Raw genomic sequence first — 57,158 nt, 5'->3', positions numbered from 1 at the left:
CGACAAACAGGATCCTTTTGCTCCCGATCTTTCCGAACGTATGTATTTTTGACAATTTCTTCGACTTTGGTGAAATGTCACCATCTTTCACTAAGGAAGTAAGATACCCTTCAAACGTCTGGTCAAGCTCTTTCAATTCACCTTGAAAAGCCGGCTGGTGATACATCCCGACCACTAAACATTCTTGACTCGTTTCTTTTATATCGTTTTGGTTGATCACTAAATTCATTTCCACTAACACCTCCATCTTCTATTATAACGGAGATATCTGTTTATTTCGACATTCGGGATTCCCCCCTGCTGCGTTAGTTCCGTTCATCACAGGGTATGATATAATGAGAGAACATTAAGTGATTTCAGACTACTATTGAAAAGGTGGCAGGTGACAGCATGGAAGTATTGTTGAATTTTCCACTTTGGGCTTCCTTGTGTGCAATCTTCTTTGCACAATTCGTGAAAGTGCCCATACAATTTATCGCAACGAGAGAAATCAACTGGTCCCTCATCACTTCTACGGGCGGAATGCCGAGCTCACACTCTGCCGCAGTGACGGCATTATCCACTGGCGTCGCCTTGGAAACGGGACTCTCTTCCCCTATTTTCGCCGTGTCGGCGATTTTCGCCATCATCACCATGTTTGATGCAACCGGCGTCAGAAGGCAGGCAGGGGAACAGGCCATCGTATTGAACCAATTGACGAGCGACTTCCAAAAATTCCTGACAGAGGCGAAAGGGTGGCAGAACAAACCCGAGCAAGAGAAACGGAAAGAGTTGAAGGAACTGCTCGGCCACAAGCCGATCGAAGTCTTCTTCGGCGGTCTAACCGGAATCGCCCTTACGCTCGTCCTCCACTTTTTATTGAACTAGGAGTGACAGAATGAGAATTGTTTCTATATGTCCAAGTAACACGGAGATCATTGATTATCTGGGTATGACATCCAGTTTGATTGGTGTGGATGATTATTCCGACTACCCTGAGGAAGTCCGCACCCTCCCAAGACTTGGTCCCGATCTATCCATCGATATGGATAAATTGCAGTCAATGAATCCTGATCTTGTCTTCTCGTCATTAAGCGTCCCCGGAATGGAAAGGAATATTGATGAACTCAACAAAAGGAACATCCCCCACATCACCTTGAACCCGCAGAGCTTCAAGGATATTGCAGACGATATTCTCACGGTGGGGAAGGCTTGTGGAATGGAAGAAGAGGCACTCCTTAAGCAACAGGAATTCTTACAAACCATTGAAGAACTGAAACGGCTTTCGGCGAAGGTTGAACATCGACCTTCCCTTTATTGGGAATGGTGGCCCAAGCCCGTCTTTACACCCGGAAAAATAAACTGGCTCACCGAACTGAGTGAGATGGTCGGCGCTGAAAACAGCTTCAGTGATGTCGAACTTGCGAGTGTCCAGACAGATTGGGACGATGTCAGGAAACGAGACCCCGACTATATATGCCTTGCCTGGGTAGGGGTCCAGCAGAAACGCGTAAATCCGGACCTAGTGCGGAAGCGTCCAGATTGGGATACGATGAAGGCCGTCCGGAACGATCGGATCCTCGTTTTGGAGGAGGCCCTCTATTGCAGACCGTCCCCCCTTCTTTTAAAAGGGGCTATGGAGCTTGCCATTCTACTTCATCCACGGATATACGACGAGATGGAAGTTGGCCCATAAAGAAAGCTCGTGCGCAGAATTTCCTGCACACGAGCTTTTTCTCATTCCACTTTGGTTGAAAGGATTTGCTGTCTGAATACCTGCATCGACTCATTGCTATTGAGCTTCACGAGCTCTTCCTCGGTCAGCTTCCCTGAACCAACTTGAACAACATACACCTCAAGGGTCTTCTTTCCCCATTCATTGTATACTTGTTCGACGGTATCATAATATAAATCAAGCTTATTCCCTTTGATTGCGCTGCCTGTATCCGCCACGACCCCGTACCCATACTCAGGGATGAATAGAATCGTCCCGATCGGATAGACGGATGTATCTGCAGCAATCGTGGAATAGAGATCCCTTTTCACTTTTACTCCTGAATATGTAATTCCGTAACCTGGATGGCCCGGGCTTTTACCGGTCGACTCTACACCCGCCGTGTACCCTGTTGCCACTACCGTATGCTTCGGATATTGTTCCCAATTCACCGATTCCTCAAGCGTTGGGGGTTTCCCCTCAACAGGCTTGCTCGAAGAAATCATCGTCTTGATCCCAGTCAACCTCTTTAGAAACTTGAATGACAGTGATAGATGACTCTTTTTATGATCTTCGGAATATTGCTCCTGCTGCGTGCCCTTATGTTCATTCATCCATGATTTCACCGTTTGGGCTTCGACACCCGAAACGGACTGAAAGGTCGTGCCCAAGGCTAGTACAAATAAACTAACCATGATGATTCGTTTCGTCCACTTTATTACCAAATTCATGAATTCACTCCTCCCACCCTTATTCCTTCCCCACAGGATCGAAATTTATTCATGAATTAATAAAAAAATTGAATAGTTTCAATTTTTCGTAATTATGGAATTGACTGGTAAAGATACCTTCTTCCTTATCAAAATGCGTTTTTTAAAACAAGCGATCATTGAGTTATTGTAATATTTAATGGATGGTAGCGAGGTGAGGAGTGTGTTCTTTTTGAGTAGCAAAGGACTGGAAACATACTCAATTGTGCTCCCCCTTCATTGCAATCCGAGTTTCAGTGAAAGCGTACAAAGAACAGACATCCTCATAAATAAAAAAACCGTTCAACCAAGTTTATCACCGGTCAAACGGAAATCAATCAGAACATTCTATATCCTTTTGCTCTCAAGATCCTCATCACAATTCCCGAAAGGATGGCACCAGCCAGTCCACTTCCAAGTATCAAAAGATCCGCTATAGCTAAATGACTCAACTTCGTCCCTAATTCAGAAAACGCTTCACCCGAATGTCTGAAATAATCAATGAACCGGACATCATCCACGATGAAAATGACAACGATCGGGTACACGATGGCCATGATCCAGGTCATACGCAATAACATATTTAATAAAAAGCCGATTCCGAAAAATAAAACAAGAAAAAGAAGCATCGAAATGATCATCACATGAATAGGCATTTACTCTCTGCACCTCCATAAACACTAAAGAATAGTGTACTGAATGTTTATGAAAGCGTCAATCTTTTGCCCATCGTATTCACAAAATCAACAAAAAATGACGGAGATTCCCAAACGTTGATCGTCCACAAAAAAGCAGACCCGGCTGGAATCCGGATCTGCTTGATTTATAAGGTTAAGCGCATCTTCTATTTATGCTTCCCGCTGCCTCCACAGCAAGGACATGTTTCAGAACCACCCAACACTAACTGGAAGTATCCTTTTCCTGAACAGTAAACACAAAATTTTGTTTTCGTACTTGCAGTAGCTCTCATGATTCCCTCTCCTTTATGTTTGATTTCTTAATTTTCTGATAATATATCATCTATCCTCTGGAATGGAAAGGGACATATAAGAGGATGTACCTTTAAGAAAGCGAATACATCGGTCCATTTCTCCCCCTACCTCCGTTTTTCATATAATTTACTGAATTTTTAAATAAATTTGTTCAATTGAAAAAAAAGCACCGGATAAGCTTCTATCCAATGCCTCCTGCCTGTCTTCACATAAACAATTTGTAGCTGGTGTATCCGAACTGTTCACCCGGATCCACCCCTTCGATCGCTTGGTGTCGCTGAAACAAATCACCTTGCTTCAACATTTCATGGATCATGACGGAGGTCTTTCCATCCTTCATCAATGCCTGCGGCGATTTCCATTGAACATCGAACAGTTCGTTTTCCTCGATTTGCAGTGAATCAGACTCAGTATGATCTAGGTGAAAAATAATCATATTGTCGCTGATTTCATTTCCGATTACACCGGTTCTGACTCCAATGATCCCATTCACAGTCGTCGTCAGCCCGGTTTCTTCGTTCACTTCCCGGATTACGGCCTCATCGACGGTTTCGCCTTCATCAACGAAGCCTGCAGGTAGCGACCACATGCCTTTCAATCCTCCGTATCTTTTCTTCACGACAAGCCAGTTCCCTGCTTTATCTATGACAAGACCAGCTACAGCCAGCCAAACTTTTCCCCTTTTCAAATCTGCTCCACCTCTACTTGTAACGTTTTCTTTCTTTTAAGGTACTACACGAACCAAAGATAGAAAAGTCATGAGTGAAATTTTAGGAAGGATGGTCTATGGATTGGAGAATTGGGGGTTTCTGAGCGGGGAGGTTGTAGGAGGTTGAGGGCGGTGATGGGTCATCTGTTGTTTTTTTGATTTGTCTGGCGTTATTTTGATTTGTCTGGCGTTATTTTGATTTGTCTGGCGTTATTTTGATTTGTCTGGCGTTATTTTGGTTTTGTTAGCCGCTTTTTTGGTTTTATCTGCCGTAATTACGATTTATCTGCCGTTTTTTTATTTTATCTTCCAAAATTTCGATTTATCTGCCATTATTTTATTTTATCTTCCAAAATTTCGATTTATCTGCCATTCTACAAAATTCGACAAACCTAACACACACAATACACAACACACAACAAACACTACAAACCCGACGTGCCCATCACACATCACAAACCCAAAACCCACCCCTCGCACCAGCCAACCCAAACAACCACCACTCCAAATCAAAAAAAGCAGAGCGGGAACCCCCACTCTGCTTTAAAACAATCAATTAAAAGAACTTGAATTTACCTTTTTTGAATACAAGTGAAGGTCCGCCAACCATGTATAGTGCACGGTTGTCTACTACCTTCTTCATGAAGGATGCCTTCGTACCTGTGATTTTCTTTCCGTATACGACACCGATGGCATCGTCTTCACCAAGGGAACATACCGTACCTTTGATATCCGGAGTGAATTCTTCCAGTTCGTCTTTTCCGTGTAGAAGTGCTGCGATGTTGCGAGCACATACTTCACCTTGCTGCATCGCGATTTGTGCAGTTGGTGGATATGGACGTTCTGTTTCTTCGTTGATCATCAATGAACAGTCACCGATGATGAAGATGTTTTCGTGACCTGGTGCGCGAAGATCCCTGTTGATCTTGACGCGTGCACGCATGTTCTCGATGCCTGCTTTTTCGATGATGCTGTTACCGCGGACACCAGCTGCCCAGACGATTGTACCAGCTTTGATTTCTTCCACTTCATCTTCGCCTTTTGCAATCAAGACGCTGTCTGCTTTTGCTTCTTTAAGCGGCGTTCCGATGTGGAATTCCACTCCTTTTTTCTCAAGAGCGGCACGTGCATATTTCACTAGCTCAGGGTCGAATCCAGGAAGGATCATCGGAGCTGCTTCCACACATACGATGCGGACTTTTGAACGGTCGATATCGTATTCTTTGCAAAGTTCAGGAACACGGTTACCGAGCTCACCAAGGAATTCGATACCAGTGAAGCCTGCTCCACCCACTACGATTGTAAGGCGCTCGTCTTTTGCCTCTTCCTCGTTCTTGTATGTTGCAAATTGAAGTTCGATATGTTCACGGATCTGACGGGCAGAGTTCACGTTCGAGATCATGAACGCATGCTCATGCAAGCCTTGGATGCCGAAAGTCTCTGCCTCGGCACCGAGTGCAACGACTAGATAATCGAAGTCCACTTCGCCTTCGCTTGTGATGACTTTCTTTTCTTCAACTTTGATGTCATCGACAGTTGCTTGTAAGAAGTTCACTTTGCTTGTATTGACAACGTCCTTGACGTCATAGCGTACACGGTCATGATGAAGGGTCCCTGCAGACGCTTCATGCAACCATGTTGTTTCATAGTGGTAATCATTCTTATTAATAAGGATGACTTCCGCTTCATTCGTACCTAATTGCTTTTGAAGACGGGTTACTGTCATAAGCCCGCCATAACCTGCACCTAAAACAACGATTCTTGGCTTTCTCAACTGAATCACATCCACCTTTTTTGATTGAATTTGCGTAGGATACTCTTAGAGTCCTCCACATCGGTCTTTTTTATCCCGTCAATCTGCTGCTACTATCTCATTCCCCTTTTCGAGGAAACAAAAACAAATGGAACGGGATTTCCTTTTCTGCTGAAAAGTGTGTGCTGTATAAGATAAAATAAGAACAACTAAATAAGTATGTGACAAATTTCACGTACTAATCCATACATCGAAATTTGTCATAAAATCTTAACAATATGCCTACATTACATATTATTCTTTTTACCCTGTCATTTCAAGATATATAGGATAAATAATCATTCTTGGGAAAATTGCGACAATGGTACTCTTTTCGGGGATCTCACCCCTTGATTAAAAACTGAACATTCCAACAAACAATCTTAAATTTATGAAGGATTGAAACCCCTATGATAGAATAAATTAAAGAGATGTATCTTATTCTGGGAGGGATCTACTTGAAGGAAGATCAAAAGGTTTATGATATCACGATCATAGGGGGCGGCCCGACTGGGTTATTCACCGCATTCTATGGTGGAATGAGAAAAGCTTCAGTGAAGATCATCGAAAGTTTACCACAATTGGGCGGGCAATTATCGACCCTCTACCCTGAGAAATACATATATGATGTGGCTGGATTCCCTAAGGTAAAAGCACAGGACCTTGTGAATAACCTAAAGGAGCAAATGTCCAAGTTCGAAACGACCATCTGCCTCGAACAGGCAGTGGAAAGCGTGGAAAAACAAGGTGATGGCTGCTTCAAGCTGTCGACCGATAAAGAGATCCATTATTCAAAAACCATCATCATCACTGCCGGCAACGGTGCATTCCAGCCTCGTAGACTTGAGCTTGAGAATGCAGGTCAGTACGAAGGGAAAAATCTACACTACTTTGTAGACAATATGGAGACATTCAAAGGCAAGAAAGTCGCCATCTGCGGCGGAGGGGATTCAGCGGTCGACTGGGCTTTGATGCTCGAGCCGATTGCAGAGAAGGTATACCTGATTCATCGAAGGGACAAATTCAGGGCACATGAACACAGTGTGGAAACCTTGAACAATTCAACCGTCGAGATTAAAACACCGTACGTGCCTGCAGAAATTGTTGGAGATGACGAAAAGGTCCACCAGCTTGTTTTGGAAGAAGTACGCGGTGACGAAAAAGAAATCCTCGACATCGATGAACTCATCGTCAATTTCGGCTTTGTTTCATCACTTGGCCCCATCAAAGATTGGGGGCTCGAGATTGAGAAAAACTCAATCGTAGTCAACTCAAGGATGGAAACGAATATTGAGGGCATCTATGCTGCCGGTGACATCTCCACCTATGATGGCAAAGTCAAGTTGATTGCGAGCGGTTTCGGCGAAGCACCGACTGCTGTCAACAACGCGAAAGCCTACATGGATCCGAAAGCTAGGGTCCAGCCGATGCACAGTACGTCGATGTTTACAGATTGAATTCAAAGAGATTCAGGCGGGTTTCCTGAATCTCTTTTTTTGAAGTTAAAGACGCATTCCATTCCCAAATCCTGGCCGACAGACTGGAGGATCATGATGTATATACCGAAAGAGTTCACTTTAACCGACAGAGAAACCATCTTTAAGATAATAGAAGAAAACAGTTTTGCAACACTCATCTCACAACTGGACGGAAGGCCCTGGGCAACGCATCTTCCCCTTGAGTTGAGCGTGGATCGTACATCCTTAAGGGGTCATTTTGCAAAAGCGAATCCTCAATGGCACGAGGCCTTCGATCAGGAAATCCTGGTCGTATTCGGGGGAGCGCATGCGTATATTTCCCCCAGCTGGTACGAATCGGATCAAACGGTCCCTACCTGGAACTATGTCTCTGTGCACGTGTATGGAAAGATCATGCCACTAACGGATGATGCGGACATAACCGATGTTCTTTCTTCCCTAGTGAAGAAATACGAAAAACCTGATAGCCCTTATTCGTTAGATAAGGTCAGTGATCGAATCCGCTCAGGTCTTCAAAAAGGGATTGTCCCGTTTGAAATCACCATCACATCGATTGAAGCGAAGGCGAAGCTGAGTCAGAATCATTCGATCGAGAGACAATCAAGGGTCATTGAACAGCTTGAAAAATCTCAGGATGAGAACAGCCTCAGTATTGCGTCCATGATGAAAGAAAACATCATAAAAAGAACAGAAGGAAGTGAGTAACATGCTGATCGGTCGTACACTCTACATCACTGGATTAATTGCTGTTGCCTTCAGCATCATTACATTCATCATGACACTCGGCTCTACCGGGAATGAACTACTTTATTCCTTTTTCGGTTTTCTGAATGGCTTACTGGCAATGGGTGTCGGAGAACTGGTCATCGACTCAAATCATCGAAAGAATACCACTAAGGAGATGCTTTAGCCGTTCTTAATGACAAGGACATACCCTCGAAACAACCTTCACTTTTACACATAATCATCCAGGCAACGGATCGTGATTTGTTTATTTTAAAGAAGAATGGGTAGACCAATACTATAGACAAAAAATCTGTTAAAGGATGATGAATGAACGATGAATGTACTTGTTATCGGAGCAAACGGACATACAGGACGACTAGTCTTAAAAGAATTGAAAAACAGCAGTCAGCACTTCGCCAAGGCGATGATCCGCAAATCGGAACAAACGAAGGACATGGAAGAACTCGGCGCAAGGCCGGTCGTTGCGGATCTTGAACAGGATTTCTCCTATGCGCTTGAAAATGTCAATGCTGTCATATTTGCAGCGGGAAGCGGAAGTAAAACAGGAGAGGATAAAACGATCGCAATCGATCAAGAAGGCGCAAAGAAGGCCGTTGATTATGCAAAGGAGAAGGGCATCGAACGCTTCATCATGCTCAGCTCCATGGGGGCAGACCAGCCGGAAAACGCCCCTGAAGGAATGGAGGTTTACCTTAAGGCAAAGAATGAAGCCGATAAGCATCTTCAGGAGAGCGGACTCAACTATACGATTGTCCGTCCGGGTGCCCTGACTTTTGACGATGCGAAAGGGCAGATCATCGCCCAACCTTCCATTGAGGACAAAAGTGGAGATATCCCTCGCGAAGATGTGGCCAAGGTACTGGTGGAATCACTGACCACAACGGAAACCAACCATAAGGTATTCGAAATCTTAAGCGGCGAGGATTCGATTGATGAGGCTCTTAAAGGGATCTAATTCAATAAAAAGAAGGACCAGCCCGCTTTCTAGTGCGGCTGGTCCTTCTTCATTTATCTTCTAGCAGTTCTCAGGCGTCCCTTTATTCGTCGCTGTCACGAACGATGATCCGCACCCGCACGAAGCAATGGCATTCGGATTATCGATCGTAAAGCCTCCGCCCATCATGGACTGCTTATAATCGATGTTCGTCCCATTCAGAATGGGTGCGTCCTCCTTGGAAACCACGAGCTTCAGTCCAAATTGTTCAAGGACTTCATCGCCTTCCTGGATTTCGTGCTCAAAGCCCATCCCATATGAAAGACCGCTGCAGCCTCCACCTTTGACCGATACACGCAGCATCGCATCTGTTTCATCATGTTCCTTCATCATATCTTTAATCTGAAGGGCAGCAGCTTCTGTTAAATTGACAACTTCACTCATATACTACACCCCCAACTATTCCAATCTTACTCTATAGTATACTCCTTTCTATTTTACTACTCAACCGAAGCAAACTATGTGACAGGAACTGATTTTATTGTTGTGTGTAAATCGAGCCTGGCTCAATTCAGGTTATTTGAGCCTGGCTCGATTCGGGTGTTTTGAGCCAGGCCCAATTCACTCCATTTGAGCCTGGCTCGATTCCCACCATTTGAGCCTGGCTCAACCGATACCCACACCCATGTCACCTGATCGCCACTAACCAAACAAAGACAAAAGACCTATAAAAACTCAGACCAACACCAAAAAACACTAGTCCTATCTTCCCCTTTCAAGGTATAATAAGGAAAAAGTCCTTAATCGAGGTGAGAACGATGACTGAGGTTTCGCCCTTTTATGATAAGAAAGTCCAGTGCCTAGCCTGCAAACACTCTTATACCACTATTAAAATCCGCTCCCGATTCATCAAAGTGAAAGGTCATGATCGTGACTTTTGTCCGATTTATGGCTCTGATGAACTCAATCCTTTACTCTACAATGTGTCCGTCTGTCCTCAGTGCGGCTTCTCCTTTACCGATGAATTCACCAAGTATATCGTCCCTGTCTTACAAACTGACCTGGAAAAGAAAATAAGCCGGCATTGGCAGCCTCAGGATTATGGTCATATCCGTTCAGTCGAGGATGCAATCAAAACGTACAAGCTGGCAGCTTATTGCGCGCTCATTAAAAAAGAAAAGAAAATCACGATTGCCGGACTTTATTTACGTACAGCCTGGCTTTTCAGGAAAACGGGGCAGGAAGATCAAGAAAGAAGATTCATCAATTTGGCGACCCACGAGTATATCGAATCCTACCTCAATGATGATTTCAGGGGAACGGCCATGTCTGAAACCAAGCTTTTATACTTGATTGCAGACTTGCTTCGGCGCCAGGATAAATACGAAGACGCCGTCAAGTACCTTTCTAAAGTAATCGAAAGGCAGCAAACATCCGGAGAGCCGAAGATCGTGGAGATGGCCAAGGAATTATGGCACGACATGAGGGAAGGTTTCAAGAACCAAAAGCAGAATCACCTCGCCTAAAGGCACCGGTTGAAATGAAAGAAAGCCAGAGCATTCACTCTAGCTTTCTTCATAGATCCCGGGACAGTACGCTTCCAGTCTGTTTCCATCACAGTCATAGAACTTGAAATGGCTTCTGTGGGCTGGATTTCCTTCCAGCTTCACGCCTTTTATACGCAAGTCCTCATAAACAGCATCCTTATGTTCTTCTGAAATCTGAAGGACCGGATAAGACGATTGTTGCCCCCCTGCCGCTTCTCCATCTTGAATCAAACAAATCGGCGCCGAAGATGAACCACCGAATGAGATCAGGACTGTGGTTCCATAATCCTCTTCTATATGCGCCTGCAGGATCTCACGGTACCACACCTTTGCCCTTTCAATATCCCTCACCATTAGATTTGTCTGCATCACACCAATGAATGCCCCCATCTCCTCATCCTTTCCTATTGCTCCCTTACTATTTCTTCAAAACTTTTCCATCCCCTTCTTTTTCCGTTAGAAGGCACACCATCATCCGAGGCAAAAATAAAAAAGCTGATGTAACATCAGCTTTCGTCGTTAAAACATAGGATTTTCTTCCAGGAACTGATAGATGTTCTCCACCAATTCATCAGGGGTATCCCCTTCTACTGGTTCACCGTTCACCAATGCGTAAAAAGATGAAGCGCACTTCCCGCAATAGCCCAAACAGCCGTATTCTATAACATCGAGGTTTGGATCTCGTTCCAATATTTCAAGCGCTTTTTGCGCACCACTCGCTAAATTACTGATACAAAATTCGATAATAGGTTTCAATTCCATCACCTCACTACTCTTAGTAATGCTACCTTTTTTTGAGAAAATCGTCAATTCATGCGCTTCATATATCTGTATAACAGATTGTGAACATTTTCCCTTATTTCTGTTGTGAAAACGAATCTATTTCGATATACTTTTAATGTTAATAGGTTTATTTATTACATAAACGGCCTAAATGTGAATCATATTGAAAATGCTTACTTTCAGGACAGTTGTCCTTTTGACTCTACCCTTGTAGAGAACCTTTTATAGTCACACTTTTTTCGACAAAATCGCAGAGAGCCAAAAAGGGGAAATTATCATGAAACAATTAGTGCTGCTTGGCGGGGGATATGGCAATATGCGTGTCCTACTTCGCTTATTACCGAACCAACTCCCGGACGATGTGTCCATCACGTTAATCGATCGCAATCCATATCATAGCTTAAAAACAGAATACTATGCTCTGGCAGCTGGAACGATCTCCGACAATCATGTACGCGTATCATTCCCGGAACATGATCGTTTATCCTATGTATACGGAGAGATCTCTAAGGTTGATATGGAAAATAAGCTAGTCCATTTAAAAGACCAGGATGCAGTACCTTATGATGATCTTGTGATCGGTCTCGGATGCGAGGATAAATACCATAATGTACCGGGTGCCGAAGAATTCACATACAGTATCCAAACCATTGACAAGTCCCGTAGAACCTACCAAACATTGAACAACCTACCGGCTGGTTCCATCGTTGGGATCGTCGGGGCAGGACTCAGTGGAATCGAACTTGCCAGTGAGCTTCGTGAAAGCCGCTCAGATTTGAAAATCAAGCTGTTCGACCGTGGAACCCGTATCCTTAATGCATTCCCTGAACGCTTAAGCTCCTATGTCCACGGCTGGTTCGAGGAAAATAATGTAGAGATCGTCAATAATTCCAATATCACCAAGGTCGAGCCTAACACACTCCACAACCATGAAGAACAAATTTTCTGTGACGCCATTGTTTGGACAGCCGGTATCCAGCCTACCCGCGTGGTCCGTGAAATGGAAGTTGAAAAAGACTCAAGCGGACGTGTTGTGATCTCTAAATATCATAACCTTCCGGATAATGAACATGTCTATGTCGTCGGGGATTGCGCAAGCCTTCCTCAAGCCCCAAGTGCACAATTGGCAGAAGGACAGGCTGAACAGATTGTACAGATCCTGTTGAAGCGTTGGAATAACGAGCCTCTTCCTGAAGAACTTCCAAAGATCAAGCTGAAGGGCATCCTTGGCTCTCTCGGTAAAAAGCACGGATTCGGATTGGTGAACGAACGTTCCATCACAGGACGCGTTGCCCGCCTTCTTAAATCAGGTGTTTTATGGATGTATAAGTATCATAATGGATGATTATACGAACGAACCGCCAGTTAAAGGCGGTTCTTTTTTGTTCAACCCTATGAAAAAAAGGCTTTTCTCATCAGGAAAAGCCTTTTGCAAATGGGTGATCAAACCGCCTTATACCCATGTTTCTCTAATTCTGAATAAATCGTCTTCAATTTCGGATTTCCTTCACCGACTAATGTGCCTTCCAACAGGACGACCGGATAGAACATATCCTCTTCGATCACTTTTGAGGCGAAACTTCTGATCGCTTCATCTTCAGGCGGATTATGAATGTCGATGTACCTGATGGTGAATGGCTGCTCGGGATACTTGCGTCCTACCGCTGCTTGTATCCACTCGTATGTTTCTTTTGATGATGGCATATTCACACAGCTCGGGCAAAGAACCTCCGCCCCGTAAACATGAATTTCAACCGACTTACGCTCCATCCTCTTCTCCCCCTTTATTCTCCTTTATCATCATTCTACAAAAAAAACGCAGGAGTGGGAATAAAAATAGCTATGTTGTAGTTTCTTAGTTCGTTTCTTTACAATCACATAGCGAATACGATGAGGAGGCCCAGCATTTCACACAGAAAACAAAGTCAAGCACGGATTAGGGTTAAGAAACATAAACCTAAAAAAAGAAATTCCCAATTGTTTGCGGGTTGATAGATTTTTTACAGATATGTCATTATAATAGAGAGTAAGGAAAGGAGTAGATAATGATGGCTGAACAAGCACAATTTGATTCCGTACAGGAAGTACTAGATAAATTACGTCCGTTCCTACTTCGCGATGGCGGGGACTGTGAATTGGTGGACGTTGAAGATGGTATCGTAAAACTTCGTCTGTTGGGTGCATGCGGAAGCTGCCCAAGTTCAACAATTACACTTAAAGCTGGTATCGAGCGCGCATTAGTCGAAGAAGTACCAGGAATCGTTGAAGTAGAACAAGTATTCTAATTTAATTGAAACGTAGAGGATGACTCAATCTTTGAGTCATCCTTTTTTTCAATGCAATGGAACATAAGGAGCCTCACGCAGTCCCCGATCCAACCGCTTTGTAATATCTCCCAAATAACCCATGAATCTTTCCCGTCTTAAGGTTTCCTTTTTCCCATATACTTTTTATAATACGTGAGATCTACAATAAGGGGAGAAAGTGAGAATTGACTAAAGAGAGATACAAGCAGATCATTGATGAAGTAGTGGGAGGTTTGGATTGCCGACTGGATGTTACCTTGGAGGATGCATTTCCAGGTACACGATTGGTCGGTGGAAAATATAGCATGAAGGATCATTCCATCACCATGTTCTTGGAAGATGTTAATGAACAATGCCTACGTATGTTTCCAGGAGAAGATAAGGCTGAAGATTATTTCAAGGTCGTGTTCGCTCACGAGCTTGGTCATGCCCTCGATGAAGAACTTTCCGAATTGGCTGATCAATTGGACGCCGCTGATCACGCGCAGAGAAATAAATTGATGCTCAGAATAGAAAATAACGCCTGGGTGATTGCAAGAAGGATTGTAACGGACGTCTCATCAGTGTTCTTTGAAGAAATAAAAAGTTCGTCAATGGCTCCGTACCAACAAGCTGTAGAAAACAAAGAAGTCCCGGCATGATTCAATAAAAAAACACGCATAGCGCGTGTTTTTTTAGTTTACTTGCGTCTTGGGCTTGTCCCCGTTCAGGACAGCCAGGACATTCTGAACGCATAGATTCATCATGGCTGTGCGTGTTTCAACGGAGGAACTTGCGATATGCGGCAATGCCACGACATTTTCAAATTCAAGCAGCGGATGATGGGAATCGATCGGCTCTTTCACGAATACATCCAATCCTGCCCCTGCTATCTCCCCTTCTTTCAATGCTTCGATCAACGCATCCTCATTCACGATCGGACCGCGGGCCGCATTGATGAAGATGGCCGATGGTTTCATGGCTTGAAATTGTTCCCTCTGGAATAACCCTTCCGTTTCGCTAGTAAGGGGAGCGAGAACGACCACATAATCAGCTTGTGCCAGGAGTTCCTCCAAAGAGGCATAAACAGCACCGAGCGTTTCCTCTGCCCGGGGCTTTCTCGAGCGATTATGGTAAACGATCTTCATGTCAAAGCCTTTTGCCCTCTTGGCCACTGCTTCGCCGATGCTCCCCATCCCGACGATGCCGATCGTCTTATGATGGATATCCGTACCTGCCAAGAGAAGTGGTGACCAGCTTTTCCATTGACCCTTTTTGATATAACGGTCGGCTTCCACGATCCTGCGGGCAGTCGCCATCAATAGGGCAAAGGTTAAATCTGCCGTTGTATCCGTCAGAACATCCGGTGTATTAGAGATCAGGACCCCTTTTCGACTGGCAGCTTCAAGATCGATATTATCATGGCCCACCGCCAGGTTCGCTACTACCTTTAATGAAGGGGCATGTTGGAGGAGCTCCTCATCCACTTTATCCGAAAGCATGGTGATCAATGCTTCTGCATTCGATGCTTTCTCAAGTAAGACGTCCCGCGGGACTGGAACATCCTCCTTTTCCCACATTTCCACTTCAAAGTCATGCTGCAATGGCTCAATCACTTCCAGTGGCAATTTACGAGTAATATAAACATAAGGTCTCATTTCATTCCCCTGCCTTCACTACCATTTCCTTCTAGCTTACCATAAGTAAGGCGATGGTGCCCCGTTGATTATAGCCAACCCACTAAGGGAATGCCCCATTTCTTCACCGGAACCTCGGCCATGTGATAAAAATCGGATAAAAAGGCTTCATAATGGTGAGATGTCTTTATATATCGTTCAAGCTTATCTTCAGCTGTTTTCTTTTGTTGATCCGTTTGAGAAATATAGTATTCTTCTATACATTCGAAATAATGTAGGGGAAAAAGGATCCTGGAATACAGCAGTCTCCAGCCAAACGGTGACAAAGGAGCGACCGATTCGTATTCACTTAGGAATTCGCGCATCTGGGGATGGAAGGTCTGACTCTTCATGAAATAGTGCTCCCTTACCCACTCTGCCAAGTCCCTGCTAGCATGATCGAAAACCCAATGAAATGGATAGTGGATACACGTCTCCGTCCCCCACGTCCTGTGCTGAAATCGCTCATGGCAGATTGTACCTGCATCTTCAGCTTGGGGATCTTCGTCCAGCTCCGTATCGACAAGGTATTGGATGGCATTCTCGGATAGTGCATTATAATATGGATAGCTCTCGGCAAAACGTCTTTCAAATTCATCGGACGGTTGATTTTCAAGTACCGAGAAATAAGCTTTCTCGAGTTGGGACAGCCTTCTTTCCCATAATCCCTTCCATTGCCCCATCCGGCTGATTTTTTCCACCTTTTCTTCAAATAGCCTGCCTCTGTAATGAAATTTGCCCAGCTTCCTCCCCAGCTTATCATCCGCAATGGGAGGAAGCTTTTCATTACATACCACTACATAATCCTGTTTGTTTTCCGTCACCAAGAAACGGCCTTCCGTAGTCTGCACAAAAGTGGAAACCGATCTGTCCCCCTGTGACTTCATATGTTCTGTCAATTTATAGATTTCCACAAGCGTTTCCTGTTCCACATTCGAAACGCCCACAATACTATATAATAGCCCCCCGGCCATATACCGGTCCATGACACCGTCGAAATAGGCGCGTTCCGGGGTCAGCCCAAAATGTTTTGTCAGTATATCTCGAGACATAATACCCTCTCCTATCTTTACACAACCAACTTTACGTTGTGAACAATCGTTCGTGCATTATTCCTACTCCAGTAAGAAATCCAACCGACAAGGAATATCCCGCCTCACACATGGGCATGAATGGGGATAGAAGCTATTATTATGTCTATTTTTAAAACGGGTATCATATGAGTAAAACAAGGCTCTGTATCTTGAATAATATTTATACACAGAAAAGGTGAATAGGATGAAGGACAAAAAATCAATGGATCTATTACAGGAAACCTCAAGGAAATGGCTTCATGAAAGAGGGGTCGAAATTGAAGACATCGCAAATTTAGTCATGTACCTTCAAAAGAAGTACCATCCTGACCTGGAACTTGAAGAATGCGTTTATAATGTAGAAAGGGTCCTGACAAAGCGTGAGGTCCAAAATGCCATTCTTACCGGGATCCAATTGGACATATTAGCAGAAAAGAAAATGCTTGAAGAGCCCCTGCAATCGATTGTGGAAGTAGATGAAGGCCTTTATGGGGTGGATGAAATCCTTGCGTTCTCGATTGTGAATGTATACGGATCGATCGGCTTTACAAACTACGGGTATATCGATAAACAAAAACCAGGCATATTGGAAAAGTTGAATGATAAATCTTCAGGCAAGTGCCATACTTTCCTTGATGATATTGTCGGGGCCATCGCCGCTGCAGCATCAAGCCGCCTTGCCCACCGTAATGAGCATCAGGAATAATCTTCGGGATTTACCGAAAAACGAAAAAACAGACCTCCTTTAAAGGTCTGTTTTTTCCTGTCATGATTCATATCCTTAGATGAATGAATAAGTTTTTAATTGCATGTTGTACCAGTATTCAGTATAATTACAAATATAGTTGTAAATTTGTCAACTATATTTGTAATTCCGCTGGCAAACGGCGTATTAATGACAACCCATACCATTGGTTGCAACAATGGTATACTTTGGAGATTAATAATACCCCGTGAGCAGGCTCAGCAATTGTGTACAACATGCAAATGCATTACCATTTAGCTGAGTTCATCACATTAGCTCGTATGAGATGGCTGAGACTTATCTTATTTTGTTAATACATCTGCATCCGAAGAATCGTGTCTAAGTGTCTTTTCTTGTTCGCGAGTCGGAATAATATCTTCCCAATGCACTTGTAAACCTTGTATAATGGCATGAATTTTGTTTAGTGATGCATTTGCATCTCCTTTTTCAATCAGGGAAATATAATTTACAGTCAAACCGCTTCGTTCACTGAGCTCTTGAATCGTGATGTCTTTCGCTCGCCTGTGTCTTCTGATATTTTGCCCAATCAATTCAGTAATTCTCATATTTCACACTACCTTTTCTTTTTCACCAAACCTAAAAATTAAAGAATAGAATCATGAAAGATCTACACTATCGTTCTACCCTTCATTAACAGTGTTTAAACTGTTTTCAATCAGTCTTTATATGCTCTCCCTCCTTATTCCAAGCTATCCTTAGGAAATAAATAAAATTTCCCCACTCTATTTTACCTACATCAAATAGGGATGTCTAACCTGAAAATGCTCTTAGTGTGCACTTTTTTTCGAAAAAAAGTGACGGACGCTGGGCCCATCACTGCTCTTGTCTTATACGTCCCACTCGTCCAGCGTATTGATTGCATACGTCGGCTGTTCATCCATCTCTTCTAGGATTTCTTTCGTTGTGACACCTGTATGCACAAGAAGCGTGTCCAATCCAGCGTTCATACCGGCTTTAATATCCGTATCGTAATTATCCCCGACCATCAACGTGTCTTCTTTCCTAATACCGAGAACTTCCAAAGCCTGTTCCATAATGATGGATTCCGGCTTTCCGATGAAGATCGGCTGTACGTTCGTCGAAACCGTCACAACGGAAGTGAGTGATCCATTACCAGGAAGGAGCCCTCTTTCCGTAGGAATCGCGATATCCCCATTCGTGGAGATGAATGTCGCCCCATCCCTGACACCAAGGCAGGCAAGAGCCAGTTTTTCATAATTGATGCCGCGGTCGATCCCAACTACGACGAAATCAGGTTTTTCATCCTGAAGCGTGATCCCTTTTTCCTCCAATGCCGTGCGAATTCCTTCTTCACCGATCACATAGGCTGAACTACCAGGCTTTTTGTCGGCAATGAATTGTGCGGTCGCCATGGATGTCGTGAATACTTGTTCCTTCTCAGCCGGGATACCGAACGACTGAAGCTTCTCCGCCACCTGTTCTGGCCTTCTTGAAGAATTATTTGTCACAAACAGATAAGGCAGCCCTTTGTCTTGCAACCTGCGGACAAAATCCCCTGCTTCACTGATGACTTCTTTTCCTCTATACATGGTTCCGTCCAAATCGATAAGATAACCTTTATACTGTTTCATATTAAAAACCTCCATTCTACTTACGATCATACGGCACACGAAAGCGCTTTCCGATTAGAAAGCGCTTTGCGTATCCATTAATTTTTAAATGCAGATACCGGTCCTAATTCGTTCTCCAAATAGCGGCGGATATGAACAGGAAAATGTTCTAACGTAGAGTGCACGTCACCGAGAATACGCTTTAGCTCTTCATGATCGATCTCCGTGTATTCCTGGACAAGTCCTTTACGCTCTCCGATCAACTTTTTTAAATCGTTGCTCATCGCTTCATCAATGACGGTTTCGTCCAGCAGGATATCGATGATGTCTTCATAACTGCCCGGGTCCCTCATGATGAACCCGTCAATCATGCTGTTCCCTACATCGAGGACCGATTCGATGAGGGTATGGCCGATTCGTTCAAGACCGAGTTTTTCAATCGATGTTTCCCATTGCTTATGATTATTTAACATGCTCAATTGATCATTCATAAATACCAAGATTTGTTCAATTTTATCCCTATCGACGAAATACATTTGGTTCACCTCTTCTGATTAGCATCCTTATCTATTTTAACATAACTTTCTTCCGACTTTATAGTAGCGTCTTCACTGCATTTCACCCTTCAGTTTGTTATGATGAAATAAGCTAACGAAAAAAGGGAGGAATCACCTTGACCGATCGATTTTATTTATACGATGACCGTGAAGAAACAAAGACGCGATTTGTAAGCTTCATGGGCGAAAATCAGCGCTATGATCTGGCAATCACCCAGACGGATCGTTATTATGGAAAATCTCTCGTACTCGACCTGCAGGGAAGTCGGTTCGCCATTATCGGACGCGACGATCTCGATGAACCGGGCTATCTTGATAGCGTCTATAAGTTGACTGAAGAAGAAGCGGCAGAACTCCGTGAATTCTTGAGTGAAACCATTATCTAGTCGTGAATGCGGCGGAAGTCCTTGAACGGATCATCTTCGAATCCCCTCGCATGAACCACTCCCACCTCTCACATACTACGTAGTAAGAAAGGTGGGAGATAGATGAAAAACAATCACAATCGTGACAAGGAAGAAGAAGTGTATAGCGACTTCTCAAACGTAGAAACTGGGCGCAACTTCCTTGTACCGGAAACACTTCCTGAAGGGCCATACGGATCTCCGCGCGGAAAGTATACCCCTGTTGAAAACAAAAGCACGGAATGGGAAGAAGGTCAGCGTTACTACAGTGCCTTCAACTATGAAAATAAATCCCTTCACCAGGATATCCCCCGTCAAGAGCCCGGTTCTCATCCTGTCCATGCAGACCCAGACCGGAATGAAGAACCCCCTTATACAGAAAATAAATAAATCAAAAGGAACATCCCCTTCAATTGGGGATGTTCCTTTTACTCACTCATTTCTTCACTTTCTTCAGTAGGAAATAGGCACAGCCGAAGTTACAGTATTCATACAAATAGTCTTTATGCGTGCTCACTTTTGTGTCAAATGAAGACTTTTGATTTTGATCATCAAAAAAACCCTTCAGCCGCAATTGCCCATATCCCCAATCGCCGAGTATGAAATCATACTTATTTAAAATGTCGCTATACCGATCCTTGAATGCATCCTCATTGAATCCGTCCCGGAATTCTTCCACGATTTCATAGCATTGGTTTTGTACACAAATCATTCCATCCACCTTCTTTCTTCCATTATCCTTATTATAAATTATAACGGATTGTCCATTAATTACTATGAAAAATTATATTTTGAGATGGTCACCCTAACAAATAGGGGGTGTTTCACTTGAACAAATATATTCTTGGTACGACGGTCTTGAGCTTTGCTTTATTAGGGACTGCTTGCAGTGGCATAGACAAAGCGAATGAAGAGATGTTCCACGATAATGGAAATACGATCAATGTAAATGATCAAGAAGAACTTTATAATGAGAATGTCAGCAAAGATTCCATGAAAAATGGGGAAGACTTCGGCTATGTCCGCCAGCAGAAAAGCCCAATACAAGGACAGACCATTTCAAATAAGAATATGTATCGCTTGGACAGGGAGAAGGTTGCCGACAGCATCAGTAAAATGAGCGTAGCCATACCAAATGTAGAAGACTGTGCAACCCTTGTCACGGATGAAGAAGTATTGATTTCGTATAAAACCGATAAAAAAGACAAGGATGCACGCTTCAATGTAGCCGATCAGGTGAAGAAAACCGCCATGTCCGTCATTCCCCGCTGGTATCACGTGTATGTGACGGATGATCCCAACCTGATGCAGAATGTGGAAAACCTGGCGAAGATGGACAGTGATTCAAACAACGTCAATACCGCGATTGACGATACCATCGACCAGATGCTGAAAGCTTCTCCACAGGGAAAAGACATCGACGCAGGTGAGAACGCGAATGGTGAAATGATCGACGAACAATATATGGGTGAAGATGACGTCCATCAAATCAATAAAAATCGACAAAAACGCAACGACACAACCGGCTCCATGATGGACTGACAAAGTCCCATATATGCTTGTAAAAAAGGACTGACTAAGAGAGACATCTCATAAGTCAGTCCTTTTCATTTATGCTTGTTGTTTCAATTCTTTCTCTCCAGCTTCCTGTTTAGCCTTGGCTGCAGCATTCACCTGCTCATCTGCATGATAAGAAGAACGCACAAGCGGCCCTGCTTCACAGTGACTGAATCCTTTTTCCATCGCAGCTTCACGAAGCTCTGCAAATTCATCAGGATGGTAATATTTCTGTACCTTCAGATGTTTCTTCGTAGGTTGCAGATATTGACCGAGTGTCACGATATCCACGTTGTTGGCACGAAGATCGTCAAATGTCTCGAGGATTTCTTCCTTTGTTTCCCCAAGGCCGACCATGATGCTTGACTTTGTCGGGATATCCGGATTCAATTCCTTCGCACGGCGAAGGAATTCGAGCGTGCGGTCATATGTTGCACGGGCGCGGACTCTCGGAGTCAAACGGCGAACCGTTTCGATGTTATAGTTCATGATATCAGGTTTCGCATCCATCAGGGTCTTGATGTTCTCGAATACACCACCCATATCGGAAGGCAATACTTCGATGGATGTGAAAGGACTTTTACGGCGGATGGCACGGACCGTTTCAGCGAACACTTGAGATCCACCATCTTTTAGATCATCGCGGGCAACAGCCGTGATGACAACATGCTTCAGGTTCATCAATTGCACTGAATCCGCAACGCGTTCAGGTTCCTTAAGGTCCAACTCATTCGGAAGTCCTGTCTTGACTGCACAGAAGCGGCATGCACGTGTACATACATCCCCAAGGATCATGAATGTGGCCGTTCTTCTAGTTCCCCAGCATTCATGGATATTCGGGCATCGTGCCTCTTCACATACGGTATGAAGATTCTTCTCACGCATCATTTTTTTCAAGCCCATATAGTTATCGTTCGTATTCAGCTTGATCTTGAGCCAATCCGGTTTACGAACATATTCGTCTTTCTTCGTCATACCCCTCATCTCCAATCCTAACTATTTCTGATTTAGGCAAAGAGTGAAACGCTTACTGATCGTTCCTTCTATGTAAAAAAAGCCATCATCAATATACTTCTTTTGTCACTTTATCATACTAAAAATACGAACACAAGCATGTTACTCTATTACCATTTATTGATGATTATGAATCCCGTTGCTCGTCACAAACTAAAGGTAGAACTCTAAGTTGGAGGGATTTACTTGTATATACGAACCGTTCTGGCCTTCCTCATTCTCTGTACTCTGATAACTCCTGTAGAGACACATGCAGAAGAGAAATTGTCAGAAGAACAAATACACACAAAACGAATGGAACTGTTTCAGAAGAGCGAGGCAATCACTGGTATCCCATGGTATTATCTTGCTGCAGTCGATCAATACGAACGCAGCTTGCGATTCGCACGCAAAGATCGTGAGAAGCCCTCCTCTTTGATCTCCATTTATATTGATCCTGAGACTTGGGCCGGTCCCTTGAATCCTGTCGAGCAGGATGAAAATCCTAAAACCATTGCCCTTTTCAATGGATTTGGAAGGGATGGGGATTTCGACGGTAAAGCAAGCATCCAGAGTGATGAAGACATCCTTGCGGCATTTACAGATTTTGTCCTACAGTATGGAATCGACCGCGACAACTTCAAGCTTGCATTATGGGACTATTATAAGCGGGATAAAACCGTCAGCATCATCATGGGTAAGGCAAAGATCTATAAGCATTTCGGGACGATCCATCTAAACGATAAAGCTTTCCCTCTTCCTCTCCGGTTCAATTACAGCTACAAGAACACATGGGGAGATGCCCGAGGTTGGGGTGGCCGTCGCATCCATGAAGGGACGGACCTGTTTGCAGACTACGGAGTGCCAGTTCGGGCGACCTCATACGGCATCATTGAGATGAAGGGTTGGAACCGCTACGGAGGCTGGAGGATCGGAATCAGGGATATCAATAATACGTATCATTACTTCGCACATTTGAGCGGCTTTTCAAAAGACTTGAAGGTCGGGCAGATTGTTGAACCTGGAATGGTGATCGGCGGAGTGGGAAGTTCAGGATACGGACCACCCGGAACATCGGGTAAATTCCCTCCGCACCTCCATTACGGCATGTACAAAGACAATGGTCTTACAGAATGGTCCTTCGACCCTTATCCGCATTTACGCCAATGGGAACGCCAGGACCGCATCAAAAGCAGAAAAAATTGAAGGTACGTCCCTCATCGCTTTAAAGCGATGAGGGACGTACCTTCAGCCATAATAAAAGCAGGCGACGAAGGTTCGTCGCCTGCCTCTGTTACGTTATGATGCTTTTTTCGATTTCGATACCGCATTGGTGATGCTTGCCGCAAGGCCTCCCCAAATGATGACGACACCGACAACCAACATTATAATTGCACTACCGCTCATGTCAGCTTACCTCCTTATAGCTTTCAGCTTCTGCCTTTGAATGCCAACGCTTAAAGGTGAATGCGACTCCGATAATCAGAGCGAATGCTGCTACGAACCAGCCGCTATAGAGGACAAATGCATCCGAGTATCCTCCATAGTTACCTGTTTCCGTATCGAATTCTTTAAGAAGATTCATCTTGAATAATCCGAACATCATCCATCCAAGTACAACCGGTGTGATGACACCTAGGCAAAGCTTCCACCAGCCGCCAAGCTGGATATCTGAGATGCCATTTGAATGGTCCTTGAATGTGTTGATCTTGCGTAAGAACCAAGCCACTACAACGACTTCCACTAATCCGATGAATGCTACACCGAATTGATTGATGAAGTAGTCGGCAACATCAAGGAATAATAAACCACCCTGGGTTGCAAACAAAATCGAGATGATGGCAGAAAGCCCTCCACCGAATGCCACAGCCTTCGTACGGGAAAGTCCAAATTTCTCGGATACCGCCGCCACATATGTCTCGGAGATCGAGATGAGTGATGATAACCCTGCAAGAACGAGTGACGCAAAGAACAAGAAGCCAAACAAACCATTAAGTGCAGGGAACTCATTGATGATCTGCGGGAATACAACGAATGCCAGGCCGACACCGCCGCTTACCACTTCCTCAACTCCCACACCTTGGGATTGAGCCATGAAACCAAGTGCCGCGAATACCCCGATACCGGCAAGAAGCTCGAATCCAGAGTTACTGAAACCTGTGATGAATGCGTTATTCGTAATATCCGATTTCTTTGGAAGATAACTTGAGTATGTGATCATGATTGCAAAGGCAATCGATAAACTGAAGAAGATCTGTCCATATGCTGCGACCCATACACCAGGGTCTGCGATCTTACTGAAATCAGGTTTGAAGAATGCATCCAATCCTTCAAGTGCCCCAGGTAACGTTAATGCGCGAACCACAATGATCAAGAATAAAATTACTAGTGCAGGAATAAAGATCTTGTTCGCTACTTCGATACCTTTCTTTACACCTTTGAAAAGGATACCCAATGTAATGACCCATACAAGTACGAGCGGGATGAAGACTCCACCTACGATACTTCCAGTCTGTCCCGGATCGACGGAAAGCTTCAGGTATTCTCCGAATAGGAATCCTTCCGTATCGTCTCCCCAGCCTTTGTTGAAGGCGAATACACTGTACGCCATCGCCCATGCGATGATGACGGCATAATAGGTTGAAATGACAAATGCAACGAGTACTTGCCACCACCCGAGCCATTCTGTTTTCTTATTCATTCTGAAATAGGATAATGGTGCAGATCCGCGGTACTTATGTCCGATCGTGAATTCCAATACGAGCAATGGAATACCTGCAGTCAATAGAGCAAAAAGATACGGAATGAAGAATGCTCCCCCACCATTTTCATATGCGACCGCCGGAAAACGCCAAATGTTTCCCAAACCGATTGCAGATCCCACTGCAGCCAGGATAAATCCTGCGCGTGTTCCAAACTGGGCACGATTTTCCATGTTGGTTCCCCCCTGAACTTTTCAATTACCAGTTAAAAGGTAATTGAAATTTTTATATTTTCAGATTATTTAATCTAAGGTCAGTATAGCTAGTTCTAGGACAATTGTCAAAGCTATTTTTTCTATTTTAGGGACATCTTCTATTTTTATAGTTCGATTTTCCCTCTATCAGAAAAATCCATGTAAATATATAACTATTTACTTCCATTTACCAGTAAAATTTACTACGTCATTTTCTATGATGGATTTCATATGCTGTCCTGATCCCTGATTCCACTGCCCCCTCCATCCAGCCATGAAAAGAGGAAGTATGTTCTCCGGCAAAATGTAGCCTTCCTTCCGGTTTCCGGGTGAACTCATCAAAGTTTTTCTGCTGCTGGGGGGTGAACAGTGTGAAACATCCGGCTGAATATGGGTTTTGCCCCCAGTTGAACCAAACAGCCTGCAGGAATTCTGTATAGACGATGTTGCCATAGATTTTGGCTAAGTCCTTCAACACGAGTCGAACCAATTCTTTATCCGATAAGCTATTCCATAATACAGCATCGCTTCCCCAGCTGTAGCTTGCCAATAATACACCCGGTCCGTCTGAACCGATCCCGTGGCTAGGGATGTAAGTGAATTTTAGCGGCAGGTCACTGGTTATATTGCCATAGCCCATTTTCTCCCAGAACCTGCTTTTAAACTCAATGCCGATCTTCACTGCCTGGATATTGTTCACTTCCCTAATTGCCTGCCATTTTTTAAACGAGACTGAATCATATGGAACAATATCAACGAATTGAAGGACTGTGAATGGCATGGTTACGATGGCATAGTCCCCAGTATATCGAGATTGCTTCCCTGTAACAGGGTTCATCGTCTTTACAGAGACACCTCCATCGTCCTGGATGATTTTCTCCACTTTGCGATTAAGCTTGATTTCTTTTTGCAACCCGTTGATAAATGAACGGGGCAATTGATCATTTCCACCGGTTATTTCATAAAATTTAATGTTTCCACTGAATATGGGATAAATGATATCCGTTATAATATCAATGAATGAGAAGTCCGGGAAACCCTCGATCCCCAACATGACGGCAATTTTCCGCACTGCATTCTCTGAAAGTGATTTCCCGAACGGATTGTCAAGTAAATAATCGCCCATGGAGTAACTGGAATATTTCTTCTTCAACTCATCCTTTTGTTCTAAGGTGCTGGCGGAATACACATCAAAAAAAGGCCGGGTCGCTTCAAGGAAAAGCTCGGCGGCGTTCTTCCCTTTTTCTTCACCTTCGAGGGGGAAGCGCAATATTTCAGGGTTCCTTCTATACTCCTTTTTCGAGACCAGGACATTGTTTACAAACAACATATCCTGAGGGGTGGAATTCAAGAAGCGATTTACAGGAAGGTTGAATCTTTTGATATATTCAAATACAAGCTCATGATTTTCAGGAATCCTCATCGCCCCGAAATCAAGGTAATTACCGCACGTGAACGGTTCCCGCACCGTATAGACCCTGCCCCCTATCCGATCATTTCCTTCTAAAATAGTCACTTTATGACCTGCTTGTTTGAGCAAGGATGCCGCAACCAGCCCAGACATCCCTCCCCCTAAGATCAATACACGCTTTGGATGATACTCCGCTTTCGGCAGACCATCCCTCACAATGGATAATAAGTCATTCGGATAGTTTAAGTCATCGTAACCAATCACTTTTACCTTCACATCAGCTCACCTCTCTATTCCAATAGATATGAGGAAATGTTGACGGGTAGAAGTGTGGCTAGATCTATCTTCTATTTAATGGAAGTTTTTAAAAGGCTGCGGCCACTGGAGCTGGGCATAAAAACCTTACTAAACTTGGGCAATTTTAGTGTAGGCTATCTAATACCGCTAATGATTTCCGTGCAAGACTTCGCTTTCCGCTGTAGCACTTGAGCTACTCCGTAAGCAGGGCTGCCTCCCCTATTGTTGGATACTCAGATCCACCGCTGTAGAGAGCTGAATCGAAAGGTGATTTCAAACTAAAAACTGAACCGTTATGCCTTTTAAAAGGGATAACGGTTCAGTTTTTAGTTAGTATAAAACACCCTTCTCTGTCTACATTTTTAATGCTTTCTCCATTAAATGGCCCTTTAGAATATGGCTAATTTCTTACCTTTAGTTTTTCTCTTTTATTTTCAGGCTGTTTTAACCAGTACCGTACACCTTTACCAGCTAACGGCTCGTCGTTGTATCTTGGGATAACATGAAAATGACTGTGGAAAATAAACTGATTGGAAACTTCACCTACATTCCATCCCAGTGTATAGCCATCAGGCGAAAACTCTTTATCTAGATACTCTTTTGCGTTTTGTAAGAGTTCATATGTATCATTCCATTCCTGCTTAGTTAACTCAAAGGCATTGGCGTGATGTTTTTTTGGTACGATTACAGCACATCCCTCTAACACATCTTGTTGCTTATTATGCTGTAACAAGTAACAACTTTCGTTTTCGGATAAAATATTTTGGTCCTTATCTTCCTTGGGATTACAAAAAGGACAATTTTCTTCATAGGACATACGATCCCCCCTTGGTTATTTTTAGACTATTCTGATTTTAACACATTTACTTATTCTCTATTCCATATACCTTCCCTTTGATTAACTCAATCGTATGAATCATATTTTTATTTAAGTTTCTAAAATCTAAAAAAACGCACTGTCGTTTCATCATGAAACACAGTGCGTTTTGATTTGCTTCTGGTAATTCATCCAGCATGTTCTTTATTCTGAAACTGCTGTGTCTGAACTCTTTCCTTTTATGAATCCAATTCCCACGACCAGCACGATCACTACGAGTAATCCCAGTAGGGTGCTTCCTGTGAACCCTAGCACGAGATAACCGATTGTAGCCGCCAATGCACCAATGATGGCATATGGGAGCTGTGTGAGTACGTGGTCGATATGATTGCTTCCTGCACCTGTGGAGGAAAGGATGGTTGTATCCGAGATCGGTGAACAGTGATCCCCAAATACTGAACCAGCCAATACCGCCGCCATCGCAGGAAGTAAAATCGTTACATCGGTTGCAGCGGAGATTTCACCGGCAATCGGTAACAGGATCCCAAATGAGCCCCAAGATGTTCCTGTTGAGAATGCCATGACCCCAGCTACAAGGAAAATGATGACTGGCAACATTTCAATCGGCAGGTTGGATTTTTCAACAAGGCCTGCCAAATATGTTCCTGTTTGTAGTTCGTCGATCAATGTAACGATCGTCCAGGCGAAGAGAAGGATATAAACAGCCGGCAGCATCGATTTAATTCCTTCTACGATGGCTGTACCCACTGCACTGCCTTCCACACCTTTCAGGCTTACTTGACGGAAGAATAAGATCAGTGCAACCGCGAGTGCGAATAAACTACCATATAATAATGATTTTGTTACATCCGTGTTTTCAAACACCGGTAGAAGATCGAAGGATCCCACTGCCTCTGTACCCGTCCAGAGCATCATGCCCACGGTACCGACGATCAATGCGATGATCGGCCATGCGAGATCGCCGACAGTCCCTTTTGTACTCATTGGAAGATCATTCTTAAGTTCTCCAGGGATATCCTTTTGCGGGTCATACAGATCACCTGTCGCGAGCGCCCTGTCTTCATGTTCTTTCATTTTCCCGAAGTCGAACCCTTTGAATGCGACGACCAATACTAATAATAGTGCAGCCCATACATACAGATTCATCGGAATCATTTGAATGAACGCCGAGAATGCCGTGTATTCCGTTATGCTATGAGCAGCCAAGATCGACCCGATGATCCCGATGATGTAGGCACCCCAGCTCGATACCGGAGAAACCACACAGACCGGAGCCGACGTAGAATCGATGATATATGCGAGTTTAGCACGTGAAATCTTGTGGCGGTCCGTGATCGGCCTTGATACCTGACCGACCGCAAGCGCATTGAAATAGTCATCGATAAAAATAATGATACCTAATACAGCAGCGAGTAGCTGTGCTCCTCTTCTTGTCTTCACGCGTTGCATCGCCCATTCACCGAATGCGCGGCTTCCGCCTGAAATGTTAACGAATGCAGTGATGACGCCAAGAATCAATAAGAATAGAATGATGTACACATTCCACGTATTCAGTGCACCGTCGGCGACAAAGATGCCCTTGACGGCTTCCCAGATCTTACTGAATGTGCCTGTGATAGAGAAATTTGTGATAAGTAGTGCTGAAGCGATGATCCCTACACCCAGCGAGAGCAATACGCGTCTCGTCAAAATAACCATCAGGATGGCTAAAAGGGGTGGGATGAGAGAGTAAATCGTGTTTTCCATAATGTCCTCCTCCTATTTGATAGGGGGGAACCATCATAGCATGACAGAGGAATAAAAAAAGGCAATGATAGAGGATCCTATCATTACCTTTAATGAGTAATGTAAGTGCTCCATCACGATCTGTAGCTCCCCATTATGGAGTGTCCCCCATAATGACAGTGTTACCCTTGTTCAAGATAACCCCAGCACATATGCTTCTGACAAGCATATCCGCTTCGGCAAAAGTTCCCTTTCGTCTGTTCTCTTCGTTGTCATCCTCAAACAGCTTACTCTTGAACCCTGCACCTCTACCCCATCGGATTGATGATGTGGTTATAATATTAAAATTTCCTTTATTAATATATCAAACTATCGACCGTTTGACAACTTATTATTTTGAAAGGGGTGTGTGCAGGTTTTTCCATCTACCTCTGTTCGTTTCTGCAAAGCATCCCTTTCCATGCGCCGTTGGTGAGCCTGACTCCATGACCCTGCAGAAGTCTTCGTTTGGCGTCCCAATCAACGACTGGAAGATCTCCTCATGAAACCAACTATTGATTCGTCGGCATTTCAATTGAAGGAGAGGGACCGTTTCCGCTGTTATTGAAGAATTGTGGTACATCAAGATGCACGGTATCCATCGCAATCAATACGTCCTGTTTGATGGTTTCCGTTTTTGTGGCAAACGGGATGATGATCTGGACGTTGACGGTCAGAGTGACATAGACCTTTACGAGTGCGTTGTTTATTCCGAACTCCTCTACGGTATGCTTGATATCCGAGCGCACGTCCCCGATTGAATGGAACCGGATCGGCACCTTTGGCCCCAAGTTCCCGAGCAAGGCGTTGTTCGTTGCCTGACCAAGCGGGACCGAGTACACGATGCCTTCGTCTGCCTTTGTCCCTTCTTCATCGATTTCCACATCCGTGATGTATTCCAGATTTTCGATATTCCCTTTTTCTGCTTCTTTCAGATAAAGCTGAACTAAATTAGTGATTTCCCCCTGGACCCTGTTGATGTTCTGTGTATTGAAGCTGAGAGAGACCACCTCCCCTTCTGCATTTTTCACCTCTTCTGTTATTTCCTCCAACTCAATCGAACCGGCTACCTTTTTATTGATTGCTTTATTGATGACCATCGTGCCGATTCTGCTTGTCTGTGTCTCTGCATAAGCAAGCAGGGTCGGCTTCAAGCCCAGGTTTATGATCCAAAGACCCGCTCCTGTTGAAAACATGAAGAATATGATGGTGATGATCATCACATAACGAAATGGCAGCGGTCCTCCTTTTCGGGGTTTATGGGTTTTGAACTTTGACAAAAAAATCCCCCCTTACAAGCTATTCTTATGCTCTCTAAGGAGGGTTTAACGCAAAAAATTATTTTATTTTACTGGTTTCAGGTTCATAATCCGGGTCGAAGCCGATGATGACTTTGTCGAGTTCATGCTTCATGTCCAATTCATAAGGAGAGGTAAGCATTTCCCCTTTGTCCTCCAGCACCCTGATGACCGGTCTTTCGGTCAGGCCTTTATTCTGATCGGTTACGATACCTTTTTTCCCATCATTCAGTTCCACCACCATCCCGTTTGGATAGATGGCGACCGAACGCCTGAATGCTTCGACCACATTCTTATCAAATAAAGTACCGGAACCTGCGAACAGGATTTCCAGTGCTTCATGAGGCAGCATCGCTTTCCGGTATACCCGGTTGGATGTCATGGCATCGAAGACATCCGCCACAGCAATGATCTTGGCAAATGGATGGATGTCATCCCCCTTCAAACCGCGTGGATAGCCTGATCCGTCCAGCCTTTCATGGTGCTGATAGGCACAGTGGGCAACCATGAGGGATACCGATTGTAGCTTCCGAAGGATATCAAAACCATGCTCTGTATGTTTCTGTACTTCCTCGAACTCCTCTTCCGTCAACTTACCGGGCTTCATGAGGATTTCTTCCGATACAAGCATTTTACCAACATCATGGAGAATCGCACCAATGCCGAGCTCTTCCAGCTGCCGAGGGGATAACCTCAGCTCAATCCCGATCGAAAGGGTATAGAGAGTCACGTTGAATGAATGATGAAAAACATACGAATCGTAGGTAAATACATCCGTCAATACCGTGAGCAGGTCGTCATTCCCTTTGATTTCTTTCAACACGACATCAATGATACTCTTCAGCTGCCTGGCACTGTCTTCGAGGACGACCAGATTTTTGGGTACTTTTGTTTCATCGATGCGCCTGAATACAGCTTCGATTCCTGTAACAGCTTCCTGCCTGACCCTGGTTGGAACAGTCTCAGTCGCCATGATGCCTGCCGAAAGGGAATCTTCAATATAGACATACTGAATATTCAGCTCTTGGAGTCTGTAAATCATCCGGTCAGTAATGGCAACATTCCTCTGGATCAGCGCATTGCCCCTTACGTTATATACGGTTGTCGCCATAACCATTCCAGGCCTTAAAGCCCTAGTTGATATCAGCCTCATAGAATTCTCCTATGTATTTCTTTCACATTTCGACATATTTTACTAGTACCTCCATTATAATGGATAAAAAGTCGGTTGCAAGCTGATTTCAAGCAAAAAAATGTAAATATTCACGAAAGAATATTTACAAACGCCTTGAAGTATGGATGTATATGCAAGATGGCCCTTTGGCTGGTACTGCTCCGTTAAACGGACTCAATAACCAATTAAGACCGATTCCGTGCAGAACGCCGCTTCCTGAGGACAATTGGGTTGCCTCCACACGTGCTCGGTGGGACCCTGCTTCATTCTCTTCCAAAAGCACTTATTCTTTAATCCACCACGAGTCGGATAGGGTCACTTTCACAACATAAAAAAGCCTCCATGCACAATGTGCACAGAGGCTCGGGGTCTTTCCTATAGCATTTTCAGCAATGCATCCCGACCGATCATCCCTGGGCTGATCCCCCGGTTCACAGCTTCGAATGTCACTGATTCAAGCGGGGCATCCAAGAGCTGGTCGATTGTTTTCACTCCCACTGCTCTTCCTGCGATGATCCCTCTGTCACTCAACTTTTCATTCAGTAAAGCAACATCCAGGGCACCGCACATGATATATCCTTTATCGCTCGTCACAACGAGCAGGTTGGTTTTCGGCAACTCAACGGAAATAGCAAGGAAGGTATGTCCTTCAATTGAAATTGGGGATAGATTCATCATTCCTCATCGCTCCTCTCATCTCATATGTATGAAGATGATGGAGAAACGGTGAAACATTCACTCACCCAATTTCGAAGCAAGGACATCCCTCAGGAACTCCGGCATGAAGTATTTCTTCTCCAGCCTCTGAAGGTCGGGGAAGAAGTGCCCGAATGTGAACATATCAGGGATGGCAAGCTTATAAGTCTGTTTCGGATCGATCGGTTCCCCTTTAATGGAGATCCTTTGTTTGTTTCCCTCGAAGGCAATGTCCGAATAGACGAACTCACCCATGATTTTCCCCCTGAAGCCAAGGCCCTTCAATTGAAGATGCGGCCATTCTTCATTAAAGGTTTGTTTGATGATTTCTTTCAATTCAGCCCCGGAAAGTTCAATCAAGCACGGGTTGATCGGATGCGGAAGGATGCGGTGAAGGTCGTGTTTCGTGACTACCCCTTCCTTCAACCCTTCCACAAGGAGTCCGGCATTCAGAAAGGAACAATCTGCATTGCACCACTCCTTCAATGCATCGCATAAAAGCTGTGGAAGCGGCGATGGCTTGAACCATTCTGCCTCGAGAGGTGACGGTAGATTTGCTACCTCGATACTCAACAATCGTTCCCCTTCCTTAAACCATTTCAAGCGCTCTTGTTCCTCCTGCTTTGACTCCGGCAATTCATCGTGCGCATACAATTGCGCTTTTTTAGCCACAACCTTCTTCGTCGCGGGATTTACCTCTAACCTCATATGACCGACAAAGTTTCCGTATTTCCCGGCAGCACCAAGCATGACGCCATTGATCTCTTTTCCCTCATGAAGGATATGGTGTGTATGGGCTCCGAGGACGGCATCAATTTCAGGGAAAGACTCTGCAATGAATTCATCGTCCCTTATTCCCAAGTGGGATAAGAGCACCAGAACGTCTGCTTCATTCTTCAGTTGTTGTACCTGCTTTTTCAACTCAACAAGGGGATCGGTGATGTTCCAACCCAGCGCACGGTAAAACGGCGAGAAATACGCGGTCAGGCCGAGCACAGCGACTTTCACGCCCGACTTTGTTTCATACATGTGATGCGTCTTAAGCCACCGTGGTACCTTTCTTTCCTTGTTGAGAAGATTCCCGACAATGACATCGAATCGGGCGTCCTCATACAGCGTATCCAGGTCATCATAATCCAATGTGATGCCTTCATTATTCCCGATCGTGACGGCATCATAGCCCGCTTCATTCAACAAGCGCACATTTCCTTGCCCCAATGTCGCTTCCGTGAAAGGATGCCACCGGTCCACATGGTCACCGATGTCGAAGAGATATACATCCTCCCCCGCTCCCCTATGCCATGCTTTCCTTTTTTGCAGGAAATCGCGGATCCTCGACCAATGTTCCAAATGACTATGAAGATCGTTTGTGTGATAGATATGAATGGTTTCGTTCATTGTATTCTCACTCTCCCAATGGAGGTTATCCTGTTATGCTTTGGTAAATCAAACGTATTCCTATTAAAATCAAGATGATTCGCAGCACGCTTACAAGTGCTTTCGATTCGAGCTTCGTATTTAAGAATGATCCCAGTTTTGCCCCGAACCAGGCACCGGGAATCAGTGCAAGAGCATACAACCACTTCACATTCCCAAGGAACACATGGGTCCCCGAACTGACAAGTGCGGATAGAAACACCATGAACATGGAAGTTGCTACCGCTACATGAGGAGGGAACAGGAAGATCAGAATCATGGCCGGTACCATCAGCGATCCGCCCCCGATTCCAAATAAGCCCGATGTGAAGCCAACAACAAGCGCAATCAGTGCACCTACGAGAGGGGGATAGCCATATTGAAACGTTTCCCCGCTCGGGTCGGTGAATTCCCGTTGAAACGAAGCCGTCTTGAACTTTTCAATCGGCTTCAGCTTATTCCTTACCATCAGGATGATCGCCATGACAATCATAAAGATACCAAAATAAAGATTGAAGTCTTCCATATTCAAGTATTTATTCACCCAGGCACCGATGATCGAACCTGGTCCTGCACCTGCAAAGAAAATCAGTCCGCTTTTATAATCGACGGTCTTATGCTTTAAATAGGAAAGCGTCGACGACAATCCGGTAAAGATCATGACCATTAATGATGTACCGACTGCCGTTTGAGGGGTTATATTTTCAAGCCAGCTTGTATATGTACCAAAATAAATCAGTGCCGGAACGACGATGACCCCTCCGCCGAGCCCGACAAGAGAGCCGACTGTCCCGGCAAATAATCCGATGCAGATCAATACGATCCATTCCACTATACTCATCTCCCGTTCTACATGAAGCGATGGTGCTCCTTTACGATATCCCGCCGCTTCATTTATCTATTCTTGAAATAGATCGAGCTGTTTAGGCGCAAGACCTTCAAACTTTAGCTCAAGCATCTCGATCAGCATTTTCGCATTATGTGCCGCGTCTCCGCCAGAGTTATTATTAAAAAGGATGTATACATCCTTCGACTCTTGATGGAGCTTGTGGATATGTGGGATCCACTCTTGTAATTCCGCCGTGTTATAACGGTATAAATAACGGACTTCACGCCACTCATCACCATTGCCGTTTCGATTCCAACCGTAGACATTGCGGCCGTGGAAGCGGATGAGCGTCGCGCCTTCATGGGTGGATTCCACCACTCTCGGGATCGAGCCTTCCCCTGCCTGAGGTTCATCACAGACGCTGTGGATCCAGCCTTGATCTTTCATGAATTCAAGTGTCTTATCCTTGAATTTTGGGCTGTACCAGCTCTGATGACGGAACTCAAGCGCTACCGGCAAATCGTCCAGCTGCTCCTTGCAGTATCGAATATAAGCAACATTGTCTCTTGTACAATCGAACCAGGGCGGGAACTGCAAAAGGACCATCGCCAGCTTATCGTCTTTTAAGTATGGGGAGAGCGAATCCTTGAATGCACGGAACATCTCCTCTTTCGTCTCAAAGGGAATATCTCCCCTCTGATGCCCGGTCATCCCTTGGTAGGCTTTCACGATGAACCGAAAATCCTCCGGTGTATCCTTTACCCACTTCTCCGCATTTCGAGTCGGCTGGACAGCATAAAAACTCGCATCCACTTCCACAATCGGAAAATGGGCACCATATTCCTTCAATTTGTCGCGGGGAGACACATTCTCATAAAGGGAATCATGATCTCCCCATCCCGTCACACCTATATAAATCATCCGTATTCACCTTCTTTTGGTTTGATGATGAACTTCTTATGGTTTGCTTTTCATTTTATCACAAGTCATGCCGGGAATCGTAATGATTGGTGTCTTGGAATAGCAAATATGATGATGGTTGTGTTCGGATTGCGAGGTGATGTGTAGTGTGGCTCAGGCTTGGAGGCTGGTACCTGATTGAGGAAGCATTTATGTGCGAAATTTTCAGGATAAGTGCGAAATACCCTGTTTATGTGCGAATTTTTTCATATATGTGCGAAATTCTGATTTTAAGTGCGAAATCCACGATCTATGTGCGACCTACCGAAAAATCGACATTATTCGATTCCCTCTCCACTCCCCCTACATCAAATAAAACAAACCCCTCTAACCGCAGACCAGCGCGGCTAAAGGGGTTAAATATCTTTATTGATTATCCAATCGAACCTTCCATTTCGAACTTGATCAGGCGGTTCATTTCAACTGCGTATTCCATAGGAAGTTCTTTCGTGAATGGCTCGATGAAGCCCATTACGATCATTTCTGTTGCTTCTTCCTCTGAAATTCCGCGGCTCATCAGATAGAATAATTGTTCCTCTGATACCTTCGATACTTTCGCTTCGTGCTCAAGCGAGATGTTATCGTTCAGGATTTCGTTGTAAGGAATCGTATCGGAAGTGGACTGATTATCCATGATCAGCGTATCACACTCGATGTTTGAGCGTGCACCTTCCGCTTTGCGTCCGAAGTGGACGATTCCACGGTACGTTACTTTACCGCCGTGCTTGGAAATCGACTTCGACACGATCGTTGAAGACGTGTTCGGTGCCAAGTGAATCATCTTGGCTCCTGCATCCTGGTGCTGACCCTTACCTGCAAGTGCGATGGAAAGTGTCATACCGCGCGCGCCTTCTCCTTTAAGGATGACAGCCGGATATTTCATCGTCAATTTAGATCCGATGTTTCCGTCTACCCATTCCATTGTAGCGTTCGCTTCACACACCGCACGCTTCGTTACCAGGTTGAATACATTGTTCGCCCAGTTTTGAATCGTCGTGTAACGGCAGTACGCGTCTTTCTTGATGATGATTTCAACAACCGCCGAGTGAAGGGAATTCGTTGTGTAGACAGGTGCCGTACAACCTTCTACATAGTGTACGCTTGCGCCTTCGTCAACGATGATCAATGTACGCTCGAATTGACCCATGTTTTCGGAGTTGATACGGAAGTACGCTTGAAGTGGCGTATCCACCTTCACACCTTTAGGGACATAGATGAACGATCCGCCAGACCATACCGCTGAGTTCAGTGCAGCAAATTTGTTATCCGTCGGTGGGATGACCTTTGCCCAGTGTTCACGGAAGATGTCTTCGTTTTCCTTAAGGGCGGAATCCGTATCCTTGAAGACAATTCCCATGTTCTCAAGGTCTTCCTGCATGTTGTGGTAAACAACCTCGGACTCGTACTGAGCCGATACCCCGGCAAGATATTTTTGCTCAGCTTCAGGAATACCCAATTTATCAAACGTCTGCTTGATTTCTTCAGGTACTTCATCCCAGCTGCGCTCTGACTTCTCGGATGGCTTTACGTAGTACGTAATATCATCGAAGTTCAGTTCTTGTAAGTCTCCACCCCATTGAGGCATTGACATATTATAAAAATGGTCAAGTGACTTCAAACGGAAATCAAGCATCCATTGAGGCTCTTCCTTCATACGTGAGATTTCTTCTACGATCTCACGTGTTAAACCACGTTTTGAACGGAAAATCGATACGTCTTTATCACTAAATCCGTATTTATAATCCCCGATCTCAGGCATCTTCTTTGCCATGTTGATTCCTCCATTCTTTGATAGAGTCGGGAGAAGAGCTTATTCTTCCTGCTCTTCCCCTTTCACTCCTTTTTCCATCGCTTTCCACGCCAACGTCGCACATTTAATGCGGGCAGGGAATTTCGCGACTCCCTGAAGTGCTTCAATATCTCCTAAATCCACATCTTCATCGTATTCGTTTCCTTGCATCATATCAGAAAAAATCTTCGAAAGCTTTAGCGCTTCATCGATTTCTTTACCTTTTACAATTTGTGTCATCATGGATGCTGATGCCATCGAGATCGAACATCCTTCGCCATCGAACTTGGCATCCTGAACGACACCGTCTTCCACTTTCAATGTAAGGTGGATGCGGTCGCCACAGGTCGGATTATTCATATCGATCGTAAAGCTTCCATCTTCCAAAGACCCTTTGTTACGTGGGTTTTTGTAGTGATCCATAATGACCTGACGGTACAGCTGATCTAAGTTATTAAAAGACATCGCTGAAAAACTCCTTTGTCTTCACTAGGCCTTCAACAAGTTTATCAATATCTTCCTCTGTATTGTACAGGTAGAAGCTGGCACGTGCAGTTGCCGAAACATCCAGCCATTTCATCAGCGGCTGTGCACAGTGGTGACCGGCACGGACCGCGATTCCTTCTGCATCGAGTACGGTCGCCACATCATGAGGATGGACATCATCGATATTAAAAGTGACGAGCCCGGCACGTTGACCTGGATCTTTCGGACCGTAAATCGTCATGCCCTCGACTTCACTCATCTTATCGAGTGCATAGGCAGCAAGCTTATGCTCATATGCCTCGATCTTATCCAAGCCGATTTCTTCGAGGAAATCGATTGCTGCACCCAGACCGATCGCACCCGCGATGATTGGCGTGCCGCCTTCGAACTTCCAAGGAAGCTCTTTCCAGGTCGATTCCTGAAGCCCGACAAAGTCGATCATTTCTCCACCGAACTCAATCGGCTCCATCTTCTTCAGATGCTTTTTCTTCCCATAAAGAACACCAATCCCGGTAGGACCGACCATTTTATGACCAGAGAAAGCGAAGAAGTCACAGTCAAGATCCTCGACGTCAATCTTCATATGGGGTGCAGCCTGCGCCCCGTCCACGACCATGACAGCGCCATGATCATGAGCGATCTTCGTGATTTCCTTGATCGGATTCATCGTACCGAGTACGTTCGATACCATCATGATGGAAACGATCTTCGTTTGGTCTGTAACGGTTTCTTTCACATCTTCGAGTGTGATCGTCCCGTCTTCTTGCAGTGGGACATATTTCAAGACGGCTCCCGTTTCCTTGGCAAGTTGCTGCCAAGGAATGATGTTGCTGTGGTGCTCCATATGAGTGATGACGATTTCGTCGCCTTCACTCAAATTGGCACGACCATAGCTTGCCGCCACTGTATTGATTGCCGTCGTCGTCCCGCGTGTGAAGATGATTTCTTGAGTGGACGAAGCGTTGATGAATTTACGGACCTTTTCACGGGCTCCTTCATATCCATCCGTCGCCCTTGTCCCAAGGGTATGCACCCCGCGGTGAACATTGGAATTATAGCCGCGATAGTAATCGTTGATTGCTTCGATCACTTGCACTGGCTTTTGTGATGTTGCTGCACTATCTAAATAAACGAGTGGATGGCCGTTTACTTTCTGATCGAGAATCGGAAAATGTTTACGAATCTCTTTTACATCCATTAGTTTACTTTCCTTTCAATTACCTCGACAAGCTGCTTCTTAACTCCTTCGATCGGAAGTTGGTTTACCACTGGAGCAAGGAAACCATGGATAACAAGACGTTCCGCTTCCTTTTGAGGAATTCCGCGGCTCATCAAGTAGTAAAGTTGTAGCGGATCGACGCGTCCGACTGACGCTGCGTGACCTGCCGTTACATCATCTTCATCGATCAGAAGGATCGGGTTCGCATCTCCGCGAGCTTTTTCGCTCAGCATCAATACGCGAGATTCCTGTTCTGCATTCGATTTGGATGCACCATGCTCGATTTTACCGATTCCGTTGAAGATGGAAGAAGCTTCGTCCTTCATGACGCCGTGCTTAAGGATGTAACCTTCGGAGTTTTTACCGTAGTGAACAACCTTTGTCGTGAAGTTTTGCTTCTGCTTGCCTCTGCCGACGACAACCGTTTTTGTGTCACCATAAGAACCGTCACCCATCAGGTTCGTTACGTTTTCAGAAACAGTGTCTCCATCATTCATAAGGCCAAGCGCCCATTCAATGCGCGCGTCCCTTGCTGCAACACCGCGGCGGTTCACGTAAGTCGTCAAGCCGCTTGCAAGGTTATCTACAGCACCGTAAGCCACTTTTGCATTGTTGTTCGCAACCACTTCAGTCACGATATTGTATACGCCGTCCTCAACGTCCGTCGTAGAAATATAGTTTTCAACATATGTCACAGAGCTGTTGTCTTCTGCTACAACCAACACGTGGTTGAACATCGCCACGTCAGCGTTGTCGTGAACATACACTGCTTGAATCGGATCAGCAAGCTCAACATTCTTCGGAATGTAAAGGAACGCCCCACCGTTCATCAACGCTGCATGAAGGGCAGTCAGCTTGTGCTCATCCGTTTTCACGCCTTCTGTCATGAAATACTTTTGAACAAGTTCGCTGTGTTCTTTTGCCGCTGTGAAGATATCTGTGAAAATGACACCCTTTTCCTTTAATTCATTGGATAATGAAAGAAAAGCAGGTGTATTGTTTCTTTGGATATATAAGCTTTGATCTTTGCTTTCTAAGTCAACTAGTGCTTTTGCTTCTTCTGGCAGCTCATTCAATGATGAGAACGAATCACTTTCCACGGAATGCTTCTTGAAAGAAGTGAAATTCCAGTTCGTGATTTTCGTCTTATCTGCAACCGGAAGGCTAAGATCCTTCATTTTATTGAAGGCATCCGTCCGAAGGGTTGTTAACCATTCTGGCTCTCCAAGCTGCTTTGAGTAGGAGCTGACATAGTCCTGATCTACTGATAGTTTCGTTTCTACAGTCATTATTATCCCCCTAACACTTACGCTTCTTGGCCAACAGTTTCGTCTTTGATTCCGAGCTCTTCCTTGATCCAATCGTAACCTTCCGCCTCAAGACGCTGAGCGAGTTCCGCACCGCCTGATTTCACGACACGACCTTGCATCATTACGTGAACGTGGTCAGGAGTGATGTAGTTAAGAAGGCGTTGGTAGTGAGTGATGATCAAGCAACCGAAATCTTCTCCGCGCATCTTGTTGATTCCTTTTGATACAACCTTAAGAGCATCGATATCCAGACCTGAATCGATTTCATCAAGGATGGCGATCTTCGGTTGAAGCATCATCAACTGTAGGATCTCATTACGTTTCTTCTCACCGCCAGAGAAACCTTCATTCAGGTAACGCTGTGCCATATCCGGATCCATTTCAAGGTATTCCATTTCAGAATCCATCTTACGGATGAACTTCATCAGTGAAATCTCATCGCCTTCTTCGCGACGGCTGTTGATTGCTGAACGCAAGAAGTCTGCATTTGTCACACCGCTGATCTCACTTGGGTACTGCATTGCAAGGAATAGACCAACGCGTGCACGCTCATCCACTTCCATTTCAAGTACGTCTTCACCGTCGAACGTGATGCTTCCTTTTGTTACTTCATACTTCGGGTGACCCATGATTGCAGAAGATAAAGTTGATTTACCTGTACCATTTGGTCCCATTACTGCGTGGATTTCTCCACCTTTAATCTCAAGGTTAACCCCTTTCAGGATTTCCTTTCCTTCAATCTCAACATGAAGATCTTTAATCGTTAACGTAGAACCTGCCATGTGTATATACCTCCGTGACTTTATAAAATGAATGTAGGAATAGCTTCCTTTGATCATTCTCAATTTATTATCATTACAATCTTATAACAAATAAAAGGTATTATCAACTTTTTCAGAACCAGCTTCCATGCGTTCCTGACATGTAAATACCCCTCTATTGTTTGCTGAAATCAGGAGAAAAATGTAGTGTCCTCCATTGTAGGAGCCAATCCTTGCTTCCGGCTATATAAATAGGAAGAAATTGCTTGTCCATTTGTCCTGTTCATGAAAAAAACCAGTGTTTCGTCAACACTGGTTTCTCTTTACCCTTATTATATATTAGCATGCACTTTCCTATCAAGTGCCGCAATCATTCTTCGGCTTTCTTTATAATCCTGCTCTCTTTGTTTTTCTACTTGCATCCTTACGTCATGCTTTCGTTTGTACACCTCGTATCCGATTCCATGGGCACTATGCATCGCTTTTTCCATTTCACTTGTGTACGTCAAACCCTCAAGAGAGTCGATAATGAATCATTCCTTTCCATTTTTTCATTTCATTTATAACTATACTACCCCCTCGTTCAGGTGACAAAACCTGAATTCCTTCATTTTTAATGAAAAAAAGATGGCAGAAGATTTCCGCAGAGGGGTAATGTTAAGTTTTCACAAAATTCCGGCATTATACTTGCAAATAATAGGTAAGTTAGTAATTATCCAAAGAATTGTATAAAGATTTGATGGTTCATTCACACTCTGCTACCCGCGGGCGATCGTGAACCTCCCTGAAATGAACTGAAAAACGGAAGGGGCGTGACATGCCCCTTCCGTTTTCACTTTATTGCTTCAGTTGACTGAGTTCCTGTACCGATTGCTGGACCAGTGTGACGGCCTGGCTCATGGCTGCCCCTCCGCCGAATGCCGCGGTTACACCGATGGCTTCGAGGATTTCCTGTTCCGAGCATCCTTCATCCAGGCACCCTTTTGTATGGTAGATGATGCAATATTCATCTTGGGAATAGAGACTGATTCCAAGGGCGATGAGCTGTTTATCTTTTTTAGAAAGGACTCCTTCCCTGAAACAGTGCTCTGTGAATGTATTATAGTGTTGTGCAAGTTCAGGCATTTTCTCGGTGAAAATCCCCAGACCCATCTTATAATCATGAAGTGCCGCTTCGGTCATGTTTCTTGGTTCCATTTGCATCCTGTTCAACTCCATTTTCGATTTAGATTCATCGAAAATAGTATGAGCCAATAGGCAATGGTTTATGTCCGGAATTTAAACGCAAAAGAAACCCGATTGCAGCATCGGGTTTCTTCGTTTACGATTATTCTGAAACAGGAACCACTGCTCCGTCCCATTCTTCATTGATGAAGTCCTGGATTTCCTTTGAACGTAAAGCTTTCACCAGTTCTTTCACTTCTTCTTTGTTTTCATCACCTTTATTGACCGTGATTACATTCACGTAAGGAGAATCAGTATCTTCGATTGCGATTGAATCTTCAAGAGGTTTCAGCCCGGCATCAATCGCATAGTTGGAGTTGATCACCACAGCGTCCCCTTCTTCATTTTCATACATTTGTGGAAGCATGCCCGCTTCATACTCATAGTCAAACTTCAGGTTTCTTGGATTTTCTTTAATATCTTCAATCTGTGCCTGTGTATTTTTGACACCATCTTTCAACGTGATGAGGCCTTTCTTCTCCAATAGGCTGAGGATACGGCCATGGTCGGAAACAGAGTTACTCATCAAGATGGTCGCACCTTCCGGAAGATCCTCAAGGGATTTATATTTCTTGGAATAAACACCGATCGGCTCGATATGGATGCCGCCCGCATTGACGAAATCATACTCATTTTCCTTCATTTGAAGGTCCATATAAGGAATCGTTTGGAAATAGTTCGCATCGATGTCGCCGTTATCCAGATCCTTGTTTGGAAGGATATAATCTTGATACGTTTCAATCTTTAAGTCGATCCCCTTTTCTTCAAGGATCGGTTTCACTTGTTCAAGGATTTCAGCGTGAGGTACATTCGATGCACCGACAACCAATTCCTTTTCATCGCTTCCCGCTCCTGAATCGTTTCCACAAGCGGCCAATCCGAAAATACTTGCTGCTGCTACTGCTCCTACTAACCATTTTTTCATGTTGTTCTCTCCTTTTATCGTTTGTCCAATTTTTTTGTAAAGAAATCACCTATGAACTGAATCAGGAAGACGACCACGAGGATCATGATGGTCGCTGCCAGCGTCACATCTTCCCGGCTCCGCTGGAAACCATCCAGATATGCCAGGTTCCCAAGGCCTCCTGCACCGATCACTCCCGCCATTGCGGTATAGCCGACAAGTGCAATTGCGGTGACCGTTATTCCCGATATCAATGCCGGCATTGATTCAGGCAGGAGTACTTTCAGGATGATTGTACTCGTTTTCGCCCCCATAGCCTTTGCTGCTTCGATGACACCTTTATTGACTTCCCTCAAGGCAATCTCGACCATCCTTGCATAAAAAGGCGCTGCTCCGATGATCAATGCCGGTAACGCTGCGTTCGCCCCGCGGATGGTATCGAGCAGAAACTTGGTGAATGGGATCAACAAGACAATCAGGATGATGAATGGAATGGATCTGAACACGTTCACAACGGAGCTTGTCACTGTATAAGTGAGCTTGCTTTCCCATAGATTCTCTTTTGACGTCAAAAATAAAATGATTCCAAGAATGATCCCTAACACGAACGTGATTGCAACCGACATGCCTGTCATGTAAAGGGTTTCCAATGTGGCTTCCCACAGCTTTGCCCAATCGACATTAGGAAATAGCGTTTCGATCATCTTCCATCACCTCCACCTTCACACGCTGACTTTCTGCATACTGGAGGGCCTCACGGATCACGGTTTCCTCACCGTCTAAATGAACGAACAGCGTGCCGTATGCACCTTTTTGTGTTTGTGATATCTGTCCTTGCAGGATGTTCACTTCAAGGTCGAACTTCCTGATCAGTGACGTAATCAACGGGTGCCCCGTCGATTCCCCAACGAACGTAAACTTCAGTACCTTGCCTGTCGGATAATCGTTTAGGAGTGCCTCCATCGCTTCTTCTGAATCGTGTTCCTGCGATACCTCTTTGACGAATCGCTTTGTGACCTGTTGCTGAGGATTGCGGAACACTTCAAGAACATCCCCCAGCTCGGCGACTTTACCCTCTTCCATCACTGCCACCCGGTGACAAATTTTCTGGATGACATGCATTTCATGCGTGATCAGGACGATTGTGAGGCCGAGGCGTTTATTGATATCAACCAGCAAATCCAGGATCGAATCCGTTGTTTGCGGGTCGAGCGCAGACGTAGCCTCGTCACAGAGAAGCACACTCGGATCATTGGCGAGTGCACGCGCAATGCCGACGCGCTGCTTTTGTCCACCGCTCAATTGTGAAGGATAGGAATCCCCCCTTCCCTCCAGTCCTACAAGGGAAAGCAGTTCATTCGCTTTTCTCATCCTTTCTTTCTTCGGAACCCCCACTATTTCCAGGGGGAATTGGATATTTTCAAGGACGGTCCGTGACCAGAGCAGATTGAAATGCTGAAAGATCATGCCGATTGATTGTCGTGCTTCGCGCAGCTTCTTACCTTTGATGCTTGAAACAAGCTGTCCATTCACGTCGACGGTTCCTTCCGTGGGAACTTCCAGTCCGTTCAGCATCCGGATCAACGTACTCTTCCCTGCACCACTATAGCCGATGACCCCGAAAATTTCGCGTTCCTTGATGGTAAGATCTACCCCATCAACGGCGGCAATCGGACCTCGCTTTGATTGATAGATTTTCTTTACATCTGAGATCGTTATCATGTTGTCAGCCACCTTCTTTCTCTGTGTAGTAAAACGATCGTTTTAATGAGGATTAAAGATTGACTTCGCTCTTTCCTGAAGGGGAAGAACATTTCCCGAAAATACAAAAAAGCCTTTCCGCAGATAAGCAGAAAGGCATAATCGGAAGACTATCCTTCCTCTTATCTTTCAAAGCATACGCTTTGAGTGAATTGGCACCATTTCAATTTGCATTGACGGTTGCCGGGCTTCATAGGGCACGTCCCTCCACCTCTCTTAATAAGAGTAAGTCATCTATTTAATTTATGATTTAAAAATCTCAGAAAATTTGCTACAGATGTGATTCTATCACCGCAGATATGGAGTGTCAATTACTTTTTTGAAAAAGTTTTGTTATAATTCCACTGGTTCCTTCGTTGCCTGCCTTGTCAGCCATAGCACCGACTCGACAAATAATAATGGGCGATAGCCTCCCTTAACTGACAACTGTCCAGAGTCAATCTTCCTCGATAAGAGATCCTCTCCCCTGACAAGACTGGTGATTTCCTCCTCGGATCCTTCTATGATGAATTCGGGCTGAGCTAGGCAATCTACGTTCTCGATCATGCATCCATTGACTGAAAGGGAAATCGTGTAGGTCTCCCCGTTACACACGACCTGAAGAATGAAAGGTTCGGACGGAAATAACGACTGCAGATGGTACTTTGTGTGGCACCGCTCAATGAATTTCTCGAATAACATTTTCATAAAATACCCTCCCCGAATCTTCTATATATACTAAATTCCACTTATAGGTATTTTATCCTTTTATTCTCTATCGACATTATTTCGAGACAGATTCAGACTTATGTCGAATGATATGGTAATCGGTTTCCAGAAGATAAATATCGACTTTTTTCTGCTTTCATTTCCCGAGAAATATGTCCTTGTTTGTAGAAAGTTTATCACCTTATATTTGGAATTCCCGATGAACATCCTAGGGAATTGCAATAAAAAAAGACCCTTATTCGCTTAACGGGTTCGGTTTTGGAGTACAAAATGTAAAATGGCAACACTTTTCGTTACCCGATTAACTATATAATTCTCACTAAATTCACATTAAAAAACGCACAGTGATTGGTTTACTGTGCGTTTTTTATTTCATATAGGGTTTTCCAAAGGTTTTATGGGATTTTATGTTAATATATAGATAAAGGAATTATTCAATTAAAGGGCAGTTTAATTGAATATGTATTTGGTTAGAAATACTGGAGAAAATACCTTCAAACATTATCACTTGAGGTGAAAAAATTTGAAGAGGTTAATAATAATTCTGATGATTACCGCTCAATTTTCTTTGTATACAAATGTAATAGCTAATAAGAACCAAAAAATTGATGGAGCAGGTAAGGAAGAATTACTTGAAGAAACTTTGTATTCCAGATACTATCCATATTTAGATAAAATGTATTCAGATTTTATTATGTGTCCAAGAGTTGTTATTGAAAGAATTAATGGCGATAAAAGAAGACATATCGTTCGTGCAACTGCTTTAAATTATAGTGCCCATCACGGAGATATTCTATATGATCGAGTACATATTACTTTAACCGATACACCTGAAGAAGGTGTTAGAATTTACAAGGTATCTATTGAAGAAAACATCTCTAAAAAAGAGAGCATTTTACAATGTAGGAAGGTTCGTTATTAATCGATTATAGGGGCGTTTGCTAAACAAGCAGCAGCCTCCGCCCTTCGTTAAAGTAAAGGAACAAGTTAACGGAATAAATCACCTTGTTTTATAGGAAGCTAAAATGAGGTGATATTAATGAAGAAGATAATTAGTATAATTATTCTCACAATTATTTATTCTTCAATTAACGGATTGGTATATGCACAGCCAAAAGAGTGCCCAGAAGTGAAGCAACTAAAAGAAGTATCACATAAGGATAAAGAAGAAGTTATTAATTCATTAAGAACGCTAATACCTCAAACATATGAGGTAGGAGACTATCCCGACATCTACAAAGAATGGAGGGTTCTTTCTGCAATTCCTTTTTCAAAAGTGGGCGGGAATGAAGAGGAAGAAAATTACTTAGGTATGGCAAAGAATTTTTGTGGTGAGAAAGTTACCAATAAGTCTTGGTTAGTGCGTTTAGACTTTCCTCAAGCAAAAGGAGCAAGTGCTAGTCAAGGACAGCTATTCGTAGCAAAAGATAAGGAAAAAGGCTGGATCGTTTGGTTTAGGTATCATTAAACTGAAGAACTTTGTTCCATTAAAGGGGGCTTTAATTGAATAAGGCAATATAGAATGAAAAGACCGATTTCTTAATCGGTCTTTTCTGTTTTTTTTATTGCATATTGTTTTTTCGGCAACAACGAGACGCAAATAGGTATTTTTTTCCCGCTATTCCACACGCGTATTAGCATACGTTTTAACACGCCAATTCGCAGGAGTATGTTAGCCATCAGACTGTTGTGAATTAGGGTGCGAATTACGTTGTGAATTGGCGTGTTATATTACTATAAACCCTTTAATACCAACAAAAAGAAGAGTGCCAATTCATATGCGAATTGGTACTCCCTTTTTATTACTTTTTCAATGTTTGTACTCCAAAACTGAACCCGTTATTATTCGCTAAAGGCCTCTGTTTTTTTCAGCAATTCGTATAAATAAGGAACCGACTGGAAGGCATATACCCTTTCCAGCTCCTCTGCGTTTTTATAGAGCAATAAACATGGTACACTTTCGATTTCCTGACTTTCCGCAAACTCTGGTAAGTAATTCAAATTCACTTTTTCGAAATGGAAGGTCTGGGGTAACCTTTGAACGACTTCAATCATCTTTCCCGCCACCTGGCATGTCCCACACATTGGGGTATAAAGATATACAGCTGTATGTTCATGGCTATTGATTGAATCAACTAGCTCTCTTGCACTACTTACCTCATTCAACGTTAACTCATCCTTTTTTCCAAGTATTCCGTGTGCACATCGATATTGGCACCGATCAGAACCGAGGCCAGGTGATATTCCGGTGCAGACGCCACTTCCTTATACATCCGGTCGATATATAAGTGCTCAGCCTCTGGAAATTCCCGTTTGAACTGTTTCCGAAGCTTCTCACCTGCATGATCGGCATCCACCAGTATATAAACATCCCTTTGTTCCAGTGAATCAATCAGTTCGTCCATCTTTGTAATGCTGATGGTTCCATTCGTACAGATGATTTCGATTGGTTCTTTGATGATCCCTTCGACTTTCCGTTTATCCGTTGTACCTTCAACAATAATTACCTTTTCATCACCAATTTCATACATTGTCATCACCTTATCTTTCGAAAATAAGATTAGGATAGTATATTCAATTATATAGAGATGATGTCCACTACTTGCCTATATCTTCTCATTTTTTTACGAAAATAGAAAGAGAAAGGTCCTGTCTCCATCATTGTGGATGTTCCTTCATGATTCCGTATTTCATCCCGTATACTTCTTCTCTTTGACTGTCAGGAATAGACAAAAGGGTGCCAGATCGATGGCACCCTTTTTAACACGTGAATTAACACCAGCCGCCTTCGTCACAGTCCGTATATCGCGCTTCGGATCCTTCCGTCGACGTGTAGTGCTGGTAAATTTTATTTTCATTTGCTTCAAAATTAGGTTCCATGGAGATTCCTTCAAGGGGCACAGTCATCCTGCCGATTGGCTGGTTATCGAGGTATAACTCCAGCTCCCCGTTTTTCAACTTACCTGTCACACGCTCTGTGACATCCAGTTTCTTTGGTTCAAGTGTCATGTTGGTCATCCTTCCTTTGAATGGTTCTGCCATTTAGGATACCCCAAAAACAACAAAACACCTCAAGAATATTCTCAAGGTGTTTTTACAATCATTATCCTTCGTTAATCATTTCATCATACTGCTCAGCAGTCATCAGCTTGTCAACTTCGCCAGCATCAGTTGGTTCGATTACGATCATCCAAGCTTTTTCGTATGGAGATTCGTTTACGAATTCAGGGCTGTCTGTAAGCTCTTCGTTCACTTCTACAACCTTACCGGATACAGGTGCATAAAGTTCAGAAACCGTCTTTACGGATTCAACGCTTCCAAATGGCTCACTTGCCGTTACTTCGTCCCCTACTTCAGGTAGTTCAACGAATACAATATCACCAAGTTCAGATTGCGCAAATGCCGTGATTCCAATACGTACTTTTTCCCCTTCTGTTTTGACCCATTCATGTTCTTCAGAATAGCGAAGCTCTTTCGGTGTACTCATTTCAAATCCCTCCAAATACTCGGTATGTATACAACCTAATATTGACACACTTTTCAATAAAAAAGCAAGAAAACTAAGCGTTTCCTTCAAAACTTTTTAGAGCGTTTACAGGACCTTCCAAACGATCTGGAATCCGAGCTCAACTAGCGCTTATCCCCAGGTTTCGTCAAACGTCTCTTCCTTGAATCCGACGGTCACGTTCGATCCATCCGTCGTGATCGGCCGCTTGATGAGCATACCGTCGGACGATAAGATCTCAAGCAGCTCTTCATCGGATGCCGTATTCACTTTATCCTTCAAGCCAAGTTCGCGATATTTCTTCCCGCTCGTATTGAAAAACTTCTTAAGCGGCAGTCCGCTCGCTTCATACAGACGCTTCAATTCTTCCTTGGATGGAGGGTTCTCCCCGATATGTACTTCATTGAAATCTGCGTTGTGATCTTCTAGCCACTTCTTAGCTTTTCGGCAAGTCCCGCATTTAGGATAAGAATAAAAAGTCAATGACATGTTACAACCACCTTTCGTTATGATTAGAGATGATCGGCTGATAGGGGCTTTGCATTGGGTGGAGCAGTTCTCTATGAACCAGACTCGACGCCCCGCATTGCACCACTCATGAAAGCAGCATCATCTAATAAGATATGAATGATAACAAGAATAAAAGGGAATCGGAAACTGAAGTCGCCGCTCCCCTTCTATCTTACTGCATCTATAAGTCTACATTCGACAGCCTTCGTTATTTTCCTTCTTTTCCAGACGCTTTATTCACAATGATTTTCAATGGTATTCACCAATTGTTTCAAGAGGTCCGTCGCCTGGTCAAGTTCTAATGAATAAAAGCGCTGCGTCCCTTTCTGCTCTAGCGATACGAGTTCTTGGTCCCTCAATATCTTCAGGTGATGGGAAACGGCCGGCCTAGATAGTGTAAGGTGCTCCGTGATCTGATTGACCGTGAGCGGTTCTTTTTCAGCAAGAAGGACGATGATGTCCTGACGATAAGGATCTGCCAATGCTTGAAAAAGAGGAGTACAAGCACGAAATGTTTCAATGGCTTTTTGCCCCATAGTGTTCTCCCTTCTAACTCATTCAGCTACTATTATATCCGTTCTTGTACTTTGCGGACAATATTGGTGACCATCTTACGCGGCATGAATCGGATGGAACCGGCTAGAAGTCGATTCTTCATTCCAGGGACGATGACAACCTTCTTCTTTTCCATCATGCTTTTGAACGCCTCGTCCACCACATCCTCGACAGACATGACGCCTGATTGGAACAGCTTGGACTGCTCGAGTTCCGCTGCGTCACTGAATCCTGTCTTGGTCGCTCCGGGACATAAGGCCATCACACTTACCCCATGCTCACCCCACTCGTTGGCAAGGGCTTCTGATAATGAAAGGACATATGCTTTTGTTGCATAATAGACAGCCATTAACGGACCCGGTTGGAATGCGGCAGTGGAAGCAACATTCAAGATTTGCCCTGTTTTCCGCTTCACCATGTCCTTGCCGAAATACTTACTAAGCTCCGTCAAGGCTGTGACATTCACTTGGATCATATCTACTTCTTTCTGAAGCTCCGTCTGTTCAAACTCACCGAATAACCCGAAACCGGCATTGTTTATCAGGATATCGACCCCGATCCCTTTCGCTGTCACTTCCTCGTATAGTGATTTAGAGGCACCCGCCTTTGCTAAATCCGCCGGGACCACATGAGCTTTGACGTTATATTCACCTTCTAATTCAGTTGCCAGCGCTTGAAGCTTATCCTTACTTCTTGCCACCAGTACGACGTCATGTCCTGCCTGTGCGAATTTATGGCTGAAATGGAGCCCGATACCGCTTGATGCTCCAGTGATGAGAACGGTTTTGTTGTTCATATATGTTGTACCACCTTTATTTTAGTTAGTTTAAACACTTAAACGTTTAAGTGTTTAAACATATAATAATTGGTTTGGAAAGGGAAGTCAAGGGGAGGGTTTTTTTAGGGGCGGGACGGATAATGGATATTTTTGTTTAATTACGCATAGTTGAAAAAAATCGCGCATTTCTCATGAAAATCGCGCGTAAATCGAAATTCTCGCGCACAAATCTAAATGATTGCGCGCAAATTCTATTTTTCGCGCGCAAAACCATTTTCATGCGCAAAACCCGATATTCACGAGTCAACACACTGCTAGTAGTTCGCACTCCACCTGCCATCTCCGGTATTCGAACGTTGGAAGGAGTGAATTGATAGGCTGGTTGATGGACAAAATTGAATGTTTTCTTTTGTTAAATGACTGCTTAACTGAATGATGAAACAAGTTTTCCCTTGAACTAGGTGATTACCTCATCAAATGGATGGAACGTCTGACAGAACTGACACCCTTCCTAAAAGATAGAAACCAAAGTTGCTTTTAGAAACAAAAAAACAGACCCCCACTAACCGGAGGTCCGTTCCCCTTACAGCCTTACAACCCTATCATTTATCAAACGACATACTTCTCAGCGTCAACCAATTTCTCAGAAGCTTCACGTTTCACTGCGATCACGTTGATCGGCGTGTGGCGAGTGAATTTGCGAAGTGCTGAAAGCATCATGCGCAGTGTGTCACCCTGTTCTGTTGCCACAAGTGTTTCTTTAGCATGTGCTTCGATTTCATTGAACGCTTCTTGACAGAAAATTTGAGTGTATAGAAGCTTTTGCTTCGCTTTTTCAGCACCGACTTTATCAAGCGCTTTTTCTGTACGAAGGACAACTGATTCCATTGCGTATGCATTTGACACGATATCAGCAATGTTCACAAGGATCTCTTGCTCTTTATCCAGTGCTTTACCGAACTTCTGAGCCGCTAATCCAGCAAGCATCAAGCCGATTTTCTTCGCGTTTTTAACCAAGTATTTCTCTTGTGCCAATGGCTCGTCGCCAACTTCTTCAGGCATGAGCATCATCAATTCTTCTTGAAGCGCCTGAGCTTTTTGAAGAAGTGGAAGCTCGCCCTTCATTGCTTTACGCAGGTACGTACCCGGTACAAGTAGGCGGTTGATTTCATTTGTTCCTTCAAAAATTCGGTTGATACGGGAGTCGCGGTACATTCTTTCGATTTCATACTCCTGCATGAAGCCGTATCCGCCGTGAAGCTGAACGCCTTCGTCGACCACGTAATCAAGTACTTCCGTTGCGAAGAATTTATTCAATGAACACTCGATTGCGTATTCAGCAATGGACTTCGCTACTTCTGTTCCGTTCTTTACTTCTTCGTCAGTAAGATTGCTCATGCGATCTTCGAATAACCCTACAGTACGGTATACGGAGCTTTCAGCTGCATATAATTTCGCTGCCATTGTCGCCAGTTTTTCTTTTGTCAGGTTGAAGGAAGAAATCGGCGTCTTGAACTGCTGGCGCTGATTTGTGTATTGAGCAGTTACTTCAAACGCACGCTTACTTGCACCTACAGCACCTACTCCAAGCTTGTAACGGCCGATGTTCAGGATGTTGAAGGCGATGATATGACCTTTTCCAGCCTGGCCAAGCAAGTTTTCAGCAGGGATTTCAGCATCTTCAAGGATCAATGTTCTTGTGGAAGAACTCTTGATTCCCATTTTCTTTTCTTCAGGACCTGTGGATACGCCTGGATAATCTTTCTCAACGATGAAAGCGGAGAAGTGCTCGCCGTCGATTTTTGCATACACGACGAATACATCTGCGAACGCGGAGTTTGTGATCCATTGCTTCTCACCATTCAAAATGTAGTGAGTACCCGCTTCGTTCAGTTTGGCAGTCGTTTTCGCACCAAGTGCATCAGATCCTGAACCAGGCTCTGTCAATGCATAAGCAGCAAGTTTTTCACCAGTAGCAAGCGCTGGAAGGTATTTTTGCTTTTGCTCTTCGTTACCGAAAAGAACGATTGGAAGGGAACCGATTCCAACGTGCGCACCGTGTGAGATGGAGAAACCGCCGGCACGGGACATTTTTTCAGCGATTAACGCTGAGCTCACTTTATCAAGACCTAACCCACCATATTCTTCAGGTACATCCGCACCTAGAAGACCAAGCTCGCCTGCTTCTTTCAATAAGCGTACGGAATGATCGAACTCATGATTTTCCAGGTTCTCAATCACCGGAACGACTTCATTCAACACGTAATCTTCTGTTGTCTTCGCGATCATTTTTTGTTCATCAGAGTATTCCTCTGGTGTGAATACTTGATCAAAACTCACATCTTCAATTAAAAAGCTTCCACCTTTAATCAATTTATCAATTTGATTTGCCATATTTGACATCCCCTTAACGTTTTTTGTTAGGTGCTAAAAATACCGCTGTTGATTTCCGTGCAAGACTTCGCTTTCCGCGGGCGGCCGGTGAGCCTCCTCGTCGCTTTGCTCCTGCGGGGTCTCACCTGTCTCGCTTTTCCCGCAGGAGTCTTCGTCTTGCACTCCAATCAACAGCTGGAACCACTTAAAAATCGAATAAGCTAAAATAGAAGTTTTCAGAAAGGCGTTACCAAAAATCTATTTTTCCTTATAAACCCTCATCATAGATTAATCAAAAAATTACCCAATCAGTTCAAATACCCCTGCTGCTCCCATTCCGCCGCCGATACACATGGTGACGATTCCGAATTGCTGGTTGCGGCGTTTCATTTCATGGACGAGTGACAGTGTCAGTTTCGCTCCTGTACAGCCTAGTGGATGTCCGAGTGCGATAGCTCCTCCGTTAACGTTGACTTTGTCTTCGTCGAGACCAAGCTGGCGGATGACCTGGATCGATTGGGAAGCGAATGCTTCGTTCAATTCGAACAGTCCGATATCCGAAAGCTCAAGTCCTGCCATCTTCAATGCACGAGGGATGGCTTCAACTGGACCGATTCCCATGATTTCAGGCGGTACCCCAGCCACTGCGAAGCTTCGGAATTTCGCCATCGGCTGTAAGCCGAGTCCATTTGCTTTGTCACGGTCCATCACCATCACGGCAGCTGCTCCGTCACTTGTTTGTGAAGAGTTCCCAGCCGTAACAGATCCTCTTACATTAAAGGCCGGGCGCAGTTTGCCAAGTACTTGTGAACTTGTTTCTGCGCGGACCCCTTCGTCCTTCGAGAATTGGAACGTTTTTTCGACCAGTTTGTTGTCCGCGTTCACGGAGCGCTGAACAACGTCCACCGGTACGATCTCATCGTCGAATTTGCCTTCTGCAATTGCTTTTGCAGCTTTCTGATGACTTCGTACTGCAAATGCGTCCTGATCTTCACGTGAAACGCCGAATTTCTTCGCCACTTCTTCTGCCGTGTGTCCCATGCTCATGTAGTACTGTGGAGCCGTTTCAGCAAGCTTTGCATTCGGGCGTACGACGTGCCCCATCATCGGTACCAGGCTCATCGATTCCGCTCCTCCGGCGATTGCCGTATCGGAATGGCCAAGCATGATTTTTTCTGCTGCATAGGCAATCGACTGAAGTCCTGATGAACAATAGCGATTGATCGTGATGGCAGGTACCGAACTCGGAAGCCCTGCAAGGCCCCCGATGTTTCTTGCCATGTTCAATCCCTGTTCTGCTTCCGGCATTGCACATCCGATGATCAAATCATCGATATTCCCTTCATAATTCCCTGCACGCTTTAACGTTTCCTTTACGACAAGGGCACCAAGGTCATCTGGTCTTACTCCTGCCAACGACCCTTTTCTTGATTTCCCGACTGGTGTTCTCGCACCAGCCACTATGACTGCTTCACGCATGATGTTCCCCCGCTTTCTGAATTGGTTTATATATGATTAGTTGCGTAATGGTTTTCCTTTAACAAGCATGTGCTGCATTCTTTGCTGTGATTTCGGCTGAGCGATCAGGCTTAGGAATGCTTCTCTTTCAAGATCCAATAAGTATTGTTCATCGACTTCGGTTCCGTATGGTACTTTACCTCCGGCGAGAACGTACGCCAGTTTCTTGGCGATCAAGAGATCGTGCTCGGAAATGAAGCCTGATTGAACCATCGATTGTGCTCCGAGTAATAGCGTGGCGTAGCCTGTTTCACCGACCACTGGGACCTTTTTGCGAACCGGCGCTTTGTATCCACCTTCATAGAGCGCAAGTGCCGCTTGTTTCGCATCATATAATAAATGGTCACCGTTCACGCTCACACCGTCAGTCTTGCTGAGGAAGTTGTTATCCCTTGCTTCATCCCCTGACGTCGACACCTTTGCCATCGCGATTGTTTCAAATACTTTATTTGCTACCTTCTGGAGATCGAATTCCACACCATTTGGAAGGTTCGCTAAGTGTTTCATATAAAGTTCCTTGTTTCCGCCACCGCCTGGGATCAAACCGACACCGACTTCCACAAGCCCCATGTACGTTTCCATGCTTGCTTGGATATGAGCGGTCGGTAAGCACACTTCGCTTCCTCCCCCAAGCGTCATGCCGAATGGTGCTGCGACAACCGGTTTGGAAGAATACTTGATTTTCATCATCGCCTGCTGGAAGTGTCTTACGACCATGTCGATTTCAAACACATTGTCATCTTGCGCTTCCATCAGGATCATCGCGAGGTTGGCGCCTACACAGAAGTTTTTCGCTTGATTTCCGATGACAAGTCCTTTGAAGTTTTTCTCCACTTCCTCAACCGCGAAGTTGATCATCTGGATGATATCCATCCCGATTGCGTTGTTTGGAGAGTGGAACTCAAGCAGGGCCACGCCGTCCCCGATATCGATCAGGCTTGCACCTGAATTTTTCTTGATCAGCTTTCCTTGTTTCTTCAGAAGCTTCAAGTCGATCACTTTCGGGTTGCGCTCTACAAGCTTGTATTCACCATTATGGTAGAAGTACAGTTCACCCTCTTCTTCCTTATAGAAATGGGTGTGTCCCGCTTCAAGCATTTCTTCCACCCACTGCGGTACGCTAACGCCCTCTTCCTTCATACGGGTCACGGATTTTTGCACTCCGATTGCATCCCACGTTTCAAAAGGTCCAAGCTCCCATCCGAATCCCCATTTCATCGCACGGTCGATCGCAACGATATCATCGGCGATTTCTCCGTGTAGCTCGGCTGAATAAGTAAGTACCGGCGAAAGAATATTCCATAGCAGGGAGCCAGCTTTATCTTTCGCGTATACGAGGGACTTGATCTTGTTCTTAAGTCCTTTTTCATTCTTGCTCATCTCGATGGAGGCTGTTTTCAGTTTTTTACGCGGCTCATATTCCAGCGTTTCAGGATTCAATTCAAGGATCTCTTTCCCCTGCTTCAAGAAGAATCCTTGACCGCTCTTACTACCAAGCCAGCCTTTATCAAGCATTTTATTCATGAACGAAGGAACTTCAAATACGTTCTTTTCTTCCCCGTCCACCTGGTCGTAGACATTTTTGGCAACGTGTGCGAATGTATCAAGTCCTACGACATCAAGCGTCCTGAACGTTGCACTTTTCGGTCTTCCGATGGCCGGTCCCGTGATGGAATCCACTTCACCGACACTGTAGCCGCCTTTCAGCATTTCTTGTACGGTCACTAACAGTCCATACGTACCGATGCGGTTAGCGATGAAGTTCGGCGTATCCTTTGCAAGGACGACCCCTTTACCAAGGACATCTTCACC

General features: G+C 44.4%; 65 protein-coding genes and 2 riboswitches (2 of these 67 only partly in view). Of the genes, 17 read left to right on the top strand and 48 right to left on the bottom strand.

What is annotated here, in order from left to right:
• Positions 1-229, bottom strand: the 5' portion of a protein-coding gene (locus LCM10_RS11290; RefSeq protein WP_224876358.1) for a leucyl aminopeptidase. Its footprint begins 1,280 nt before the window's first position; 229 of the gene's 1,509 nt are visible here — the first part of the coding sequence; it begins with the start codon at positions 227-229; its stop codon lies off the left edge, out of view.
• A gap of 161 nt (positions 230-390) precedes the next feature.
• Between LCM10_RS11290 and LCM10_RS11285 the strand changes: the two genes are divergently transcribed.
• Complete coding sequence (locus LCM10_RS11285) at positions 391-867, top strand: divergent PAP2 family protein (RefSeq protein WP_224876357.1); 477 nt, start codon at positions 391-393, stop codon at positions 865-867.
• 10 nt (positions 868-877) lie between these two features.
• Positions 878-1,675, top strand: a complete 798-nt coding sequence (locus LCM10_RS11280) for a cobalamin-binding protein (protein WP_224876356.1) — start codon at positions 878-880, stop codon at positions 1,673-1,675.
• Positions 1,676-1,716: 41 nt separating this feature from the next.
• Here LCM10_RS11280 and LCM10_RS11275 read toward each other — a convergent pair whose 3' ends face one another.
• The 5 genes from LCM10_RS11275 to LCM10_RS11255 form a co-directional block, all read right to left on the bottom strand.
• Positions 1,717-2,424, bottom strand: a complete 708-nt coding sequence (locus tag LCM10_RS11275; RefSeq protein ID WP_318247488.1) for a 3D domain-containing protein — start codon at positions 2,422-2,424, stop codon at positions 1,717-1,719.
• Positions 2,425-2,780: 356 nt separating this feature from the next.
• Entirely contained in the window at positions 2,781-3,098 is a 318-nt protein-coding gene (locus tag LCM10_RS11270) for a YuiB family protein (RefSeq protein WP_224876355.1), read from the bottom strand.
• Positions 3,099-3,286: 188 nt separating this feature from the next.
• A complete protein-coding gene (locus LCM10_RS11265; protein WP_224876354.1) occupies positions 3,287-3,412 on the bottom strand; it encodes a YuiA family protein in 126 nt (41 codons plus the stop codon).
• 227 nt (positions 3,413-3,639) lie between these two features.
• Entirely contained in the window at positions 3,640-4,122 is a 483-nt protein-coding gene (locus LCM10_RS11260) for an NUDIX domain-containing protein (RefSeq protein WP_224876353.1), read from the bottom strand.
• A 577-nt stretch (positions 4,123-4,699) separates the two neighbouring features.
• Positions 4,700-5,917: an NAD(P)/FAD-dependent oxidoreductase gene (locus LCM10_RS11255; RefSeq protein WP_224876352.1), complete on the bottom strand. Its 1,218-nt coding sequence runs from the start codon at positions 5,915-5,917 to the stop codon at positions 4,700-4,702.
• A gap of 476 nt (positions 5,918-6,393) precedes the next feature.
• Between LCM10_RS11255 and yumC the strand changes: the two genes are divergently transcribed.
• The 4 genes from yumC to LCM10_RS11235 all read left to right on the top strand — a co-directional run bounded on the left by yumC (position 6,394) and on the right by LCM10_RS11235 (position 9,115).
• The gene (yumC, locus tag LCM10_RS11250; protein WP_224876351.1) at positions 6,394-7,392 is read left to right on the top strand and encodes a ferredoxin--NADP reductase 2; all 999 of its coding nucleotides are present in this window, start codon (positions 6,394-6,396) and stop codon (positions 7,390-7,392) included.
• A gap of 96 nt (positions 7,393-7,488) precedes the next feature.
• Entirely contained in the window at positions 7,489-8,118 is a 630-nt protein-coding gene (locus tag LCM10_RS11245) for an FMN-binding negative transcriptional regulator (RefSeq protein ID WP_224876404.1), read from the top strand.
• Between the two features lies 1 nt (position 8,119).
• Entirely contained in the window at positions 8,120-8,323 is a 204-nt protein-coding gene (locus tag LCM10_RS11240) for a hypothetical protein (RefSeq protein WP_224876350.1), read from the top strand.
• A 150-nt stretch (positions 8,324-8,473) separates the two neighbouring features.
• The gene (locus LCM10_RS11235; RefSeq protein ID WP_224876349.1) at positions 8,474-9,115 is read left to right on the top strand and encodes an SDR family oxidoreductase; all 642 of its coding nucleotides are present in this window, start codon (positions 8,474-8,476) and stop codon (positions 9,113-9,115) included.
• Between the two features lie 60 nt (positions 9,116-9,175).
• Here the strand turns inward: LCM10_RS11235 and LCM10_RS11230 are convergent, their stop codons facing one another.
• Positions 9,176-9,538: a HesB/IscA family protein gene (locus LCM10_RS11230; protein ID WP_224876348.1), complete on the bottom strand. Its 363-nt coding sequence runs from the start codon at positions 9,536-9,538 to the stop codon at positions 9,176-9,178.
• 374 nt (positions 9,539-9,912) lie between these two features.
• Here LCM10_RS11230 and LCM10_RS11225 point away from each other — a divergent pair, with 374 nt between their 5' ends.
• Entirely contained in the window at positions 9,913-10,620 is a 708-nt protein-coding gene (locus LCM10_RS11225; RefSeq protein ID WP_224876347.1) for a DUF2225 domain-containing protein, read from the top strand.
• A gap of 39 nt (positions 10,621-10,659) precedes the next feature.
• On the opposite strand, the gene LCM10_RS11220 is transcribed toward LCM10_RS11225, so the two are convergent.
• Together LCM10_RS11220 and LCM10_RS11215 are read right to left on the bottom strand one after the other, a co-directional pair.
• On the bottom strand, positions 10,660-11,031 hold the full coding sequence (locus LCM10_RS11220; protein WP_224876346.1) for a VOC family protein: 372 nt from the start codon (positions 11,029-11,031) through the stop codon (positions 10,660-10,662).
• A gap of 129 nt (positions 11,032-11,160) precedes the next feature.
• A complete protein-coding gene (locus tag LCM10_RS11215; protein WP_172251128.1) occupies positions 11,161-11,403 on the bottom strand; it encodes a YuzB family protein in 243 nt (80 codons plus the stop codon).
• Between the two features lie 298 nt (positions 11,404-11,701).
• Here LCM10_RS11215 and LCM10_RS11210 point away from each other — a divergent pair, with 298 nt between their 5' ends.
• On the top strand, positions 11,702-12,769 hold the full coding sequence (locus LCM10_RS11210) for an NAD(P)/FAD-dependent oxidoreductase (RefSeq protein WP_224876345.1): 1,068 nt from the start codon (positions 11,702-11,704) through the stop codon (positions 12,767-12,769).
• A 98-nt stretch (positions 12,770-12,867) separates the two neighbouring features.
• Here the strand turns inward: LCM10_RS11210 and LCM10_RS11205 are convergent, their stop codons facing one another.
• Positions 12,868-13,194 (bottom strand): YuzD family protein, encoded by a 327-nt coding sequence (locus tag LCM10_RS11205; RefSeq protein WP_224876344.1) that lies wholly within the window; start codon positions 13,192-13,194, stop codon positions 12,868-12,870.
• A gap of 278 nt (positions 13,195-13,472) precedes the next feature.
• Between LCM10_RS11205 and LCM10_RS11200 the strand changes: the two genes are divergently transcribed.
• Complete coding sequence (locus LCM10_RS11200; protein ID WP_224876403.1) at positions 13,473-13,709, top strand: NifU family protein; 237 nt, start codon at positions 13,473-13,475, stop codon at positions 13,707-13,709.
• 206 nt (positions 13,710-13,915) lie between these two features.
• Positions 13,916-14,371, top strand: a complete 456-nt coding sequence (locus LCM10_RS11195; RefSeq protein WP_224876343.1) for a hypothetical protein — start codon at positions 13,916-13,918, stop codon at positions 14,369-14,371.
• 33 nt (positions 14,372-14,404) lie between these two features.
• On the opposite strand, the gene LCM10_RS11190 is transcribed toward LCM10_RS11195, so the two are convergent.
• Positions 14,405-15,367 carry a 2-hydroxyacid dehydrogenase gene (locus LCM10_RS11190; protein WP_224876342.1) on the bottom strand — a complete coding sequence of 321 codons (963 nt, stop codon included), beginning with the start codon at positions 15,365-15,367 and terminating at the stop codon, positions 14,405-14,407.
• A gap of 68 nt (positions 15,368-15,435) precedes the next feature.
• Positions 15,436-16,437: a spore coat putative kinase YutH gene (gene yutH, locus LCM10_RS11185; protein ID WP_224876341.1), complete on the bottom strand. Its 1,002-nt coding sequence runs from the start codon at positions 16,435-16,437 to the stop codon at positions 15,436-15,438.
• A gap of 226 nt (positions 16,438-16,663) precedes the next feature.
• On the opposite strand from yutH, the gene LCM10_RS11180 reads away from it, so the two are divergent.
• The gene (locus tag LCM10_RS11180) at positions 16,664-17,164 is read left to right on the top strand and encodes a phosphatidylglycerophosphatase A (protein ID WP_224876340.1); all 501 of its coding nucleotides are present in this window, start codon (positions 16,664-16,666) and stop codon (positions 17,162-17,164) included.
• A 341-nt stretch (positions 17,165-17,505) separates the two neighbouring features.
• On the opposite strand, the gene LCM10_RS11175 is transcribed toward LCM10_RS11180, so the two are convergent.
• The 3 genes from LCM10_RS11175 to LCM10_RS11165 all read right to left on the bottom strand — a co-directional run bounded on the left by LCM10_RS11175 (position 17,506) and on the right by LCM10_RS11165 (position 19,331).
• A complete protein-coding gene (locus tag LCM10_RS11175) occupies positions 17,506-17,769 on the bottom strand; it encodes a helix-turn-helix domain-containing protein (RefSeq protein ID WP_224876339.1) in 264 nt (87 codons plus the stop codon).
• 282 nt (positions 17,770-18,051) lie between these two features.
• Entirely contained in the window at positions 18,052-18,816 is a 765-nt protein-coding gene (locus LCM10_RS11170; RefSeq protein WP_224876338.1) for a TIGR01457 family HAD-type hydrolase, read from the bottom strand.
• A 77-nt stretch (positions 18,817-18,893) separates the two neighbouring features.
• Positions 18,894-19,331, bottom strand: a complete 438-nt coding sequence (locus LCM10_RS11165; protein WP_224876337.1) for a DUF86 domain-containing protein — start codon at positions 19,329-19,331, stop codon at positions 18,894-18,896.
• 137 nt (positions 19,332-19,468) lie between these two features.
• Here LCM10_RS11165 and LCM10_RS11160 point away from each other — a divergent pair, with 137 nt between their 5' ends.
• Positions 19,469-19,738: a DUF3055 domain-containing protein gene (locus LCM10_RS11160; protein ID WP_224876336.1), complete on the top strand. Its 270-nt coding sequence runs from the start codon at positions 19,469-19,471 to the stop codon at positions 19,736-19,738.
• A gap of 102 nt (positions 19,739-19,840) precedes the next feature.
• The gene (locus tag LCM10_RS11155; RefSeq protein WP_224876335.1) at positions 19,841-20,146 is read left to right on the top strand and encodes a cytosolic protein; all 306 of its coding nucleotides are present in this window, start codon (positions 19,841-19,843) and stop codon (positions 20,144-20,146) included.
• Between the two features lie 46 nt (positions 20,147-20,192).
• On the opposite strand, the gene LCM10_RS11150 is transcribed toward LCM10_RS11155, so the two are convergent.
• Positions 20,193-20,468 (bottom strand): YutD family protein, encoded by a 276-nt coding sequence (locus LCM10_RS11150; protein ID WP_224876334.1) that lies wholly within the window; start codon positions 20,466-20,468, stop codon positions 20,193-20,195.
• Positions 20,469-20,575: 107 nt separating this feature from the next.
• Here LCM10_RS11150 and LCM10_RS11145 point away from each other — a divergent pair, with 107 nt between their 5' ends.
• A complete protein-coding gene (locus tag LCM10_RS11145; RefSeq protein WP_224876333.1) occupies positions 20,576-21,298 on the top strand; it encodes a YhcN/YlaJ family sporulation lipoprotein in 723 nt (240 codons plus the stop codon).
• Between the two features lie 69 nt (positions 21,299-21,367).
• On the opposite strand, the gene lipA is transcribed toward LCM10_RS11145, so the two are convergent.
• Positions 21,368-22,288 (bottom strand): lipoyl synthase, encoded by a 921-nt coding sequence (lipA, locus tag LCM10_RS11140; RefSeq protein WP_224876332.1) that lies wholly within the window; start codon positions 22,286-22,288, stop codon positions 21,368-21,370.
• A 270-nt stretch (positions 22,289-22,558) separates the two neighbouring features.
• Between lipA and LCM10_RS11135 the strand changes: the two genes are divergently transcribed.
• On the top strand, positions 22,559-23,512 hold the full coding sequence (locus LCM10_RS11135) for a M23 family metallopeptidase (RefSeq protein WP_412103394.1): 954 nt from the start codon (positions 22,559-22,561) through the stop codon (positions 23,510-23,512).
• 93 nt (positions 23,513-23,605) lie between these two features.
• Here the strand turns inward: LCM10_RS11135 and LCM10_RS11130 are convergent, their stop codons facing one another.
• The 21 genes from LCM10_RS11130 to LCM10_RS11030 all read right to left on the bottom strand — a co-directional run bounded on the left by LCM10_RS11130 (position 23,606) and on the right by LCM10_RS11030 (position 46,086).
• Positions 23,606-23,713: a methionine/alanine import family NSS transporter small subunit gene (locus LCM10_RS11130; RefSeq protein WP_224876331.1), complete on the bottom strand. Its 108-nt coding sequence runs from the start codon at positions 23,711-23,713 to the stop codon at positions 23,606-23,608.
• Between the two features lies 1 nt (position 23,714).
• Complete coding sequence (locus LCM10_RS11125; RefSeq protein ID WP_224876330.1) at positions 23,715-25,241, bottom strand: sodium-dependent transporter; 1,527 nt, start codon at positions 25,239-25,241, stop codon at positions 23,715-23,717.
• A gap of 229 nt (positions 25,242-25,470) precedes the next feature.
• Positions 25,471-26,949, bottom strand: coding sequence for a flavin monoamine oxidase family protein (locus tag LCM10_RS11120; protein WP_224876329.1), 1,479 nt, complete (start codon positions 26,947-26,949; stop codon positions 25,471-25,473).
• A 421-nt stretch (positions 26,950-27,370) separates the two neighbouring features.
• Positions 27,371-27,787, bottom strand: coding sequence for an HIT family protein (locus tag LCM10_RS11115; protein ID WP_224876328.1), 417 nt, complete (start codon positions 27,785-27,787; stop codon positions 27,371-27,373).
• 204 nt (positions 27,788-27,991) lie between these two features.
• A complete protein-coding gene (locus LCM10_RS11110) occupies positions 27,992-29,554 on the bottom strand; it encodes a Na+/H+ antiporter NhaC family protein (RefSeq protein ID WP_224876327.1) in 1,563 nt (520 codons plus the stop codon).
• 115 nt (positions 29,555-29,669) lie between these two features.
• Positions 29,670-29,852: riboswitch (Lysine riboswitch) on the bottom strand.
• Positions 29,853-30,084: 232 nt separating this feature from the next.
• Complete coding sequence (gene yunB / locus LCM10_RS11105) at positions 30,085-30,852, bottom strand: sporulation protein YunB (protein WP_224876326.1); 768 nt, start codon at positions 30,850-30,852, stop codon at positions 30,085-30,087.
• Between the two features lie 58 nt (positions 30,853-30,910).
• The gene (locus tag LCM10_RS11100; protein ID WP_224876325.1) at positions 30,911-32,023 is read right to left on the bottom strand and encodes an HD-GYP domain-containing protein; all 1,113 of its coding nucleotides are present in this window, start codon (positions 32,021-32,023) and stop codon (positions 30,911-30,913) included.
• Between the two features lie 396 nt (positions 32,024-32,419).
• Complete coding sequence (locus LCM10_RS11095) at positions 32,420-32,722, bottom strand: YunC family protein (RefSeq protein ID WP_224876324.1); 303 nt, start codon at positions 32,720-32,722, stop codon at positions 32,420-32,422.
• A gap of 57 nt (positions 32,723-32,779) precedes the next feature.
• Complete coding sequence (locus LCM10_RS11090; protein WP_224876323.1) at positions 32,780-34,138, bottom strand: bifunctional metallophosphatase/5'-nucleotidase; 1,359 nt, start codon at positions 34,136-34,138, stop codon at positions 32,780-32,782.
• Between the two features lie 25 nt (positions 34,139-34,163).
• Positions 34,164-34,988: a sulfite exporter TauE/SafE family protein gene (locus LCM10_RS11085; RefSeq protein WP_224876322.1), complete on the bottom strand. Its 825-nt coding sequence runs from the start codon at positions 34,986-34,988 to the stop codon at positions 34,164-34,166.
• A gap of 66 nt (positions 34,989-35,054) precedes the next feature.
• The gene (locus LCM10_RS11080; protein WP_224876321.1) at positions 35,055-35,906 is read right to left on the bottom strand and encodes a DUF72 domain-containing protein; all 852 of its coding nucleotides are present in this window, start codon (positions 35,904-35,906) and stop codon (positions 35,055-35,057) included.
• A gap of 412 nt (positions 35,907-36,318) precedes the next feature.
• Positions 36,319-37,716, bottom strand: a complete 1,398-nt coding sequence (gene sufB / locus LCM10_RS11075) for a Fe-S cluster assembly protein SufB (protein ID WP_175990449.1) — start codon at positions 37,714-37,716, stop codon at positions 36,319-36,321.
• A gap of 39 nt (positions 37,717-37,755) precedes the next feature.
• On the bottom strand, positions 37,756-38,199 hold the full coding sequence (gene sufU, locus LCM10_RS11070; protein ID WP_175990448.1) for a Fe-S cluster assembly sulfur transfer protein SufU: 444 nt from the start codon (positions 38,197-38,199) through the stop codon (positions 37,756-37,758).
• Positions 38,189-39,418: a cysteine desulfurase gene (locus LCM10_RS11065; protein ID WP_224876320.1), complete on the bottom strand. Its 1,230-nt coding sequence runs from the start codon at positions 39,416-39,418 to the stop codon at positions 38,189-38,191. The genes sufU and LCM10_RS11065 overlap by 11 nt, the downstream gene beginning before the upstream one ends.
• Complete coding sequence (gene sufD / locus LCM10_RS11060; protein WP_224876319.1) at positions 39,418-40,728, bottom strand: Fe-S cluster assembly protein SufD; 1,311 nt, start codon at positions 40,726-40,728, stop codon at positions 39,418-39,420. The genes LCM10_RS11065 and sufD overlap by 1 nt, the downstream gene beginning before the upstream one ends.
• Positions 40,729-40,745: 17 nt before the next feature.
• Positions 40,746-41,531: a Fe-S cluster assembly ATPase SufC gene (gene sufC, locus LCM10_RS11055; RefSeq protein ID WP_032086502.1), complete on the bottom strand. Its 786-nt coding sequence runs from the start codon at positions 41,529-41,531 to the stop codon at positions 40,746-40,748.
• An 816-nt stretch (positions 41,532-42,347) separates the two neighbouring features.
• A complete protein-coding gene (locus LCM10_RS11050) occupies positions 42,348-42,713 on the bottom strand; it encodes a carboxymuconolactone decarboxylase family protein (RefSeq protein ID WP_224876318.1) in 366 nt (121 codons plus the stop codon).
• 124 nt (positions 42,714-42,837) lie between these two features.
• Positions 42,838-43,659, bottom strand: a complete 822-nt coding sequence (locus tag LCM10_RS11045; protein WP_224876317.1) for a MetQ/NlpA family ABC transporter substrate-binding protein — start codon at positions 43,657-43,659, stop codon at positions 42,838-42,840.
• Between the two features lie 14 nt (positions 43,660-43,673).
• Positions 43,674-44,342 carry a methionine ABC transporter permease gene (locus LCM10_RS11040; RefSeq protein WP_224876316.1) on the bottom strand — a complete coding sequence of 223 codons (669 nt, stop codon included), beginning with the start codon at positions 44,340-44,342 and terminating at the stop codon, positions 43,674-43,676.
• Complete coding sequence (locus LCM10_RS11035) at positions 44,320-45,360, bottom strand: methionine ABC transporter ATP-binding protein (RefSeq protein WP_224876315.1); 1,041 nt, start codon at positions 45,358-45,360, stop codon at positions 44,320-44,322. The genes LCM10_RS11040 and LCM10_RS11035 overlap by 23 nt, the downstream gene beginning before the upstream one ends.
• 158 nt (positions 45,361-45,518) lie before the next feature.
• A riboswitch (SAM riboswitch) is annotated at positions 45,519-45,625 on the bottom strand.
• A gap of 107 nt (positions 45,626-45,732) precedes the next feature.
• Positions 45,733-46,086 (bottom strand): hypothetical protein, encoded by a 354-nt coding sequence (locus LCM10_RS11030; protein ID WP_224876314.1) that lies wholly within the window; start codon positions 46,084-46,086, stop codon positions 45,733-45,735.
• A gap of 544 nt (positions 46,087-46,630) precedes the next feature.
• On the opposite strand from LCM10_RS11030, the gene LCM10_RS11025 reads away from it, so the two are divergent.
• Together LCM10_RS11025 and LCM10_RS11020 are read left to right on the top strand one after the other, a co-directional pair.
• A complete protein-coding gene (locus tag LCM10_RS11025; RefSeq protein WP_224876313.1) occupies positions 46,631-47,029 on the top strand; it encodes a hypothetical protein in 399 nt (132 codons plus the stop codon).
• 117 nt (positions 47,030-47,146) lie between these two features.
• The gene (locus tag LCM10_RS11020; RefSeq protein WP_224876312.1) at positions 47,147-47,575 is read left to right on the top strand and encodes a hypothetical protein; all 429 of its coding nucleotides are present in this window, start codon (positions 47,147-47,149) and stop codon (positions 47,573-47,575) included.
• A gap of 374 nt (positions 47,576-47,949) precedes the next feature.
• Here LCM10_RS11020 and LCM10_RS11015 read toward each other — a convergent pair whose 3' ends face one another.
• The 10 genes from LCM10_RS11015 to LCM10_RS10970 all read right to left on the bottom strand — a co-directional run.
• Positions 47,950-48,273, bottom strand: a complete 324-nt coding sequence (locus LCM10_RS11015) for a thioredoxin family protein (protein ID WP_224876311.1) — start codon at positions 48,271-48,273, stop codon at positions 47,950-47,952.
• A 2-nt stretch (positions 48,274-48,275) separates the two neighbouring features.
• Positions 48,276-48,638 (bottom strand): toprim domain-containing protein, encoded by a 363-nt coding sequence (locus LCM10_RS11010; RefSeq protein WP_224876310.1) that lies wholly within the window; start codon positions 48,636-48,638, stop codon positions 48,276-48,278.
• A gap of 241 nt (positions 48,639-48,879) precedes the next feature.
• Positions 48,880-49,149, bottom strand: a complete 270-nt coding sequence (locus LCM10_RS11005) for a YusG family protein (RefSeq protein ID WP_224876309.1) — start codon at positions 49,147-49,149, stop codon at positions 48,880-48,882.
• A 61-nt stretch (positions 49,150-49,210) separates the two neighbouring features.
• The gene (gene gcvH / locus LCM10_RS11000; RefSeq protein WP_224876308.1) at positions 49,211-49,594 is read right to left on the bottom strand and encodes a glycine cleavage system protein GcvH; all 384 of its coding nucleotides are present in this window, start codon (positions 49,592-49,594) and stop codon (positions 49,211-49,213) included.
• Between the two features lie 150 nt (positions 49,595-49,744).
• Entirely contained in the window at positions 49,745-50,101 is a 357-nt protein-coding gene (locus LCM10_RS10995; RefSeq protein ID WP_224876307.1) for an arsenate reductase family protein, read from the bottom strand.
• 254 nt (positions 50,102-50,355) lie between these two features.
• A complete protein-coding gene (locus LCM10_RS10990; protein WP_224876306.1) occupies positions 50,356-50,658 on the bottom strand; it encodes an ArsR/SmtB family transcription factor in 303 nt (100 codons plus the stop codon).
• 32 nt (positions 50,659-50,690) lie between these two features.
• Positions 50,691-51,473: an SDR family NAD(P)-dependent oxidoreductase gene (locus tag LCM10_RS10985; RefSeq protein WP_224876305.1), complete on the bottom strand. Its 783-nt coding sequence runs from the start codon at positions 51,471-51,473 to the stop codon at positions 50,691-50,693.
• Between the two features lie 591 nt (positions 51,474-52,064).
• Positions 52,065-53,849, bottom strand: a complete 1,785-nt coding sequence (locus LCM10_RS10980) for an acyl-CoA dehydrogenase family protein (RefSeq protein WP_224876304.1) — start codon at positions 53,847-53,849, stop codon at positions 52,065-52,067.
• 279 nt (positions 53,850-54,128) lie between these two features.
• Positions 54,129-55,307, bottom strand: coding sequence for an acetyl-CoA C-acetyltransferase (locus LCM10_RS10975; RefSeq protein ID WP_224876303.1), 1,179 nt, complete (start codon positions 55,305-55,307; stop codon positions 54,129-54,131).
• Positions 55,308-55,343: 36 nt separating this feature from the next.
• Positions 55,344-57,158, bottom strand: partial view of a 3-hydroxyacyl-CoA dehydrogenase/enoyl-CoA hydratase family protein gene (locus LCM10_RS10970; RefSeq protein ID WP_224876302.1) — the 3' portion only. Its footprint extends 570 nt past the window's final position; 1,815 of the gene's 2,385 nt are visible here — the last part of the coding sequence; the start codon falls outside the window, past its right edge; its stop codon occupies positions 55,344-55,346.

The sequence above is a fragment of the Rossellomorea aquimaris genome, assembly GCF_020171925.1.
Taxonomy (GTDB): Bacteria; Bacillota; Bacilli; order Bacillales; family Bacillaceae_B; genus Rossellomorea; species Rossellomorea aquimaris_F.
Note: the sequence above shows the minus strand (reverse complement) of the source record. Positions and strands in the feature narration are given on the sequence as shown.

Coding starts and splice junctions, on each gene's coding strand:
- LCM10_RS11285 (WP_224876357.1), top strand. CDS start 391: ATGGAAGTATTGTTGAATTTTCCACTTTGGGCTTCCTTGTGTGCAATC.
- LCM10_RS11280 (WP_224876356.1), top strand. CDS start 878: ATGAGAATTGTTTCTATATGTCCAAGTAACACGGAGATCATTGATTAT.
- LCM10_RS11275 (WP_318247488.1), bottom strand. CDS start 2,424: ATGAATTTGGTAATAAAGTGGACGAAACGAATCATCATGGTTAGTTTA.
- LCM10_RS11270 (WP_224876355.1), bottom strand. CDS start 3,098: ATGCCTATTCATGTGATGATCATTTCGATGCTTCTTTTTCTTGTTTTA.
- LCM10_RS11265 (WP_224876354.1), bottom strand. CDS start 3,412: ATGAGAGCTACTGCAAGTACGAAAACAAAATTTTGTGTTTACTGTTCA.
- LCM10_RS11245 (WP_224876404.1), top strand. CDS start 7,489: ATGTATATACCGAAAGAGTTCACTTTAACCGACAGAGAAACCATCTTT.
- LCM10_RS11240 (WP_224876350.1), top strand. CDS start 8,120: ATGCTGATCGGTCGTACACTCTACATCACTGGATTAATTGCTGTTGCC.
- LCM10_RS11235 (WP_224876349.1), top strand. CDS start 8,474: ATGAATGTACTTGTTATCGGAGCAAACGGACATACAGGACGACTAGTC.
- LCM10_RS11230 (WP_224876348.1), bottom strand. CDS start 9,538: ATGAGTGAAGTTGTCAATTTAACAGAAGCTGCTGCCCTTCAGATTAAA.
- LCM10_RS11225 (WP_224876347.1), top strand. CDS start 9,913: ATGACTGAGGTTTCGCCCTTTTATGATAAGAAAGTCCAGTGCCTAGCC.
- LCM10_RS11220 (WP_224876346.1), bottom strand. CDS start 11,031: ATGGGGGCATTCATTGGTGTGATGCAGACAAATCTAATGGTGAGGGAT.
- LCM10_RS11215 (WP_172251128.1), bottom strand. CDS start 11,403: ATGGAATTGAAACCTATTATCGAATTTTGTATCAGTAATTTAGCGAGT.
- LCM10_RS11210 (WP_224876345.1), top strand. CDS start 11,702: ATGAAACAATTAGTGCTGCTTGGCGGGGGATATGGCAATATGCGTGTC.
- LCM10_RS11205 (WP_224876344.1), bottom strand. CDS start 13,194: ATGGAGCGTAAGTCGGTTGAAATTCATGTTTACGGGGCGGAGGTTCTT.
- LCM10_RS11200 (WP_224876403.1), top strand. CDS start 13,473: ATGGCTGAACAAGCACAATTTGATTCCGTACAGGAAGTACTAGATAAA.
- LCM10_RS11190 (WP_224876342.1), bottom strand. CDS start 15,367: ATGAGACCTTATGTTTATATTACTCGTAAATTGCCACTGGAAGTGATT.
- yutH (WP_224876341.1), bottom strand. CDS start 16,437: ATGTCTCGAGATATACTGACAAAACATTTTGGGCTGACCCCGGAACGC.
- LCM10_RS11180 (WP_224876340.1), top strand. CDS start 16,664: ATGAAGGACAAAAAATCAATGGATCTATTACAGGAAACCTCAAGGAAA.
- LCM10_RS11175 (WP_224876339.1), bottom strand. CDS start 17,769: ATGAGAATTACTGAATTGATTGGGCAAAATATCAGAAGACACAGGCGA.
- LCM10_RS11170 (WP_224876338.1), bottom strand. CDS start 18,816: ATGAAACAGTATAAAGGTTATCTTATCGATTTGGACGGAACCATGTAT.
- LCM10_RS11165 (WP_224876337.1), bottom strand. CDS start 19,331: ATGTATTTCGTCGATAGGGATAAAATTGAACAAATCTTGGTATTTATG.
- LCM10_RS11155 (WP_224876335.1), top strand. CDS start 19,841: ATGAAAAACAATCACAATCGTGACAAGGAAGAAGAAGTGTATAGCGAC.
- LCM10_RS11150 (WP_224876334.1), bottom strand. CDS start 20,468: ATGATTTGTGTACAAAACCAATGCTATGAAATCGTGGAAGAATTCCGG.
- lipA (WP_224876332.1), bottom strand. CDS start 22,288: ATGACGAAGAAAGACGAATATGTTCGTAAACCGGATTGGCTCAAGATC.
- LCM10_RS11130 (WP_224876331.1), bottom strand. CDS start 23,713: ATGAGCGGTAGTGCAATTATAATGTTGGTTGTCGGTGTCGTCATCATT.
- LCM10_RS11125 (WP_224876330.1), bottom strand. CDS start 25,241: ATGGAAAATCGTGCCCAGTTTGGAACACGCGCAGGATTTATCCTGGCT.
- LCM10_RS11115 (WP_224876328.1), bottom strand. CDS start 27,787: ATGTCCTATGAAGAAAATTGTCCTTTTTGTAATCCCAAGGAAGATAAG.
- LCM10_RS11110 (WP_224876327.1), bottom strand. CDS start 29,554: ATGGAAAACACGATTTACTCTCTCATCCCACCCCTTTTAGCCATCCTG.
- LCM10_RS11100 (WP_224876325.1), bottom strand. CDS start 32,023: ATGAGGCTGATATCAACTAGGGCTTTAAGGCCTGGAATGGTTATGGCG.
- LCM10_RS11095 (WP_224876324.1), bottom strand. CDS start 32,722: ATGATGAATCTATCCCCAATTTCAATTGAAGGACATACCTTCCTTGCT.
- LCM10_RS11090 (WP_224876323.1), bottom strand. CDS start 34,138: ATGAACGAAACCATTCATATCTATCACACAAACGATCTTCATAGTCAT.
- LCM10_RS11080 (WP_224876321.1), bottom strand. CDS start 35,906: ATGATTTATATAGGTGTGACGGGATGGGGAGATCATGATTCCCTTTAT.
- sufB (WP_175990449.1), bottom strand. CDS start 37,716: ATGGCAAAGAAGATGCCTGAGATCGGGGATTATAAATACGGATTTAGT.
- sufU (WP_175990448.1), bottom strand. CDS start 38,199: ATGTCTTTTAATAACTTAGATCAGCTGTACCGTCAGGTCATTATGGAT.
- LCM10_RS11065 (WP_224876320.1), bottom strand. CDS start 39,418: ATGGATGTAAAAGAGATTCGTAAACATTTTCCGATTCTCGATCAGAAA.
- sufD (WP_224876319.1), bottom strand. CDS start 40,728: ATGACTGTAGAAACGAAACTATCAGTAGATCAGGACTATGTCAGCTCC.
- sufC (WP_032086502.1), bottom strand. CDS start 41,531: ATGGCAGGTTCTACGTTAACGATTAAAGATCTTCATGTTGAGATTGAA.
- LCM10_RS11050 (WP_224876318.1), bottom strand. CDS start 42,713: ATGCAAATGGAACCAAGAAACATGACCGAAGCGGCACTTCATGATTAT.
- LCM10_RS11045 (WP_224876317.1), bottom strand. CDS start 43,659: ATGAAAAAATGGTTAGTAGGAGCAGTAGCAGCAGCAAGTATTTTCGGA.
- LCM10_RS11040 (WP_224876316.1), bottom strand. CDS start 44,342: ATGATCGAAACGCTATTTCCTAATGTCGATTGGGCAAAGCTGTGGGAA.
- LCM10_RS11035 (WP_224876315.1), bottom strand. CDS start 45,360: ATGATAACGATCTCAGATGTAAAGAAAATCTATCAATCAAAGCGAGGT.
- LCM10_RS11030 (WP_224876314.1), bottom strand. CDS start 46,086: ATGAAAATGTTATTCGAGAAATTCATTGAGCGGTGCCACACAAAGTAC.
- LCM10_RS11020 (WP_224876312.1), top strand. CDS start 47,147: ATGAAGAAGATAATTAGTATAATTATTCTCACAATTATTTATTCTTCA.
- LCM10_RS11010 (WP_224876310.1), bottom strand. CDS start 48,638: ATGTATGAAATTGGTGATGAAAAGGTAATTATTGTTGAAGGTACAACG.
- LCM10_RS11005 (WP_224876309.1), bottom strand. CDS start 49,149: ATGGCAGAACCATTCAAAGGAAGGATGACCAACATGACACTTGAACCA.
- gcvH (WP_224876308.1), bottom strand. CDS start 49,594: ATGAGTACACCGAAAGAGCTTCGCTATTCTGAAGAACATGAATGGGTC.
- LCM10_RS10995 (WP_224876307.1), bottom strand. CDS start 50,101: ATGTCATTGACTTTTTATTCTTATCCTAAATGCGGGACTTGCCGAAAA.
- LCM10_RS10990 (WP_224876306.1), bottom strand. CDS start 50,658: ATGGGGCAAAAAGCCATTGAAACATTTCGTGCTTGTACTCCTCTTTTT.
- LCM10_RS10985 (WP_224876305.1), bottom strand. CDS start 51,473: ATGAACAACAAAACCGTTCTCATCACTGGAGCATCAAGCGGTATCGGG.
- LCM10_RS10980 (WP_224876304.1), bottom strand. CDS start 53,849: ATGGCAAATCAAATTGATAAATTGATTAAAGGTGGAAGCTTTTTAATT.
- LCM10_RS10975 (WP_224876303.1), bottom strand. CDS start 55,307: ATGCGTGAAGCAGTCATAGTGGCTGGTGCGAGAACACCAGTCGGGAAA.